Source organism: Serratia sp. DFXYC6 (assembly GCF_057196085.1).
Genome location: NZ_JBXUNV010000004.1, coordinates 1 through 57,671, shown reverse-complemented (window position 1 = coordinate 57,671; position 57,671 = coordinate 1). Strand labels below are relative to the sequence as shown.

52 protein-coding genes and 1 tRNA gene (1 of these 53 running past the window's edge) are annotated in these 57,671 nt (G+C 60.0%); 41 read left to right on the top strand and 12 right to left on the bottom strand.

Going from position 1 to position 57,671, the window contains the following annotated elements:
• The 5 genes from nagE to AC2CGQ_RS19220 form a co-directional block, all read left to right on the top strand.
• Positions 1-1,633 carry the 3' portion of an N-acetylglucosamine-specific PTS transporter subunit IIBC gene (nagE, locus tag AC2CGQ_RS19240; RefSeq protein ID WP_172574542.1) on the top strand. Its footprint begins 404 nt before the window's first position, so only the last 1,633 of its 2,037 coding nucleotides appear in the window; its start codon lies beyond the left edge, outside the window; it ends in the stop codon at positions 1,631-1,633.
• 240 nt (positions 1,634-1,873) lie between these two features.
• On the top strand, positions 1,874-3,538 hold the full coding sequence (glnS, locus tag AC2CGQ_RS19235) for a glutamine--tRNA ligase (RefSeq protein WP_049240204.1): 1,665 nt from the start codon (positions 1,874-1,876) through the stop codon (positions 3,536-3,538).
• Positions 3,539-4,116: 578 nt separating this feature from the next.
• Positions 4,117-5,520, top strand: coding sequence for a chitoporin ChiP (gene chiP / locus AC2CGQ_RS19230; protein WP_004939945.1), 1,404 nt, complete (start codon positions 4,117-4,119; stop codon positions 5,518-5,520).
• A gap of 46 nt (positions 5,521-5,566) precedes the next feature.
• Positions 5,567-5,893: a ChiQ/YbfN family lipoprotein gene (gene chiQ / locus AC2CGQ_RS19225; RefSeq protein WP_004939944.1), complete on the top strand. Its 327-nt coding sequence runs from the start codon at positions 5,567-5,569 to the stop codon at positions 5,891-5,893.
• 13 nt (positions 5,894-5,906) lie between these two features.
• A complete protein-coding gene (locus AC2CGQ_RS19220; protein WP_076740484.1) occupies positions 5,907-8,564 on the top strand; it encodes a beta-N-acetylhexosaminidase in 2,658 nt (885 codons plus the stop codon).
• A gap of 248 nt (positions 8,565-8,812) precedes the next feature.
• Here the strand turns inward: AC2CGQ_RS19220 and fur are convergent, their stop codons facing one another.
• The 4 genes from fur to ybfF form a co-directional block, all read right to left on the bottom strand.
• Positions 8,813-9,259, bottom strand: coding sequence for a ferric iron uptake transcriptional regulator (gene fur / locus AC2CGQ_RS19215; protein WP_019454058.1), 447 nt, complete (start codon positions 9,257-9,259; stop codon positions 8,813-8,815).
• A gap of 329 nt (positions 9,260-9,588) precedes the next feature.
• Positions 9,589-10,128 carry a flavodoxin FldA gene (gene fldA / locus AC2CGQ_RS19210; protein WP_004939938.1) on the bottom strand — a complete coding sequence of 180 codons (540 nt, stop codon included), beginning with the start codon at positions 10,126-10,128 and terminating at the stop codon, positions 9,589-9,591.
• Positions 10,129-10,383: 255 nt separating this feature from the next.
• Positions 10,384-10,671: a LexA regulated protein gene (ybfE, locus tag AC2CGQ_RS19205; RefSeq protein ID WP_004939936.1), complete on the bottom strand. Its 288-nt coding sequence runs from the start codon at positions 10,669-10,671 to the stop codon at positions 10,384-10,386.
• A gap of 256 nt (positions 10,672-10,927) precedes the next feature.
• Positions 10,928-11,701 carry an esterase gene (gene ybfF, locus AC2CGQ_RS19200; protein WP_015376956.1) on the bottom strand — a complete coding sequence of 258 codons (774 nt, stop codon included), beginning with the start codon at positions 11,699-11,701 and terminating at the stop codon, positions 10,928-10,930.
• Between the two features lie 224 nt (positions 11,702-11,925).
• Between ybfF and seqA the strand changes: the two genes are divergently transcribed.
• The 4 genes from seqA (at position 11,926) to AC2CGQ_RS19180 (ending at position 15,318) form a co-directional block, all read left to right on the top strand.
• Positions 11,926-12,468 (top strand): replication initiation negative regulator SeqA, encoded by a 543-nt coding sequence (seqA, locus tag AC2CGQ_RS19195; protein ID WP_015376957.1) that lies wholly within the window; start codon positions 11,926-11,928, stop codon positions 12,466-12,468.
• A gap of 77 nt (positions 12,469-12,545) precedes the next feature.
• Positions 12,546-14,189, top strand: coding sequence for a phosphoglucomutase (alpha-D-glucose-1,6-bisphosphate-dependent) (pgm, locus tag AC2CGQ_RS19190; protein ID WP_041922314.1), 1,644 nt, complete (start codon positions 12,546-12,548; stop codon positions 14,187-14,189).
• Positions 14,190-14,380: 191 nt separating this feature from the next.
• Positions 14,381-15,019, top strand: a complete 639-nt coding sequence (locus AC2CGQ_RS19185) for a PadR family transcriptional regulator (RefSeq protein WP_060558777.1) — start codon at positions 14,381-14,383, stop codon at positions 15,017-15,019.
• Positions 15,019-15,318: a DUF3861 domain-containing protein gene (locus AC2CGQ_RS19180; protein WP_004939927.1), complete on the top strand. Its 300-nt coding sequence runs from the start codon at positions 15,019-15,021 to the stop codon at positions 15,316-15,318. Before AC2CGQ_RS19185 ends, AC2CGQ_RS19180 begins: the two co-directional genes overlap by 1 nt.
• A gap of 27 nt (positions 15,319-15,345) precedes the next feature.
• Here AC2CGQ_RS19180 and kdpE read toward each other — a convergent pair whose 3' ends face one another.
• From kdpE to AC2CGQ_RS19150, 6 genes are all read right to left on the bottom strand, one after another.
• Complete coding sequence (kdpE, locus tag AC2CGQ_RS19175; protein WP_033637458.1) at positions 15,346-16,035, bottom strand: two-component system response regulator KdpE; 690 nt, start codon at positions 16,033-16,035, stop codon at positions 15,346-15,348.
• Between the two features lie 16 nt (positions 16,036-16,051).
• The gene (gene kdpD, locus AC2CGQ_RS19170; RefSeq protein WP_004939924.1) at positions 16,052-18,748 is read right to left on the bottom strand and encodes a two-component system sensor histidine kinase KdpD; all 2,697 of its coding nucleotides are present in this window, start codon (positions 18,746-18,748) and stop codon (positions 16,052-16,054) included.
• Between the two features lie 73 nt (positions 18,749-18,821).
• Entirely contained in the window at positions 18,822-19,391 is a 570-nt protein-coding gene (kdpC, locus tag AC2CGQ_RS19165; protein ID WP_015376963.1) for a potassium-transporting ATPase subunit KdpC, read from the bottom strand.
• Positions 19,392-19,409: 18 nt separating this feature from the next.
• Complete coding sequence (gene kdpB, locus AC2CGQ_RS19160; protein ID WP_060558779.1) at positions 19,410-21,479, bottom strand: potassium-transporting ATPase subunit KdpB; 2,070 nt, start codon at positions 21,477-21,479, stop codon at positions 19,410-19,412.
• A 26-nt stretch (positions 21,480-21,505) separates the two neighbouring features.
• Positions 21,506-23,194: a potassium-transporting ATPase subunit KdpA gene (kdpA, locus tag AC2CGQ_RS19155; RefSeq protein WP_060558780.1), complete on the bottom strand. Its 1,689-nt coding sequence runs from the start codon at positions 23,192-23,194 to the stop codon at positions 21,506-21,508.
• Entirely contained in the window at positions 23,194-23,283 is a 90-nt protein-coding gene (locus AC2CGQ_RS19150) for a K(+)-transporting ATPase subunit F (protein ID WP_016928742.1), read from the bottom strand. The genes kdpA and AC2CGQ_RS19150 overlap by 1 nt, the downstream gene beginning before the upstream one ends.
• A 441-nt stretch (positions 23,284-23,724) precedes the next feature.
• Between AC2CGQ_RS19150 and AC2CGQ_RS19145 the strand changes: the two genes are divergently transcribed.
• The 12 genes from AC2CGQ_RS19145 (at position 23,725) to nei (ending at position 34,024) form a co-directional block, all read left to right on the top strand.
• Positions 23,725-23,934, top strand: a complete 210-nt coding sequence (locus AC2CGQ_RS19145) for a YbfA family protein (protein ID WP_004939916.1) — start codon at positions 23,725-23,727, stop codon at positions 23,932-23,934.
• A 143-nt stretch (positions 23,935-24,077) separates the two neighbouring features.
• Positions 24,078-25,034: a YbgA family protein gene (locus AC2CGQ_RS19140; protein ID WP_484593825.1), complete on the top strand. Its 957-nt coding sequence runs from the start codon at positions 24,078-24,080 to the stop codon at positions 25,032-25,034.
• A gap of 16 nt (positions 25,035-25,050) precedes the next feature.
• Positions 25,051-26,481, top strand: coding sequence for a deoxyribodipyrimidine photo-lyase (gene phrB / locus AC2CGQ_RS19135; protein ID WP_082997009.1), 1,431 nt, complete (start codon positions 25,051-25,053; stop codon positions 26,479-26,481).
• A 22-nt stretch (positions 26,482-26,503) separates the two neighbouring features.
• A complete protein-coding gene (locus tag AC2CGQ_RS19130; RefSeq protein ID WP_336954276.1) occupies positions 26,504-27,484 on the top strand; it encodes an MBL fold metallo-hydrolase in 981 nt (326 codons plus the stop codon).
• A gap of 18 nt (positions 27,485-27,502) precedes the next feature.
• A complete protein-coding gene (locus AC2CGQ_RS19125) occupies positions 27,503-28,246 on the top strand; it encodes a type 2 GTP cyclohydrolase I (RefSeq protein ID WP_004939910.1) in 744 nt (247 codons plus the stop codon).
• Between the two features lie 156 nt (positions 28,247-28,402).
• Complete coding sequence (pxpB, locus tag AC2CGQ_RS19120) at positions 28,403-29,059, top strand: 5-oxoprolinase subunit PxpB (protein WP_099982407.1); 657 nt, start codon at positions 28,403-28,405, stop codon at positions 29,057-29,059.
• A complete protein-coding gene (pxpC, locus tag AC2CGQ_RS19115; protein WP_082997006.1) occupies positions 29,053-29,985 on the top strand; it encodes a 5-oxoprolinase subunit PxpC in 933 nt (310 codons plus the stop codon). Before pxpB ends, pxpC begins: the two co-directional genes overlap by 7 nt.
• Positions 29,975-30,715, top strand: coding sequence for a 5-oxoprolinase subunit PxpA (gene pxpA / locus AC2CGQ_RS19110; RefSeq protein WP_033633909.1), 741 nt, complete (start codon positions 29,975-29,977; stop codon positions 30,713-30,715). Before pxpC ends, pxpA begins: the two co-directional genes overlap by 11 nt.
• A gap of 62 nt (positions 30,716-30,777) precedes the next feature.
• Positions 30,778-31,509, top strand: a complete 732-nt coding sequence (locus tag AC2CGQ_RS19105) for a DUF969 domain-containing protein (RefSeq protein WP_015376970.1) — start codon at positions 30,778-30,780, stop codon at positions 31,507-31,509.
• Positions 31,506-32,525 (top strand): DUF979 domain-containing protein, encoded by a 1,020-nt coding sequence (locus AC2CGQ_RS19100; protein ID WP_015376971.1) that lies wholly within the window; start codon positions 31,506-31,508, stop codon positions 32,523-32,525. Before AC2CGQ_RS19105 ends, AC2CGQ_RS19100 begins: the two co-directional genes overlap by 4 nt.
• Before the next feature lie 8 nt (positions 32,526-32,533).
• A complete protein-coding gene (pcp, locus tag AC2CGQ_RS19095) occupies positions 32,534-33,178 on the top strand; it encodes a pyroglutamyl-peptidase I (protein ID WP_484593824.1) in 645 nt (214 codons plus the stop codon).
• Positions 33,179-33,232: 54 nt separating this feature from the next.
• Positions 33,233-34,024 (top strand): endonuclease VIII, encoded by a 792-nt coding sequence (gene nei / locus AC2CGQ_RS19090; RefSeq protein WP_166729671.1) that lies wholly within the window; start codon positions 33,233-33,235, stop codon positions 34,022-34,024.
• Between the two features lie 56 nt (positions 34,025-34,080).
• On the opposite strand, the gene AC2CGQ_RS19085 is transcribed toward nei, so the two are convergent.
• Positions 34,081-35,373, bottom strand: a complete 1,293-nt coding sequence (locus AC2CGQ_RS19085) for a citrate synthase (RefSeq protein WP_016928730.1) — start codon at positions 35,371-35,373, stop codon at positions 34,081-34,083.
• 729 nt (positions 35,374-36,102) lie between these two features.
• On the opposite strand from AC2CGQ_RS19085, the gene sdhC reads away from it, so the two are divergent.
• The 8 genes from sdhC (at position 36,103) to sucD (ending at position 45,859) form a co-directional block, all read left to right on the top strand.
• Positions 36,103-36,492: a succinate dehydrogenase cytochrome b556 subunit gene (gene sdhC, locus AC2CGQ_RS19080; RefSeq protein WP_004939893.1), complete on the top strand. Its 390-nt coding sequence runs from the start codon at positions 36,103-36,105 to the stop codon at positions 36,490-36,492.
• Positions 36,486-36,833 (top strand): succinate dehydrogenase membrane anchor subunit, encoded by a 348-nt coding sequence (sdhD, locus tag AC2CGQ_RS19075; protein WP_004939891.1) that lies wholly within the window; start codon positions 36,486-36,488, stop codon positions 36,831-36,833. Before sdhC ends, sdhD begins: the two co-directional genes overlap by 7 nt.
• Entirely contained in the window at positions 36,834-38,600 is a 1,767-nt protein-coding gene (sdhA, locus tag AC2CGQ_RS19070) for a succinate dehydrogenase flavoprotein subunit (protein ID WP_015376974.1), read from the top strand.
• A 16-nt stretch (positions 38,601-38,616) separates the two neighbouring features.
• The gene (locus AC2CGQ_RS19065) at positions 38,617-39,333 is read left to right on the top strand and encodes a succinate dehydrogenase iron-sulfur subunit (protein ID WP_015376975.1); all 717 of its coding nucleotides are present in this window, start codon (positions 38,617-38,619) and stop codon (positions 39,331-39,333) included.
• Positions 39,334-39,608: 275 nt separating this feature from the next.
• Positions 39,609-42,416 carry a 2-oxoglutarate dehydrogenase E1 component gene (sucA, locus tag AC2CGQ_RS19060; protein WP_015376976.1) on the top strand — a complete coding sequence of 936 codons (2,808 nt, stop codon included), beginning with the start codon at positions 39,609-39,611 and terminating at the stop codon, positions 42,414-42,416.
• A gap of 64 nt (positions 42,417-42,480) precedes the next feature.
• A complete protein-coding gene (odhB, locus tag AC2CGQ_RS19055) occupies positions 42,481-43,698 on the top strand; it encodes a 2-oxoglutarate dehydrogenase complex dihydrolipoyllysine-residue succinyltransferase (protein ID WP_015376977.1) in 1,218 nt (405 codons plus the stop codon).
• Between the two features lie 122 nt (positions 43,699-43,820).
• Positions 43,821-44,987 carry an ADP-forming succinate--CoA ligase subunit beta gene (gene sucC, locus AC2CGQ_RS19050; protein ID WP_015376978.1) on the top strand — a complete coding sequence of 389 codons (1,167 nt, stop codon included), beginning with the start codon at positions 43,821-43,823 and terminating at the stop codon, positions 44,985-44,987.
• A complete protein-coding gene (gene sucD, locus AC2CGQ_RS19045; RefSeq protein ID WP_004939878.1) occupies positions 44,987-45,859 on the top strand; it encodes a succinate--CoA ligase subunit alpha in 873 nt (290 codons plus the stop codon). The genes sucC and sucD overlap by 1 nt, the downstream gene beginning before the upstream one ends.
• A gap of 72 nt (positions 45,860-45,931) precedes the next feature.
• Here the strand turns inward: sucD and AC2CGQ_RS19040 are convergent, their stop codons facing one another.
• Positions 45,932-47,830, bottom strand: coding sequence for a 5'-nucleotidase C-terminal domain-containing protein (locus tag AC2CGQ_RS19040; RefSeq protein ID WP_197798641.1), 1,899 nt, complete (start codon positions 47,828-47,830; stop codon positions 45,932-45,934).
• Positions 47,831-48,513: 683 nt separating this feature from the next.
• Between AC2CGQ_RS19040 and cydA the strand changes: the two genes are divergently transcribed.
• The 12 genes from cydA to AC2CGQ_RS18980 all read left to right on the top strand — a co-directional run bounded on the left by cydA (position 48,514) and on the right by AC2CGQ_RS18980 (position 57,670).
• Positions 48,514-50,082: a cytochrome ubiquinol oxidase subunit I gene (cydA, locus tag AC2CGQ_RS19035; protein ID WP_004939873.1), complete on the top strand. Its 1,569-nt coding sequence runs from the start codon at positions 48,514-48,516 to the stop codon at positions 50,080-50,082.
• 14 nt (positions 50,083-50,096) lie between these two features.
• Positions 50,097-51,236 carry a cytochrome d ubiquinol oxidase subunit II gene (gene cydB, locus AC2CGQ_RS19030; RefSeq protein WP_015376980.1) on the top strand — a complete coding sequence of 380 codons (1,140 nt, stop codon included), beginning with the start codon at positions 50,097-50,099 and terminating at the stop codon, positions 51,234-51,236.
• Positions 51,237-51,253: 17 nt separating this feature from the next.
• Positions 51,254-51,367, top strand: coding sequence for a cytochrome bd-I oxidase subunit CydX (gene cydX, locus AC2CGQ_RS19025; protein WP_004939868.1), 114 nt, complete (start codon positions 51,254-51,256; stop codon positions 51,365-51,367).
• A complete protein-coding gene (ybgE, locus tag AC2CGQ_RS19020; RefSeq protein ID WP_004939866.1) occupies positions 51,367-51,663 on the top strand; it encodes a cyd operon protein YbgE in 297 nt (98 codons plus the stop codon). The genes cydX and ybgE overlap by 1 nt, the downstream gene beginning before the upstream one ends.
• A 130-nt stretch (positions 51,664-51,793) precedes the next feature.
• Positions 51,794-52,198 (top strand): tol-pal system-associated acyl-CoA thioesterase, encoded by a 405-nt coding sequence (gene ybgC / locus AC2CGQ_RS19015; RefSeq protein WP_004939863.1) that lies wholly within the window; start codon positions 51,794-51,796, stop codon positions 52,196-52,198.
• Complete coding sequence (tolQ, locus tag AC2CGQ_RS19010; protein ID WP_004939862.1) at positions 52,195-52,878, top strand: Tol-Pal system protein TolQ; 684 nt, start codon at positions 52,195-52,197, stop codon at positions 52,876-52,878. The genes ybgC and tolQ overlap by 4 nt, the downstream gene beginning before the upstream one ends.
• Before the next feature lie 12 nt (positions 52,879-52,890).
• A complete protein-coding gene (tolR, locus tag AC2CGQ_RS19005) occupies positions 52,891-53,319 on the top strand; it encodes a colicin uptake protein TolR (RefSeq protein WP_004939859.1) in 429 nt (142 codons plus the stop codon).
• An 81-nt stretch (positions 53,320-53,400) separates the two neighbouring features.
• Positions 53,401-54,627, top strand: coding sequence for a cell envelope integrity protein TolA (tolA, locus tag AC2CGQ_RS19000; RefSeq protein WP_060558797.1), 1,227 nt, complete (start codon positions 53,401-53,403; stop codon positions 54,625-54,627).
• A gap of 132 nt (positions 54,628-54,759) precedes the next feature.
• Positions 54,760-56,052, top strand: a complete 1,293-nt coding sequence (gene tolB / locus AC2CGQ_RS18995; protein ID WP_004939856.1) for a Tol-Pal system beta propeller repeat protein TolB — start codon at positions 54,760-54,762, stop codon at positions 56,050-56,052.
• 44 nt (positions 56,053-56,096) lie between these two features.
• Positions 56,097-56,612 carry a peptidoglycan-associated lipoprotein Pal gene (pal, locus tag AC2CGQ_RS18990; RefSeq protein WP_004939853.1) on the top strand — a complete coding sequence of 172 codons (516 nt, stop codon included), beginning with the start codon at positions 56,097-56,099 and terminating at the stop codon, positions 56,610-56,612.
• Between the two features lie 9 nt (positions 56,613-56,621).
• Entirely contained in the window at positions 56,622-57,416 is a 795-nt protein-coding gene (gene cpoB / locus AC2CGQ_RS18985; RefSeq protein WP_004939852.1) for a cell division protein CpoB, read from the top strand.
• Positions 57,417-57,594: 178 nt separating this feature from the next.
• A tRNA-Lys gene (locus AC2CGQ_RS18980) sits at positions 57,595-57,670 on the top strand.
• Position 57,671 lies beyond the last annotated feature (1 nt).

Sequence of the window (57,671 nt, the reverse complement as noted above, 5' to 3'; positions counted from 1 at the left end):
CAACCGCTTCAGCGGCGTCGAGCTGCCTAAGGCGCTGTCGTTCTTCAGCGGCCGCCGCCTGGTGCCGATCCTCATCTCCTTCCTGATGATCCTGGTGGCTTTCATTCTGATGTACATCTGGCCGGTGATCTTCAACGGTCTGGTGAACTTCGGTGAACACATCCAGAAAATGGGCTCGGTCGGCGCGGGCATCTATGCCTTCTTCAACCGCCTGCTGATTCCGGTTGGCCTGCACCACGCGCTGAACTCGGTGTTCTGGTTCGACGTGGCCGGCATCAACGATATTCCTAACTTCCTCGGCGGCCAGCAGTCGATCGAAGCCGGTAAAGCGGTTGTCGGCATCACCGGCCGTTATCAGGCGGGCTTCTTCCCGATTATGATGTTCGGTCTGCCGGGTGCGGCGCTGGCCATTTATCACTGCGCGCGTCCTGAGAACAAAGCCAAAGTGGCGGGCATCATGCTGGCGGCCGCTTTCGCCGCCTTCTTTACCGGTATCACCGAACCGCTGGAATTCTCCTTCATGTTCGTGGCGCCGGTGCTGTACGTGATCCACGCCGTGCTGACCGGTATCTCGGTGTTCATCGCCGCCAGCATGCACTGGATCGCCGGTTTCGGCTTCAGCGCCGGCCTGGTGGATATGGTGCTGTCTTCCCGCAACCCGCTGGCGACTCACTGGTACATGCTGATCCCGCAAGGCCTGGCGTTCTTCGTCATCTACTACGTGGTGTTCCGCTTCACTATCAACAAGTTCAACCTGATGACCCCGGGCCGCGAGCTGGCGGTTGCCGGTGACGAAACCGACGGCTACGACGTCAACGTCGACAGCAACGCCGGTAAAGACGAGAACGAAACCACCACGCTGGCCCGTCGCTACGTCGGCGCGATCGGCGGCTCCGACAACTTGACCGGCATCGATGCCTGCATCACCCGCCTGCGTCTGAATGTGAAAGACTCCGCGCTGGTGAACGACGCGTTGGCGAAACGCCTCGGCGCATCGGGCGTTATTCGCCTGAACAAGCAGAGCGTGCAAGTGATCGTCGGCACCCGTGCCGAACTTATCGCCAGCGCGATGCGCAACGTGATCGCGGCCGGCCCGGTAGCGGCAGCGGCGGCTCCGGCGGCGGCCCCTGCTGCAGAAGCCAAACCGCAGGCGGTGCCGAAGGCACCGAAAGCCGCGTTTGAAACGCTGGTGGCGCCGGTAACCGGTGAAGTGGTGGCGCTCGATCAGGTGCCGGACGAAGCCTTCGCCAGCAAGGCGGTAGGCGACGGCCTGGCGATTCGCCCGACCGACAACATCGTGGTGGCGCCGGCTGACGGCACCGTGGTGAAAATCTTCAATACCAACCACGCCTTCTGCCTGGAAACCGACAAGGGCGCTGAGATCGTGGTGCACATGGGGATCGACACCGTCGCGCTGGAAGGCCAGGGCTTCAAACGCCTGGTGGAGGAAGGCGCGGAAGTGAAAGCCGGTCAACCGATTCTGGAACTGGATCTGGATTACCTGAACGCCAATGCGCGTTCGATGATAAGCCCGGTGGTAGTCAGCAATTCTGACGACTATGCCGGCCTGGCGGCGCTGGCCAGTGGCTCGGTGGTCGCCGGTCAGACCAAGCTGTACGAGATCCAGAAATAAGGCTGTTTTTACCTGAGTAGTACCCGGGGCCGGTCACGCATCATGGCGGAGTTTGCCCCGACTTGGCGGGAAGAGAGCGATCTCTTCCCGCTTTTTTTATCCCATTTCGCTCCACGGCGGTGCGCTGCGCGCCGATGGTGCAATATGCCGCATTTTTCGTGAAACAAACGGTTGTTTCCAGACGTGGCTTGTTGGATCATAGGCGGTTATGTGTAGCGCTTTGCATTGAGGAACAGTGAAATGAGTGAGGCTGAAGCCCGCCCAACCAATTTTATCCGTCAGATCGTCGATGAAGATCTGGCGTCGGGGAAACACACGTCGGTACATACCCGTTTCCCGCCGGAGCCTAACGGCTATCTGCATATCGGCCACGCCAAGTCCATCTGCCTGAACTTCGGCATCGCCAAGGACTATCAGGGCCAGTGCAACCTGCGTTTCGATGACACCAACCCGGTGAAAGAAGACATCGAGTTCGTGGAGTCAATCAAGCACGACGTGGAGTGGCTGGGCTTTGAGTGGAGCGGCAACGTTCATTACTCCTCAGACTATTTCGATCAGCTGCACCAGTATGCGGTTGAGCTGATTACCAAGGGGCTGGCCTACGTCGATGAGCTGTCGCCGGAGCAGATCCGTGAATATCGCGGCACCCTGACCTCGCCGGGCAAAGACAGCCCGTACCGCGACCGCAGCGTGGAAGAGAACCTGGCGCTGTTCGAGAAGATGCGCAACGGCGAGTTCGCCGAAGGCGCCGCCTGCCTGCGCGCCAAGATCGATATGGCTTCGCCGTTTATCGTGATGCGCGATCCGGTGCTGTACCGCATCAAGTTTGCCGAACACCACCAGACCGGCAACAAATGGTGCATCTACCCGATGTACGATTTCACCCACTGCATTTCCGATGCGCTGGAAGGGATCACCCATTCGCTGTGCACCCTGGAGTTCCAGGATAACCGCCGTCTGTATGACTGGGTGCTGGATAACATCACCATTCCTTGCCACCCGCGGCAGTACGAATTTTCGCGTCTGAACCTCGAATACGCCATCATGTCGAAGCGCAAGCTGCACCAACTGGTGGCCGAGAAGATCGTCGAAGGTTGGGATGACCCGCGCATGCCGACCGTCTCCGGTCTGCGCCGCCGCGGTTATACCGCCGCCTCGATTCGCGAGTTCTGCCTGCGCATCGGCGTGACCAAGCAAGACAACAACGTCGAGATGGTGGCGCTGGAGTCCTGCATTCGCGACGATCTGAACGAGAACGCCCCGCGCGCCATGGCGGTGCTGGATCCGGTGAAAATCGTCATCGAGAACATGGGCGATGCGGTGGAAATGGTCACCATGCCTAACCACCCGAACAAGCCGGAAATGGGCAGCCGCGATGTGCCGTTCAGCCGCGAGATCTATATCGATCGCGCCGACTTCCGCGAAGAAGCCAACAAGCAGTACAAGCGTCTGGTGCTGGGCAAGGAAGTGCGTCTGCGCAATGCGTACGTGATCAAGGCCGAGCGCGTCGAGAAGGACGAAGCGGGCGAGATCACCACCATCTTCTGCAGCTACGATGCGGAAACGCTGAGCAAAGATCCTGCCGACGGCCGCAAGGTGAAGGGCGTGATCCACTGGGTGTCCGCGGCGCACGCGCTGCCGGCGGAAATTCGCCTGTACGATCGCCTGTTCAGCGTGCCTAACCCGGGCGCGGCGGAGGATTTCCTCTCCACCATCAACCCGGAATCGCTGGTCATCAAGCACGGTTTCGTTGAGCCGAGTCTGGCGGCCGCCCAGCCGGAGAAGGCCTACCAGTTCGAGCGTGAAGGCTACTTCTGTGCCGACAACCGTTACTCGTCGGCCGACCATCTGGTGTTTAACCGCACCGTTGGCCTGCGTGATACCTGGGCGAAAATCGAAGGCTAATCTTATTCGCCTTGGAAATTAATGAATCAGCGCGGCTTAGGCCGCGCTTTTTTTATGTCTGCCATTGAGCAAATCATCTATTCCTGCAGCGTTATTCCGGGCTGTGCTTAATTAACCTCGGTGCGTTAATCAATAAGTTTTCTGATATTGGACTTAATAGCCTTAATTTTTACTTATATATTCGTGATGCGAATTAATTTCATTTGGAGAGCGCTCTCAATTTTTATTGTCTGAATGACGGATTTGGTCAGGCTGAAACCATTAATCGTCTCTGGTTGACCTTGTATCTCAATTTATTCTGATTTAATTGAATTTTTTATTCGACACCTTCCATGAACACTGGCGTAACAAAATCTCACTGATATGTGCTCCTTGTCATATTTTGACAAATCTCCCGCATTTTTCATTTGATAATTCGCGTCGCGAAAAATAGTCTGTCTGTAGCAATTAGTGCTGTGGGAATAACATCTCGTCGGCAATTTTTTTTACCCGTTCGGGTTTTTTATTGGCAGTCGTGCAGGGCAGTGGTGAACACAGGCGGCTGCAACTTTTAAGTTAAGTCAAAGAGGAATTTCAATATGGGTACGCACGGTGCTCAGCGTAAAACGCTGGCGCTCGCAGTCGCGGGCGCGCTGTTGGGAACAGGGTTTGCCATGGCGCCTGAGGCGAAAGCCGCAGGGTTTATCGATGACTCCACGCTGACCGGCGGCATCTATTACTGGCAACGTGAGCGCGACCGTAAAGATCTCAATCCGGACAGCAAGGATTACAACCAATACACCACCAACCTGTCGCACTCTACCGCCAACCTGAGCCTGGATTTCGCCTCGGGCTACGCCTGGGACATGTTTGGCTTGGATGTCGGTGCCTTTACCGCCATCGAGCTGGCGGAATCCAGCGCCAGCGGCCACCCTAACGAGATCGCGTTCTCCTCAAAAAACCGTACCTACGACGAAGACTATTCCGGTGACAAAGGCGGCGTCAGCCTGTACAAAGCCGCCGCCAAGTTCAAATACGGCCCGGTCTGGGCGCGCGCCGGCTATATTCAGCCGAGCGGCCAAACCCTGCTGGCGCCGCACTGGAGCTTTATGCCGGGCACCTATCAGGGCGCCGAGGCCGGCGCCAAGTTCGACTACGGCGATGCCGGCGCGTTGAGCTTCTCCTACATGTGGGCCGACAAATACAAGGCGCCGTGGCATATCGAGGTGGACGACTTCCGCCAGAACGATAAGAAAACCCGCGTCTCCTACCTGCACTCGCTGGGCGCCAAGTACGATTTCAAAAACGATCTGGTGCTGGAAGCCGCCTTCGGCCAGGCCCAGGGTTACGTGAATCAGTACTTCACCAAGGCGTCTTACAAATTCGATGTGCTGGGCAACCCGCTGACCACCAGTTACCAGTTCTACGGTGCGGAAGATCGCATCAGCGACAAGAACGATCCGAACAGCATCTACGACGGGCTGGCCTGGCTGCAGGCGCTGACCTTCGGTTACACCACCGGCCAGTTCAACTGGCGTCTGGAAGGCACCATGGTCAAGGCGGAAGGCAACCAGGGCTTCTTCCTGCAGCGCATGACCCCGACCTACGCCTCGTCCAACGGCCGCCTGGACGTGTGGTGGGATAACCGCTCCGACTTTAACGCCAACGGCGAGAAAGCGGTGTACGCCGGCGTGATGTATGACCTCAGCAACTGGAACCTGCCGGGCATGGCGGTCGGCGGCTCCTACGTTTACGCCTGGGACGCCAAGCCGAGCACCAACCCGATCTACGATCAGAGCCAGCGCCTGAAAGAGAGCGCCTGGAGCCTGGACGCGATGTACACCATCCAGGAAGGGCGCGCCAAGGGCACGCTGATCAAGCTGCACTACACCCAGTATGACAACCACACCAACATCCCGAGCTGGGGCGGCGGTTACGGCAACATCTTCCAGGACGAGAAAGACGTCAAGTTCATGGTCATCGCGCCATTCACCATCTTCTGATGCGTTCCCCGGCCTCGTCGCCGGGGGCAGTTAAGGGAATTCAACGATGAAAAAAATCATGCTGATGTTGGCGGCCGCCGCGGCCTTGAGCGCCTGCGCGCAACCCGCCGCGCCGCCGGAAGACGCCAAATTGAAGCAGGCTTACAGCGCCTGCATCAACACCGCCGAAGGTTCGCCGGAGCGTCTGCAGCCCTGCAAGGCGGTGTTGAACGTGCTGAAACAAGAGAAACAGCACCAGCAGTTCGCCGCGCAGGAAACGGTGCGGGTGATGGATTATCAGAACTGCATTATGGCGGTGCACAGCGGTAACGGTCAGGCTTACGACGCCAAGTGCGGCAAGCTGTGGCAAGAAATTCGCGATAACAATAATTAAGAAGGACGAGAAGATGAACGCATTCAAACTGAGCGCACTGGCCGCTTTGACGGCAACGATGGGATTCCTGGGCGGCATGGGTAATGCCATGGCCGATCAACAGCTGGTGGATCAGCTGAGCCAGCTGAAGCTGAACGTGAAAATGCTGGATAACCGCGCCGGCGAAAACGGCGTGGATTGCGCGGCGCTGGGCGCCGACTGGGCCTCATGCAACCGGGTGTTGTTCACCCTCAGCAACGACGGGCAGGCGATCGACGGCAAGGACTGGGTCATCTATTTCCACAGCCCGCGCCAGACCTTGCGGGTGGATAACGATCAGTTCAAGATCGCGCATCTGACCGGCGATCTGTACAAGCTGGAGCCGACCGCCAAATTCAGCGGTTTCCCTGCCGGCAAGGCGGTGGAAATCCCGGTGGTCGCCGAATACTGGCAGCTGTTCAGAAACGACTTCCTGCCGCGCTGGTATGCCACCTCCGGCGACGCCAAGCCGAAAATGCTGGCGAATACCGACACCGAAAACCTGGACCAGTTCGTGGCGCCGTTCACCGGCGATCAGTGGAAGCGCACCAAGGACGACAAAAACATTCTGATGACGCCGGCTTCGCGCTTTGTCAGCAATGCCGATCTGCAGACGCTGCCCGCCGGCGCGCTGCGCGGCCAGATCGTGCCGACACCGATGCAGGTGAAAGTGCACGCACAGGACGCCGACCTGCGCAAAGGGGTATCGCCGGATCTGAGCACGCTGGTCAAGCCGGCGGCGGACGTCGTCAACCAGCGCTTCGCGCTGCTGGGCGTGCCGGTTCAGGCCAACGGTTACCCGATCAAGACCGACATCCAGCCGGGCAAGTTTAAAGGCGCGATGGCGGTGCCGGGCGCTTATGAGCTGAAAATCGGTAAGAAAGAGGCGCGGGTGATCGGCTTCGATCAGGCCGGGGTGTTCTACGGGTTGCAGTCGATCCTGTCGTTAGTGCCGAGCGACGGCAGCGGCAAGATCGCCACGCTCGACGCCAGCGATGCGCCGCGCTTCCAGTATCGCGGCATTTTCCTTGACGTGGCGCGCAACTTCCATAAGAAGGACGCGGTGCTGCGCCTGCTGGATCAGATGGCGGCTTACAAGCTCAATAAATTCCACTTCCACCTGAGCGATGACGAAGGCTGGCGCATCGAGATCCCCGGTTTGCCGGAGCTGACGGAAGTCGGCGGCCAGCGCTGCCACGATCTGAGCGAAACCACCTGCCTGCTGCCGCAGTACGGCCAGGGGCCGGACGTCTACGGCGGCTTCTTCAGCCGTCAGGACTATATCGACATCATCAAATACGCCCAGGCGCGCCAGATTGAGGTGATCCCGGAGATCGACATGCCGGCGCACGCCCGCGCGGCGGTGGTCTCTATGGAAGCGCGCTACAAGAAACTGCATGCCGCCGGCAAAGAGCAGGAGGCCAACGAGTTCCGCCTGGTGGATCCGACCGATACCTCCAATACCACCTCGGTGCAGTTCTTTAACCGCCAGAGCTACCTGAACCCGTGCCTGGATTCCTCCCAGCGCTTTGTCGACAAGGTGATTGGCGAGATTGCCCAGATGCATAAAGAAGCCGGGCAGCCGATCAAAACCTGGCACTTCGGCGGCGATGAGGCGAAAAACATCCGCCTGGGCGCCGGCTATACCGACAAGGCGAAACCGGAGCCGGGTAAAGGCATCATCGACCAGAGCAACGAAGACAAGCCGTGGGCCAAGTCGCAGGTTTGCCAGACGATGATCAAAGAAGGCAAGGTGGCCGACATGGAACACCTGCCGAGCTACTTCGGCCAGGAGGTCAGCAAGCTGGTGAAGGCGCACGGCATCGACAGAATGCAGGCCTGGCAAGACGGCTTGAAAGACGCCGAGAACGCAAAGGCGTTCGCCACCTCGCGCGTGGGCGTCAACTTCTGGGATACGTTGTACTGGGGCGGTTTCGATAGCGTCAACGACTGGGCCAACAAAGGATATGAAGTGGTGGTCTCCAACCCGGACTACGTCTACATGGACTTCCCTTACGAGGTGAACCCGGACGAGCGTGGTTACTACTGGGGCACCCGCTTCAGCGACGAGCGCAAGGTGTTCAGCTTCGCGCCGGACAACATGCCGCAGAACGCGGAAACCTCGGTCGACCGCGACGGCAACCACTTTAACGCCAAAAGCGACAAGCCGTGGCCGGGCGCCTACGGTCTGTCCGCTCAGCTGTGGAGCGAAACCCAGCGCACCGATCCGCAGATGGAATACATGATCTTCCCGCGCGCGCTGTCGGTGGCGGAACGCGCCTGGCACCGAGCCGGTTGGGAGCAGGACTATCGCGCCGGCCGTGAATACAAAGGCGGGGAAACCCACTTTGTCGACACCAAGGCGCTGGAGAAAGACTGGTTGCGCTTCGCCAATATCCTGGGCCAACGAGAACTGGCCAAGCTGGACAAAGGCGGCGTCGCTTACCGTCTGCCGGTGCCGGGCGCGCGCGTGGCGGGCGGCAAGCTGGAAGCGAATATCGCGCTGCCGGGATTGGGCATCGAGTACTCCACCGACGGCGGTAAGCAGTGGCAGCGCTATGATGCCAAGGCCAAACCGGCGGTCTCCGGCGAAGTACAGGTGCGCTCGGTCAGCCCGGACGGTAAACGTTACAGCCGCGCCGAGAAGGTCTAAGCCCGGCACATCGGCCTGTCGTCATGGCGGCGGGCCGCTTAACGAAGGGGGAATGCGTTCGCCCCCGCGCGTGCCGGCGTGGGGCGGATGTTGAAGTGAGAGCAGTACGTGGAGTCGCAGTGCCGCTGCAATTGTAGTATTTCATGACATGATCTTTCCCCGGCTTGCCCGGGGATTTTTTTGCCCGTTGTACGGCGGGCATAAAAAAACCGCCTCAATGTGAGGCGGTTTCTCATAGCCGGTGAGGCTTATTTCTTGTCGTGCAGCGTTTCGTCTTCGCGGCAGTCACCGGTTTCACAGTGGCCGTACAGGTACAGACTGTGGTTGGTAAGCTTGATGCCGTGCTGCTTGGCGATATCACGCTGGCGCACTTCGATGGATTCGTCGCTGAATTCGATCACTTTGCCGCAGTCCAGGCAAATCAGGTGATCGTGGTGATGCTGTTGGGTCAGCTCGAACACGGACTTGCCGCCTTCGAAGTTGTGACGTGTCACAATGCCCGCATCGTCAAACTGGTTCAGTACGCGATAAACCGTTGCCAGGCCGATCTCTTCGCCCATATCAATCAGTTTTTTGTACAAATCTTCCGCACTGACGTGATGGCATTCCGGATTTTGCAGTACTTCCAGGATTTTGAGTCGCGGAAGCGTGACTTTTAAGCCGGCCTTCTTCAATGCGATGTTGTTGTCGGTCATGCGAATTCAGTCCTGTTACTATGCTAATCAAGTTGAGGCGTACTCGCCTGTGGCATCGGTCGGCACAAAGAGTTAATGCGTCTCATTATAGAACCGGTTGTACTAAATGGAAACCGCCGGTTGTTAACAAAGATATAATTGCACTATTGCATGTTTTGCATGCAACGCCTTGATGGATGGGATAAACCGATATCTCAGTCTACCGTGACGGGGTGGGAAGTTACAAATCTGTAGCTTCTATCGCAGCAATCCCTGTTGCCGATGACGGCCCTGTCGGCACACTATGCACTTTACAGGGCCTTTGTTCAACCTTTCGCCAGTCCCGGCGTTTAGCCGACGATATCGGCCAGGCTCAGCTCTTCGACAATCTGTTTGACCCAGGCGTCGACGCGCTCATTGGTCAGCTCCGGCTGACGGTCTTCGTCGATCGCCAGACCGATGAAGTGGTTGTCGTCCGCCAGGCCTTTGGAAGCTTCGAAGTGGTAGCCTTTGGTCGGCCAGTGGCCCACGATGGCCGCGCCGCGCGGTTCGATGATGTCGCGGATGGTGCCCATCGCGTCACAGAAGTATTCCGCGTAGTCTTCCTGGTCGCCGCAGCCGAACAGCGCCACCAGTTTGCCGTTGAAATCGACTTCTTCCAGCGTCGGGAAGAAATCGTCCCAGTCACACTGCGCTTCACCGTAGTACCAGGTCGGGATACCCAGCAGCAGGATATCGAACCCTTCCAGGTCTTCTTTGCTGCTTTTGGCGATGTCGTGCACTTCAGAGACGTCGTCGCCAAACTGTTTCTGGAGAATTTTCTGGATCATTTTGGCAATGTTTTCGGTATTGCCAGTGTCGCTGCCAAAGAAAATGCCTACAGTAGCCATATCGCGTATAACCTTTAAATTCAATTAATTGCATTACTCGGCGCCGGCACTGCCGCCGATTAAAATGATGCCATGGCAAGAGCCTTTCGCCACGGTGGCGGGCGCCGACAGGCGCAGTCTCTTACCGGTAAATGCGTATCATGCCAGAAAGTGGCGCCGGGGTTTTATCGCATTTATGCGATGCCGAAGGATGAAGAAAAGCGTGGTCGATCCGGCGTTGTCCTTAACGCCGCGCCGCGCGTGCGGCCGAAGAGATCAATGTTCCGGCTGTTCTTCCGCCAGTTGCGCCAACAGCATCTGCTCGATGAGTTCGCTGCGGCTGATGTTGCGCTGTTCCGCCAGTTTGTTCAGGGCGTCCACCGCATCCGCGTTGATTTTCAGCTCTACGCGCCGCAATCCGCGCACTTTATCGCGCCGTAACTGATTGCGCTTATTGATTCTAAGCTGTTCATCGCGGGAAAGCGGGTTGGTTTTCGGGCGCCCCGGACGGCGTTCATCTGCGAACAGATCCAGCGTCGTGCGATCCGTTTGTTCTTTTGCCATAGGTAGCGGTACTGCAAGGGAGTTTGCATCAAAAAGCGCTCGCACGCTTCCGGAGGCATCGGTTAACACACTTCGGGCCAATAAACCCTAACCCAAATTTACCCCCGAACCGGCGTTCGCGAACGCGCTGGCGCGGCGGCAAAATTATAGCGCGCCATATTACCCCAGCAGATGGAGCGGCGACAATGCCTAACTGCGGGCTAAACGCGCTAAGCCGTTATCTTTAGCGCGTTTTTTCGCCAGGTGAGCGCGTTTTTCAGGCTTCGCCGAGGAAACGGTGGATGGCGCGCAGCACCGCTTCCGGTTTTTCGGCGTGCACCCAATGGCCGGTGCCGGCGACGACGTGCGCGCGTGCCTGCGGGAATTGGCGGGCGATGTCTGCACGGTAGCTGTCCTGCACGTACGGCGACAGGCCGCCGCGAATGAACAGGGTCGGGTGTGGCCAGGCCGGGACTTCCTGCCAGCCGGTGATGTCTTCGTAGCGTTCGATCAGCACCGGCAGGTTGAAGCGCCATTCACCGTTATGGAAGGACTTCAGCAGGAACTGGATCACGCCTTCTTCCTGCAGGTAGTCGCGCATCAACTGGGCGGCCGCCTGGCGCTGGGTAATGCCGGCGGCGCTGACGGCCTTCAGCGCGGCGAAGATCTCGTCATGGCGTCGGGTCTGGTAATCCACCGGCGCGACGTCGATGACGATCAGCTTGGCGATGCGCTCGGGCGCGATGGCGGTCAGCGCCATCGCCGCTTTGCCGCCCATCGAGTGGCCGATGACGATCGCTTTCTCCAGCTGCAGTTCGTCGAGCAGCGCCAGCAGATCTTGCGCCATGGCGGGGTAGTTCATGTCGTCGGCGCGCGGGGAGAGGCCGTGGTTGCGCAGATCGACCTTGATCACACTGTGCTGTTTATGCAGATCGCGCGCCAGCACGCCCAGGTTGTCGAGATTGCCGAACAGCCCGTGGATCAGCAGCACCGGCAGCGCGTCTGACTCGGCGGCCAGCAGTTGATAATGTAATTTCATGGCGAAGTTCATACAGAGAGAGATTCAGATTAGGGTATCATGATTGAATCGCACGATGAATCATGCGGAATTTTCGCGGCGCGGGCTTGGCAGTGCCGGCTATAGGTATTAGTCTGCATTTGCCGTCCGGAGGCACATTGTTGTGTTCGCCCCAGCGCTTTTAACCTTATAATCCCATGGCTTGAATGCAGGATCTGGCTTCAGGTTCTAAGTAGAAAAAACAGTATTGGATAAAGATGAAAACTATTGAAGTCGACGAAGAGCTTTACCGTTATATTGCCAGCCACACGCAACACATCGGTGAAAGCGCGTCCGATATTTTACGCCGCATGTTGAAATTCACCGCCGGGCAGCCGGCGCGCGCGTTGCCTGCCGCCAGTGCGTCGCAGTCCGTCGAGCTGGAAAAAGCGGCGCCGGTTCAGCGTCCGCGCGATCGCGTACGCGCCGTGCGTGAACTGCTGCTGTCGGATGAATACGCCGAGCAGAATAAAGCGGTCAACCGTTTCATGCTGGTGCTGTCCACGCTGTACACCCTCGATGCCGCCGGTTTTGCCGCCGCCACCGAGGCGTTGACCGGCCGTACCCGCACCTATTTCGCCGGCGATCAGCAGACCCTGCTGGCCAACGGCACGCATACCAAGCCGAAGCATGTGCCTGGCACCCCTTACTGGGTGATCACCAATACCAATACCGGCCGCAAACGCAGCATGATCGAACACATCATGCAGGCGATGCAGTTCCCGGCGGAACTGATCGAGAAAGTTTGCGGTACCGTCTAATTTAGCGAACAGCCCGTCATGATGGCCGTGCGCGACGTATTTGCCCGGTCACCGACAGGGATGAGGGAGATATGTCGATGGCGAATAATCCACGTGCCGGGCAGCCCGCCCGCCAAAGCGATCTGATCAACGTAGCCCAGCTGACGTCGCAGTACTATGTGCTGCAACCGGAAGCCGGCAATGCCGCACATGCGGTGAAGTTTGGCACCTCCGGCCACCGCGGCAGCGCGCAGCGCCACAGCTTCAACGAAGCGCACATCCTCGCCATCGCTCAGGCGATCGCCGAAGTTCGTCATCAGCAGGGCACCACCGGCCCGTGCTACGTGGGTAAAGACACCCATGCGCTGTCCGAACCGGCCTTTATTTCCGTGCTGGAAGTGCTGACCGCCAACGGCGTCGATGTGATCGTGCAGGAAAACAACGGCTTCACGCCAACGCCGGCGGTATCGCACGCCATTCTGTGCCACAACCGCCGCGGCGGCGCGCAGGCCGACGGCATCGTCATTACGCCGTCCCACAACCCGCCGGAAGACGGCGGCATCAAGTACAACCCGCCGAACGGCGGTCCGGCTGACACCAACCTGACGTCGGTGATCGAAAAGCGCGCCAACGAACTGCTGGCGCAGCAGCTGAAAGGCGTTCAGCGCCAGTCGCTGGACAAAGCCTGGAACAGCGGCCACCTGCACGCCAAAGATCTGGTGCAGCCTTATGTCGAAGGCCTGGTTGACGTGGTCGACATGCCGGCCATTCAACGCGCCGGCCTGAAACTGGGCGTGGATCCGCTCGGCGGCTCCGGCATCGCCTATTGGCAGCGCGTGGCGGAACACTACAAGCTGGATCTGACGCTGGTGAACGACTCCATCGATCAGACCTTCCGCTTTATGCACCTGGATCACGACGGTATCATCCGCATGGACTGCTCGTCCGAGTCGGCGATGGCCGGCCTGCTGGCACTGCGCGACAAATTCGATCTGGCGTTCGCCAACGATCCGGATTACGACCGTCACGGCATCGTCACGCCGAAGGGCCTGATGAACCCGAACCACTATCTGGCGGTAGCCATCAACTACCTGTTCCGGCATCGCCCGCAGTGGGGCGCCGATGTGGCGGTAGGTAAAACGCTGGTGTCCAGCGCGATGATCGATCGCGTGGTGGCTGACCTGGGTCGCAAGCTGGTGGAAGTGCCGGTTGGTTTCAAATGGTTCGTGGACGGCCTGTTCGACGGCAGCCTGGGCTTCGGCGGCGAAGAGAGCGCCGGGGCCTCGTTCCTGCGCTTCAACGGCCAGCCTTGGTCGACCGACAAAGACGGCATCATCATGTGCCTGCTGGCGGCTGAAATCACCGCGGTAACCGGTGAAAATCCGCAGCATCACTATGACGATCTGGCCAAGCGCTTCGGTGCGCCAAGCTACAACCGCATCCAGGCGCCGGCAACCCATGCGCAGAAAGCGGCGCTGTCCAAGCTGTCGCCGGAGATGGTCAAGGCCAGTACGCTGGGCGGGGACCCGATCACCGCGCGTCTGACCGCAGCGCCGGGCAACGGCGCGTCGATCGGCGGCCTGAAAGTGATGACCGACAACGGCTGGTTCGCGGCCCGTCCTTCCGGTACCGAAGAGGCATACAAGATCTACTGCGAGAGCTTCCTCGGGGCGGAACACCGCGAGAAAATCGAGCACGAAGCGGTTGAGATCGTCAGCGAAGTGCTGGCTTCCGCCAAATAATCGCTGTTCTCGTCTGATAAAAAGCGCTGTTTTTACAGCGCTTTTTTTATGCCTGTAATTTAGATATATCTTTTTTTCGGCGCAGGCTTGCGCATTTAGATATATCGATCTAGATTAGCGTTATCGACGCTGTTTAGATATATCTAAACAACCTCATATTGATGTTCACTGTTAGAGCGAGGTATCACCCTATGTTTCATCGATTAGGTTTACACCGGCATCATCACCATCATGAATGTGAAGAGGGGCGCCGTCATCGCGGTGGGCGCCATCACTTCGGCGGCGACGGCGAAGAGCATGGCCGTGGCGGACGCGGCGGCCGGGGCGGGCGTCATCGTCTGTTCGAACACGGCGATCTGCGCCTGGTGCTGCTGGCGCTGGTGGCGCGCAAGCCCAGCCACGGGTACGAATTGATCAAGGCGATCGAGGAAGCCTCTTCCGGCCTGTATGTGCCGAGCCCGGGGGTGATTTACCCCACGCTGACGCTGCTGGAAGAGCAGGATTTCCTCGAACCGCTCACCACCGGCAACGGCCGCAAAAGCTACCGCATCACCTCGGCGGGCGAGGGCGAGCTGCAAAAGCATCAACAGGTGGTTGAGGTCATTCTGGCGCGTCTGGCGGGCGCCGGCCGCGAGCATCATCGGCACGGCAACCTGGCGGAAGGCATTTACGACGCCATGAACCGTCTGCGCAGTCTGCTGCGCGGCAACGTGATGCGCGCCGATCTTACGCCGCAGCAGGTGGAGCGCATCAACGCCGCACTGTTGACCGCCGTGGCGGCGATCGAAAGCGAAATGCACATTCAACCCACGCAGCAGGGGGAGAACTGATGCCCGGCCACCGTTTTAACATTACCGTTGAAGCCCTGAGCGACCGCCAGGGCAACCCCGTCGAGAAGGCACCGCTGAGTTTTGAGGTGACCAACCATGACGATATTCTTGAGATCGTCGAGCGCATTCGGGCGCGTGACGATCTGAACTTCGGCCCTGAGCAGAGCGCGGCCTTCGCCGTGGGGTTGAAACTGTTCTCCGAAGTGATGATCGAAAACCGCAAACACCCGGTGTTCGCTCCGCTGCGCGAGGCGTTCAAGGAATTTATGGTCGGATTGAAGAAGGGCCCGGCGGCGTAAAGGCGCGGCAAACCGCGCCCACCGGGATTAAGGCATGAAACGATAGCCGACGCCGGTTTCGGTCAGCAGGTGTTTGGGCCGGGCCGGATCGGCTTCCAGCTTCTGCCGCAGATGGCCCATGTAGATGCGCAGGTAGTGGCTGTGCTCCACGTAGTTCGGCCCCCAGACGTGGCTCAGCAGCTGGCGTTGGGTGATCACCTTGCCGGCGTTGGCCAGCAGCTCCGCTAACAGGCGAAACTCGATCGGCGTCAGATGCAGATCTTCGTCGTTGCGCAGCACCCGGCGATTCACCAGATCGACGGTGATAGCCGAAAAGCTCACCAGCGGGCTTTCCTGTTGGCTGGCGGAGTGGCGGCGCAGCGCGACCCGCACCCGCGCCAGCAGCTCACCGATGCCGAACGGCTTGCTGAGGTAGTCGTCGGCGCCGGCGTCCAGCGCGGCGATTTTGTCCTCTTCGGCGTTGCGCGCCGACAGCACGATCACCGGAATGGCGCTCCACTGCCGCAGATCGCGGATGTAGCTCAGCCCGTCGCCATCCGGCAAGCCCAAATCCAGGATGATCAGATCCGGTTTGCGCGTGCCGGCCTCAATCAGCCCACGCTGCAGGGTTTCACTTTCAAACACCCGCAGGCCTTCGCTCTCCAGCGCGGTGCGCACGAAGCGGCGGATCTCTTTTTCATCTTCAACAATCAGAATGTTGGTTGGCGTTATGCTCACGTTTCCCCTGCGTTGATTACAGATCGAAGGCGTCGCCGTCGATCTCGGGCGGTTTTTCCAGCGGCAGCACGAAGCGGAAGCTGGCGCCGCCGTTGGCGCCGTTTTCCGCCCAGATGCGGCCGTCATGCACTTCAATAATGGCACGACAAATCGCTAACCCCAAGCCGACGCCGGGGATCGCCGACTCTTTATTGCCGCGTGAAAACTTGTCGAAAATCAGCTGCAGCTGATCGGCGGGGATGCCGGGGCCGTTATCCCAGACCTCGACTTCCAGCCACTCGGGCAGCGTGCGGGCGCGTATGCCGATGGTGGCCTCGGCGCCGGCGTATTTATTGGCGTTTTCCAACAGGTTGGTGAACACCCGCTCCAGCAGGCTGCCGTCGCAGTTGACCAGGATTTGTTCCGGCGGCAGCTCGACCTCGATCGGATGCTGGCTGAGCAGCGGCTCCAGCATGTGCAGCGAAGCGCCGACGATCTCTTCCAGCGACTGCCACTCTTTACGCAGGCTGAAACCGCCGGACTGGATGCGCGCCATATCCAGCAGGTTGTTCACCAGCCGGGTGGTGCTCAGCACCTGCTGGCGGATCTGGCTGGCCTGGGTGGCGTGATTGGAGCCTTCGGCCGCCAGGTCCAGCGTGAGAATTTCCGCCTGGCCGAACAGCACGGTCAGCGGGGTGCGCAGATCGTGCGACAGCGCCGCCAGCAGCGAGTTGCGCAGCTGCTCGCGTTCGGCGTCCAGCTTGGCTTCTTCGGCGCTGCGCGCCAGGTGCAGCCGTTCCAGCGCGCTGGCGATCAGCACTGCGAAGGTTTGCAGCAGCCGCTGTTGTTCCGGCACCATCAGCTGGCGCAGGTTGTTGGGTTCGATCGCCAACAGGCCGAAGGTCTGTTTGGGGGTATTGAGCGGCAGCAGCTGGTAAGGCACGCCGGGCAGGGTGTCGGTGCCGGCGCCGGCCGGCAAGCCTTTATCGAAACTCCAGCGCGCGATGGCTTCGTCTACCGACAGCAGCCCGCCTTCCTCGCCGATCATTTGCTGCAGCCGGCCGTCTTCCTGCGGCAGCAGCAGCACGGTTTTCGCCTGGAAGCTGCTGGAGAGGAAATGACGGCTGGTGTTGGCGATGTCGGCCACGGTCAGCGCGCGGCTCAGCCCGCGTGACATTTCGTACAGATGGCGCGCCCGCTGCTCGCGGTAGCGCGCCACCCGGGCCTGATAACGCACCCCGGCGGTCAGGTTGCCGATGATGATACCGACGGCGAGCATCACGCCGAAGGTCAGCAGATACTGCATATCGCTGACGGCGAACGACCATTCGGGCTGGACGAAGAACAGATCGAAACTGGCGACGTTGATCACTGCCGCCAGCACCGATGGCCAGCGGCCGAAGAACAGCGCGACGATCGCCACGCCGAGCAGATAGACCATCACCAGGTTGGCCTGATCGAAGCCCGGCAGCAGCCACTGCGAGAGCAGGGTGATCAGTGCGCACAGCGCCACCGCCACCGCGCAGCCGCGCAGCTGCATGCGCCATTTCTCATTGAAGCTGCGGCCGTCGTGCTCCTTGCCCGGCGGCGGCGGTGCGGCGTCGCTGTCCAGCGCGACGATCACCAGATCGAGATCCGGGCCCAGCCGGCCGAGGCGATCGGCGAAGCTGCCGCGCAGCTTCCAGCGTTGCTCGCTGCGGCGGCCGATGATGATTTTGCCGAGGTTATGTTCGCGGGCGTAGCGCAGCACTGCGCGCTCTTCGGACGGATCGGCCAGGGTGGCGGTTTCGGCGCCCAGCTCCTGCGCCAGCCGCAGCGCGCGCAGAATGGCGCGGCGTTGGTTTTCCGGCAGCCGGTGCAGCTTGGGGGTTTCCACGTAGACCGCATGCCAGTGGCAGCCGAGCCGCGCCGCCAGCCGGGCGGCGATGCGCACCAGCTTTTCGTTGCCGCTGTTGTGGCCGACGCACAGCAGAATGCTGTCGCGGGTGTGCCACACTTTCTCGCGCCCCTGGGTGTCGCGAAACTCGCGCATCTGGTCATCGACCCGATCGGCGGTGCGGCGCAGCGCCAACTCGCGCAGGGCGATCAGGTTGCCTTTACGGAAAAAATGCTCGATGGCGCGCTCGGCCTGGCCGGGAATATACACTTTGCCTTCGTGCAGCCGTCGGCGCAGATCGTCCGGCGGCAGATCGACCAGCACCACTTCGCTGGCCTCGTCAAACACGTGGTCGGGCACCGTTTCGCGCACCCGCACGCCGGTCACGCCGCCCACCACGTCGTTCAGACTTTCCAAATGTTGCACGTTGACGGTAGTCAGCACGTCGATGCCGGCGTCCAGCAGCTCTTCCACATCCTGCCAGCGTTTGGGGTGGCGCGAACCGTGGGCGTTGCTGTGCGCCAGTTCATCCATCAGGATCAGCGCCGGATGGCGCGCCAGCGCGGCGTCGAGATCGAATTCATGCACCAGCCGGCCGCGATGCTGGATGCGCTTTTGCGGCAACAGCGCCAGGCCGTCGAGCAGGGCGGCGGTCTCGCTGCGGCCGTGGGTTTCCACCACGCCGACCAGCACGTCCAGCCCCTGAGCGCGCAAACGCTGGGCCTCCTGCAACATGGCGTAGGTTTTGCCCACGCCGGCGCAGGCGCCGAAGAATACCTTCAACCGGCCGCGCGGTTTTTCATTGGCCAGCGCCAGCAGGCTATCGGGATCGGGACGCTGCTGTTCTTCTTCGACCATGACAATTCCTTGTGTTACCAAGCAAAAAGGGGTTCGGCACGCCGAACCCTATCACTATGCTGAATACGGCGCGTTACTTCAACGCATCCAGCGCCAGGTTCAGCTTCAGCACGTTGACCACCGATTCCCCCATGAAGTTGGGCGTGGCCCGATCGGTGTTGTCTTCGATCAGTTTGGCGACCTGTTCCGGCGGCAGATGACGCGCCGCCGCAACCCGCGCCAGCTGATACCGCGCCGCGGCGATCGAAATCTGCGGATCCAGCCCGCTGCCGGAGGCGGTCAGCAGATCCACCGGGATCGGGCCGCTCATGGCCGGATTGGCCTGGCGCAGCTGCGCCGCGCGTTCGGCGATAGCCTTATCCAGCGCCGGGTTGGTGGCCGCCAGGTTGCTGCCGGCGGAGGCCTGTGGATTATAAGCCGAATCGCCGGTGGCCGACGGGCGGCCCCAGAAATAGTCGGCGCGCGTGAAGTTCTGGCCGATCAGCGCGGAGCCGACCGCCTTGTCGCCCTGGTACAGCAGCGAACCGTTGGCCGCGCCCGAAAACAGCAGCTGCGCCAGCCCGGTGGTCAGCAGCGGATAGGCGATGCCGGTGATCAGCGTCAGCAGGATCAACATCACCAGCGCAGGTCGTAAATACGTCATGTTCATTTCCCTCAATGGTTAACCGGCGACGTGCAGCGCGACCAGGATCAGGTCGATCAGTTTGATGCCGACGAACGGCACCAGCAGACCGCCGACCCCGTACAGCCACAGGTTGCGGCGCAGCAGGGCCGCGGCGCTCATCGGTTTGTAGCTCACCCCTTTCAGCGCCAGCGGGATCAGGAACACGATCACCAGGGCGTTGAAGATCACCGCCGACATGATGGCGGAGGCGGGGGAGTGCAGGTGCATCACGTTCAGCGCGTTCAGCTGCGGATAGGTGGCCGCGAACGCCGCCGGAATGATGGCGAAGTACTTGGCTACGTCGTTGGCGATGCTGAAGGTGGTCAGCGAGCCGCGCGTCATCAGCATCTGTTTGCCGATATGCACCACTTCGATCAGCTTGGTCGGGTTGGAATCCAGATCGACCATGTTGCCCGCCTCTTTGGCGGCCTGGGTGCCGGAGTTCATCGCCACCGCCACATCGGCCTGCGCCAGCGCCGGGGCGTCGTTGGTGCCGTCGCCGGTCATCGCCACCAGACGGCCTTCCGCCTGATACTGGCGGATCAGCGCCAGCTTGGCTTCCGGCGTGGCTTCCGACAGGAAGTCGTCCACCCCGGCTTCGGCGGCGATCGCCGCCGCGGTCAGCGGGTTATCGCCGGTGATCATCACCGTTTTGATGCCCATCTTGCGCAGCTCATTGAAGCGCTCTTTGATGCCGCCCTTGACGATATCCTTCAACGCCACCACGCCCAGCACCCGGGCGCCTTCCGCCACCACCAGCGGCGTGCCGCCGGTGCGCGCCACGCTTTCCACCAGATCGTCCACCGCCCGCGGGAAGTGGCCCTGATTGGATTCGACGTGACGGCGAATGGCGTCCACCGCGCCTTTGCGGATCATGCGCTCCTGCACGTTGACGCCGCTCATGCGGGTCTGGGCGGAGAAGGGCACGAAGGTGGCGTTCAGCGCCTGCAGATCGCGCTCGCGCAGGTTAAAGCGCTGTTTGGCCAGCACCACGATGCTGCGGCCTTCCGGCGTTTCATCCGCCAGCGAAGCCAGCTGCGCGGCGTCCGCCAGCTCTTGCTCTTTCACGCCCGGCGCCGGCAAAAACTCCGAAGCCTGACGGTTGCCCAGCGTGATGGTGCCGGTTTTATCCAGCAGCAGCACGTCCACATCGCCAGCGGCTTCCACCGCGCGGCCGCTGGTGGCGATCACGTTGGCGCCGAGCATGCGGCTCATCCCGGCCACGCCGATGGCGGACAGCAGGCCGCCGATGGTGGTGGGGATCAGGCAAACCAGCAACGCGACCAGTACGGTGATGGTGACCACGCTGCCGCTGCCGGCCGCCTCGACGCTGTATTGCGAGAACGGGAACAGGGTGGCGGTGGCCAGCACGAACACGATGGTCAGCGCCACCAGCAGGATGGTTAAGGCGATCTCGTTCGGCGTTTTGCGGCGCTTGGCGCCTTCCACCATGGCGATCATGCGATCGAGGAAGGTTTCCCCCGGGTTGACGCTGCACTGCACCACCAGCCAGTCGGACAGCACGCGGGTGCCGCCGGTGACCGAGGAGAAGTCGCCGCCGGATTCGCGGATCACCGGGGCGGATTCGCCGGTGATGGCGCTTTCATCCACCGAAGCGCCGCCTTCCAGCACTTCGCCGTCGCACGGGATGGTATCGCCGGCTTCCACCAGCACGATATCGCCTTTGCGCAGGCTCTCGGCGGCCACTTTCTCCGTGGCGCCGTCACGGCGCGGGCCGGCCAGCTTTTTCGCCCAGCTGGTTTTCTTGGTGCCCTTCAGGCTTTCCGCCTGGGCTTTGCTGCGGCCTTCGGCCAGCGCTTCGGCGAAGTTGGCGAACAGCACGGTGAACCACAGCCACAGGGAGACGCTGCCGGTAAAGGCGGCGGCGCCGTCGGTTTGGCCGGTGAGCATCGCCAGCCAGATAGCGGTGGTCAGCAGGCTGCCGATATACACCACGAACATCACCGGGTTGCGCCATTGAACGCGAGGGTCCAGTTTTTTCACCGCATCGATCAGCGCGGTGCGCACCAGAGCCGGTTCAAACAGCGCGCGTTGTTTGCGAGTCATCTCTTATTCTCTCTCTCTGACGTCGGTTAGTTTGCCAACCAAAGCTGCAAATGCTCGGCCACCGGGCCCAGCGCCAGCGCCGGCACGAAGGTCAGCGCGCCCACCAGCAGCACGGTGCCGATCAGCAGGCCGATAAACAGCGGCCCATAGGTTGGCAGGGTGCCGTTGCCCGCCGGCTGGCGTTGCTTGGCGCTCAGCGAACCGGCGATCGCCAGCACCGGCAGGATCACCCCGAAGCGGCCGACGAACATGGCGAAGGCCAGCAGCAGGTTGTAGAACGGCGTATTGACGCTCAATCCGGCGAAGGCGCTGCCGTTGTTGTTGGCGGCGGAAGACAGGGCATACAGCACTTCGCTGAAGCCGTGGGCGCCCGGGTTGAGGATGCCGGCGCGGCCAGCGTCGGTGCCGATGGCCAGCGCGCTGCCCAGCAATACCAGCGTCGGCGTGACCAGGATCGCCAGCGCGGTCATCTTCATGTCATAGACGTCGATTTTCTTGCCCAGGTATTCCGGGGTGCGGCCGATCATCAGGCCGGCGATAAACACCGTCAGCAGCACGAACAGCAGCATGCCGTACAGGCCGGAGCCGACGCCGCCGAACACCACTTCACCGATCTGCATCAGCCACATCGGCACCATGCCGCCCAGCGCGGTGAAGGAGTCGTGCATGGCGTTGACCGCCCCACAGGACGCGGCGGTGGTCACCACCGAGAACAGGCTGGTGGCGAGAATGCCGAAGCGCGACTCTTTGCCTTCCATATTGATGTTGCTGTCGGCGCCCAGCGCGCTCAGGTGCGGGTTGCCCGCCAGCTCGGCAACCATCACCACCACCACCGCCACCACGAAGATCAGCGCCATCGCCCAGATCAGCGCATGGCCCTGGCGGTTTTCACCGGCCAGCTGGCCGAAGGAGAAGCACAGCGCGCAGGGGATCAGGAAGATGGCCAGCATCTGCACGAAGTTGGTCAGCACGGTCGGGTTTTCGAACGGGTGCGCCGAGTTGGCGCCGAAGAACCCCCCGCCGTTGGTGCCGAGCATCTTGATCGCTTCCTGCGAGGCGACCGGCCCCATCGGCAGCGTCTGCTGCGCGCCTTCGAGCGTGGTGACGTGCAGGTAAGGCAGGAAGTTTTGCAGCGTGCCCTGGCTGACGAAGAACAGGGCGATCGGCAGCGCGATCGGCAGCAGCACATACAGCGTGATGCGGAACAGATCGGCCCAGGCGTTGCCGACGGTCTTGCCGGCGCGGCGGGTAAAGGCGCGGATCAGCGCAAAGGCCACGGCGATGCCGGTGGCGGCGGAGACGAAGTTCTGCACTGCCAGCCCGGCCATCTGGCTGAAATAGCTGAGGGCGCTTTCGCCGCTGTAGGCCTGCCAGTTGGTGTTGGTGACGAAGCTGACGGCGGTGTTGAGCGCCAGATCCCAGGAGAGGCCCGGGAAGCCCTGCGGGTTGAGCGGCAGCGAGCCCTGCGTCATCAGCAGGGCGAACAGCAGCGCCAGGCCGAGCAGGTTGAACGCCAGGATCGCCAGCGCGTACTGCCACCAATTCATCTCGGTGGCGCGGATGCCGCAGGCGCGCCAGACGCCGGCTTCCACTGCGCGCAGCGCAGGCAGCGGCTCACCTTCGATCAGGCGCGCCATAAAACCGCCCAGCGGCCGGGCCAGCAGCAGAAGCACCAGCAGGAAGCTGGCGATCAGTAAAAAGGCTGAAGCCGCCATCAGAAATCCTCCGCGTTAAACAGGGCGTAGACCAGATAGGCCAACAGCAGCAGGACCAACAGCGCACCACCAATAACGCTGAAACTCACGGGACACCTCCAGAGGTGTTGTTTTTGATAGAGGCAGTGTAGGGAGAGGGGTAGAAAGAAGATGAAAAAATCGCGCGGGCAGGTGTAAAAAAAGTATAAAAATGGCTGAAATTTCAGCGGAAATTGGCCGTTTCAGGCAGCCTGCTTGCGGCGAGATTGCGCCTGATGTGTGAATAAGCCGGGGCTGAGGCGTGGGATGAAGAACCGAATAATAACCACAATGTAACCCATGTTTAGTTAAAAATTAACTTGATTGTAACAAAATTACGAATCACTGCGGTGATTAGCGATTTTTTGTGCGATTTAGTGGTCGGATGAGTAGTAAACTTTCATCAAGTGCGCTAAAATTTTGTCCAGTTACCAAATTACCGATTGTTCATTTGATACGCCGACGCCGTTTTCCCTGACAAATCAACGGCAGGCGTTTTTAAGGAGGTTCGCATGTCTACGACCTATCACGCTTATTCACTGCATCGGATTCTCCTGCGCCGCAGCGCAGTGGTTATCGCGGGCATTTTGGCCCTGCCGGTGATGCTGTTCCGCAGCGATCGCGGGCGTTTTTACAGCTACCTGCACCGCGTCTGGTCAAAAACCAGCGACAAGCCGGTCTGGCTGCAGCAGGCGGAACTGGCGTCCTGCGACTTCTACTGAGTCACTGCCGACTCACGAACAACCCTCGCCCTGCGGCGGGGGTTTTTTTATGCCCCGAGCCCGCTGCCGTCAAGCGCAAGGTCGTATTTGGCAAGCCATTCTTCTACACTTTCCTCAATCGGCTAACAACGCGGGAGAGCGGTATGAGCGACAAGATCCCTATCGGCATCAGCGCCTGTTTACTGGGCGAGACGGTGCGTTTCGACGGCGGCCACAAGCGGTTGGCCTTTGCGGTGGAACAGTTGGCGCCCTATGTGCGCTTTGAGCCCGTTTGCCCGGAAATGGCGATCGGCCTGCCCACGCCGCGCCCGGCGCTGCGCCTGGTGAAACAGGCGCAGCCCTGGCCGGCGATGCGTTACAGCAACGACGCCGGCGTGGATCTGACCGAGGAGATGCGCAGTTTCTCCGCGCAGCGCGTGGCCGCGTTGCAGCACCTGTGCGGTTATATCGTCTGCGCCAAGTCGCCGAGCTGCGGCCTGGAGCGGGTGCGGGTCTACAGTGAGAACGGCAAAGACTCGCGTAAAAACGGCGTCGGGCTGTTTACCGCCGAACTGCTGCGTCAGATGCCGTGGCTGCCGGTGGAAGAAGACGGACGATTGCAGGATGCGGCATTGCGGGAAAACTTTATCGAGCGAGTGTACGCGCTGTATGAGTTGAACATGCTGTGGCGTCAGGGGCTGACCCGCGGCGGGCTGATCGCGTTTCACAGCCGCTACAAGCTGTCGTTGCTGGCGCATTCGCAGCCGGCTTATCGCGAGCTGGGGCGCTTCGTCGCCGATATTCACCGCTGGGACTCGCTGGAGGCCTTCGCCGTGGAATACCGCAGCCGCCTGATGGCGCTGTTGGCGCACAAGGCGACGCGCCGCAACCATACCAACGTGCTGATGCACGTGCAGGGGTACTTCCGCCGCCAGCTCAGCGCGGCGCAGCGCCAGGAGCTGGCGCACCTGATCGACCGCTACCGGCAGGGCATGCAGCCGCTGCTGGCGCCGATCGCCTTGCTTAAGCATTACATGGCGGAATACCCCGACAGTTATCTGGCGGAACAACGCTATTTCGAACCTTATCCGGAGGCGCTGCGTTTGCGTTACGGCCATTGATTGACAAGGGAATTTTATGACCACGCATCTGGTCTGGTTGCGTAACGATCTGCGTATCACCGACAACAAAGCGCTGCACGCCGCCTGCAGCGATCCCAAAGCCCGGGTGTTGGCGGTGTTTATCGCCACCCCGCAGCAGTGGCGGCAGCATGAGATGGCGCCGCGGCAGGCGGCGCTGATCCACGCCAGCCTGCAGGCGGTACAGCAGGCGCTGGCGCAAAAGGGCATTGCGCTGCATTGCCATGCCGGCACGGACTTTGCCGCGTCGATCGACTGGTTGGCGGAGTATTGCCGGCGAGAGCAGGTGGACGCGCTGTTTTACAACCGCCAGTACGAACTGAATGAACGGCGACGCGATGCGCGGCTGGAGCAGCAGTTGAATGGGCAGGTAACGTGCCACGGTTTTGATGACAGCCTGCTGTTGCCGCCGGGCAGCGTGCTAACCGGCGGCGGCGAGATGTACAAGGTTTATACGCCGTTTCGCAACGCCTTCATTCAGCGCCTGACTGAGTCCGACGTGAGCTGCCTGCCGGCGCCGAAGATCCGTGCCGATGGCGCGTTGCCTGCGCCTGAAGCGCCGGCGGCGTTCGATTATCCCGCGGCGGACATCGGGGATGACTATCCCGCCGGCGAGGAGGCCGCGCTGCAGCGGCTGCGCGCCTTTTGTCGTGAGCAAGTGCAGGATTACCTTCGCCAGCGCGATCTGCCCGCCATCGCCGGCACCAGCAGCCTGTCGCCCTATCTGGCGATTGGCGCGCTGTCGCCGCGCCAGTGCTTCAATCGCCTGCGCGCCGAATGCCCGCGGTTGCTGGAAGATCGCGAGAGCGGCGCTTTCGCCTGGCTGAACGAGCTGATTTGGCGCGAGTTCTACCGCCATCTGCTGGTGGCCTATCCCGAGCTGTGCCGCCATCGGCCGTTTATCGCCTGGACGGACAAAGTGCGCTGGTGCGATGACGCGGCGAAGCTGCAGGCCTGGCAGCGGGGCGAGACCGGCTATCCGATCGTCGATGCCGCCATGCGCCAGTTGAACGCTACCGGCTGGATGCACAACCGGCTGCGCATGATCAGCGCCAGTTTTCTGGTGAAGGATCTGCTGATTGACTGGCGGGCCGGGGAGCGCTACTTCATGTCGCAACTGCTGGACGGGGATCTGGCGGCCAATAACGGCGGCTGGCAGTGGGCGGCCTCCACCGGCACCGACGCCGCGCCGTATTTCCGCATCTTTAACCCGACCACACAGGGTGAACGTTTTGATCCACAAGGCACTTTCATCCGTAAATGGTTGCCGGAACTGGCGGATGTGCCCGACAATGACATCCATTACCCCCACCGCTGGGCGGAAAAGCAGCGCCGTACGCTGAACTACCCGCTGCCGATCGTCGATCACAAACAAGCCCGCGTGGAGACGTTGGCGGCGTTCGAGGCGGCGAAACGGGGAGAGTCTTGAGGCAACTGCAAGGAGCGACGCAATGATGAAAAAGGTGCTGGCCCTGTGCCTGAGCGGCTATTCCGCGCTGGCGATCGCCGGCTTTGACGTGGTGGCGCTGGGCGTCGACGGCGGCGTCAGCGACGGCAACCTGACTTCCTACCTGATCCGCAGCGATAATCAGCCGCAGTATGTGGCGCTGGACGCCGGCTCGCTGCTGCCGGGCATCGCCAAAGGGCTGGAGAAGGGCAGTTTCCCGCAGGTGACCCCCGAGCTGGCCGCGCCTTACACGCCGCAGGGCTACGTGTTCCGGCAGTTGATCGGCAGCTACTTTATCAGCCACGGCCATCTGGACCACGTGGCGGGGCTGATCGTCGGCTCGCCGGAAGACAATAAAAAAACCGTTTACGCCCAGGCGGACACCGTGCTGACCCTGCGCAACCATTACTTCAACTGGAAGGCCTGGCCGAACTTTACCGACGCCGGCAATGGTGCGCGGCTGGGCACCTACCGGCTGCAAACGGTGCGGCCGCAGCAGCGATTTACCCTCGGCCTGACCGGGTTGACCGGCGTGATGTATCCGCTCAGCCACGATCGCTATCCGTCGTCGATGCTGCTGATTTCCAACGGCAACGAGTTCTTCGCCTATTTCGGCGATACCGGGCCGGACAAGGTGGAGCAGTCGCGCGATCTCGATACCGTCTGGCGCGCGCTGGGGCCGCTTGTCGAGCAGAAAAAGCTCAAGGGCATGATTATCGAAACCTCTTACCCTAACGGGGTGGAGGACAAACATCTGTACGGCCATTTGACGCCGGCCTGGCTGCTGAAGGAGCTGAAGAATCTGACGCAGTACAGCGGCGGCGAAGGCTCGCTGAACGGTCTGCCGGTGGTCATCAGCCACATCAAGCCCAGCCTGAAGCAGGGCGAAGAGGCGCGCGCCGCCATTGCGCAGCAGCTGGCGCAGGGCAACGATCTGGGGGTGAAATTCATCCTGATGGCGCAGGGCGACCGGCAGACATTTTGACTATGAAGAGAGAAGAGAATGCGTAACCTCGATCTGGAACAACTGATCAACACAGAACTGAACGCCGCGGCGTTTCAGGACTACGCCCCCAACGGTTTGCAGGTAGAGGGGCGTGCGCATGTACAGCGCATCGTGACCGGCGTCACAGCCTGTCAGGCGCTGCTGGACGCCGCGGTGGCGCATCAGGCCGACGCGATCATCGTGCATCACGGCTATTTCTGGAAAAACGAGGCGCCGGCGGTGCGCGGCATGAAGCGCAACCGCCTGAAAACGCTGTTGACCCACGACATCAACCTGTACGGTTATCATTTGCCTCTGGACGCGCATCCGGTGCTGGGCAACAACGCGCAGCTGGCGCAGGCGCTGGGCATTCGGGTGATTGGTGAAATCGAGCCGCTGGTGCCGCACGGAGAATTCGAACAGCCGCTGACCGGCGAAGCGCTGCAACAGCGCATCGAAAGCCGGCTGGGGCGCGCGGTGCTGCACTGCGGCGATAACGCGCCTGAGCATATTCGCCGAGTGGCCTGGTGCACCGGCGGCGGCCAGGGCTTTATCGACAGCGCGGCGCGCTTCGGCGTCGATGCGTTCATCAGCGGTGAAGTCTCTGAGCAGACCATCCACAGCGCGCGCGAAATGGGCGTGCATTTCTTCGCCGCCGGTCACCACGCCACCGAGCGCGGCGGCGTGAAGGCGTTGGGGGACTGGCTGGCCCAGCACCACGGCTTTGATGTGACCTTTATCGATATCCCGAATCCCGCCTGATCTTTTTCTTCCCCGGATCCAGCCCGGCCTGCGCGCCGGCTGAATCCTTTTATCGCGCTATTTCCTTATTTTCCTTATGGTTGCGTTCTATTGACAGCCGGGGCCGCGTCACGCATAACTGGTGTGTTTTTCAGCGCGATAATAAGGAGAATAAGGGTGCAACAAGCACGTTATTACCTGTTGGGTGAAAGAGCGGTAGTGCTTGAACTGTCGCCGCCGGTGACGTTACCGAGCCAGCAGCGCATTTGGGCGCTGGCGGAAAAGCTGAATCACCACCCCGACGTGCGGGAAGTGGTGCCGGGGATGAATAACCTGACGCTGTTGCTGCATACGCCGCAGGCCGACGCCGAAGCGATGCTGGCATTGCTGCAGCAGGGGTGGGAGAGCAAAGAGCGCCTGACGCCGGAATCGCGTCAGGTGGATATTCCGGTTATCTACGGCGGGGAACAGGGCCCCGACCTGGATGAGGTGGCGCGTCATACTGGCATGACGCCGCAACAGGTGGTGGAATGCCACGCGGCGGCGGCCTATGTGGTCTATTTCCTCGGCTTTCAGCCGGGCTTCTCCTATTTGGGCGGCATGCCGGAACAACTGGCGACGCCGCGCCGCGCTGAACCGCGTCTGGCGGTGGCGGCCGGTTCCGTCGGTATCGGCGGCGGCCAGACCGGCATCTATCCGCTGGTGACGCCCGGCGGCTGGCAGCTGATTGGCCGCACGCCGCTGGCGCTGTTCAATCCGCATGAAATGCCGCCGACGCTGCTGCGCCCGGGCGATAACGTACGCTTCGTGCCGCAGAAGGAGGGCGTATGCTGATTATTCTGCGCGCCGGCATCTATACCACGGTGCAGGATTTGGGCCGCGAGGGATTCCGCCGTCTGGGCATCAGCACTGGCGGAGCGCTGGATCAACCGGCGCTGAAGATCGCCAACCTGCTGGTGGGCAATGCGCCGGAGGCCGCCGGGCTGGAGATCACCCTCGGCCAGTTCAGCGCCGAGTTTACCCGCGCAGGCTGGATCGCCCTGACCGGCGCCGGCTGCGACGCGCAGCTGGATGGCAAACCGCTGTGGACCGGCTGGCGCTATCCGGTGAAAAAGGGGCAGCGGCTGGCGCTGGGCACGCCGAAACGCGGCATGCGTAGCTACCTGGCGATCGCCGGCGGCATCGCCGTGCCGGAAATGCTGGGTTCGCGCAGCACCGACATGAAAGCCGCCTTTGGCGGATGCGAGGGGCGTAATCTGAAGGACGGCGACCGGTTGCCGCTCGGCAACTCCGCCGCTGAACCGCAACATTCCTGTGGCGTGAAACAGCTGCTGTTCACCAACCGCATCCGCGCGTTGCCGGGGCCGGAGTACGCTGAATTCAGCGAAGAGGCGCAAGATACGTTCTGGCGCGCCGCCTGGCAGCTCAGCCCGCAGAGCAACCGCATGGGCTACCGTCTGCACGGCGGCACGCCGCTGGCACGCACCACCGAGAGAGAGATGCTGTCGCATGGCCTGATGCCCGGCGTGGTGCAGGTGCCGCACAACGGTCAGCCGATCGTGCTGATGGCCGATGCGCAAACCACCGGCGGTTACCCGCGCATTGCCTGCGTGATCGAAGCCGATCTCTACCATTTGGCGCAGATCCGGCTCGGCGAACCGATCCACTTCGTTCTCTGCTCACTGGCCGAGGCGCAGCGCGCCAAGGCCGAGCAGGATCTTTTCCTTCGACAGATTGCCTGGGGGTTACATGATCGTTGATTTGAACGCCGATCTCGGCGAGGGCTGCGCCAACGACCAGGCGCTGCTGCAATTGGTGAGTTCGGCCAACATCGCCTGCGGCTTCCACGCCGGCGATGCGCAGACCATGCGTCAGTCGGTGCGCTGGGCATTGCAGTACGGCGTGGCGATCGGCGCCCATCCGAGTTTTCCCGATCGGGAGAATTTCGGCCGCACTCGCATGCAGCTGCCGCCGGAAACGGTCTACGCGCAGGTGGTGTATCAGCTCGGTGCGCTGGCGGCCATCGCCCGCGCCGAGGGCGGGGTGATGGTGCACGTTAAGCCGCACGGCATGCTGTACAACCAGGCGGCGGTTGAGCCGGCGCTGGCGGAAGCGATCGCCCGGGCGGTGCAGGCGGTCGATCCGGCGCTGCGGCTGGTGGGGCTGGCCGGCAGCGAGCTGATCCGCGCCGGGCAACGGCTCGGTCTGACCACCCGGCAGGAGGTGTTCGCCGATCGCGGTTATCAGGCCGACGGCACGCTGGTGCCGCGCGGTTTGCCGGGGGCATTGATCGAGGATGACGAACAGGCGCTGGCGCAAACGCTGGAGATGGTGCGCCATCACCGGGTGCGCAGCGTGGATGGCGTCTGGGCCCCCGTACAGGCGGAAACCGTCTGTCTGCACGGGGACGGCGAGCATGCGCTGGCGTATGCGCGCAAGCTGCGTGACAGTTTTGTTCAACAGGGGATCCGCGTCAGCGCGGAGCAGTAAAGCCGTAAAGCAAGACACAACATCACAAGCAAAAAACTATTAGAAAATATCGAGGGAAGACTATGGAACAGGCCGTGAATCTCTGGCCACTGATCGGCATCGCCGCTATCGTGGTCGGGTTTGTATTGCGTTTCAACCCGGTGCTGGTGGTGATCGCCGCCGGCATCATCACCGGTCTGGCGGCGCTGATGCCGCTGGACGTCATTCTGGAAAAGCTCGGCGAGGGCTTTCTCAACACCCGTAACCTGCCGCTGATCCTGCTGCTGCCGCTGGCGGTGATCGGCCTGCTGGAGCGCCACGGGTTGAAAGAGCGGGCGCAGGCGTGGATCGCCAGGATCAAAAGCGCCACCGCCGGCCGTTTGCTGATCGTATACCTGTTCGTGCGCGAGATCACCGCGGCGATGGGGTTGACCAGCCTGGGCGGGCACCCGCAGATGGTGCGGCCGCTGCTGGCGCCGATGGCGGAAGGAGCGACGGAAAACCGTTACGGCGAGCTGCCGGAGCGCACCCGCCACCGCCTGCGCGCCATGTCGGCCGCTACCGACAACGTCGGGCTGTTCTTCGGCGAGGATATCTTCGTGGCCTTCGGCGCGATCATCTTCATGCACAACTTTATGCTGGAGTCCGGCGGCATTCAGACCGAGCCGCTGCATATCGCGCTGTGGGGCATTCCGACCGCCATTTTCGCTTTCCTGATCCACGCCTTCCGGCTGTATCGGATGGATAAACAGCTGAGCGCCGAGCTGGCGCAGCTGAATCAGGCGGCGCTGCAGGCGAAGGGGGAAGCACGATGAACTTCCAGCAACAATATCTCTACTGGCTGGCCGGCGCGGTGCTGCTGATTGTGGCGGTGATGTCCTTCCGCGATCGCGCCAACCCGCGCCGCATCACCACCGGGCTGTTTTGGGGGCTGTACGGCCTGGTGTTCCTGGTCGGCGACTGGACTTACCGCCTGCTGGGCGACGTGCTCGGCGAAGGCAGCAACGAGAAACGCATGCTGCACATCATCGTTGGCGTGGTGGTGGTGGTGATGGCCCTGATCGCCGGCTTCGGCGGCGTGCGCCTCGGCAGCTATCATCAGCGAACGCCGCAGGAGCGCGAGGCCAGCGCCAAGCGCCTGGGCAACAAGCTGTTTATCCCCGCATTGGCGATCCCGGTGGTGACGGTGATCGGCGTGCTGCTGTTCAACAACATTCCGGCGTTGCAAAGCGCGGTGTTCGGCAGCGGTAACCATGCGACGCTGATCACCCTGTTCTCGATGACCGTCGGCTGCCTGATCGGCCTGGCGATCGCGGTGAAAATGACCCATGAGAAGGCGTTGCAGCCGATACAGGAAGCGCGGCGCCTGCTGGATTCGATCGGCTGGGCGTTCATTCTGCCGCAGATCCTCGCCACGCTTGGCCTGCTGTTTACCGTCGCCGGCGTCGGCACCGCGATCTCGCATTTGACCCAAGAGTATCTGGCGGTGGATAACCGCTTCATCGCCGTGGCGGTCTACGCTATCGGTATGGCGGTGCTGACCATGGTGATGGGTAACGCCTTCGCCGCGTTCCCGATCGTCACCGCCGGCATCGGCATTCCGATCCTGGTGCTGCAGCACGGCGGCAACCCGGCGGTGATGGCGGCGATCGGCATGTTCTCCGGCTATTGCGGCACCCTGATGACGCCGATGGCGGCGAACTTCAACATTGTGCCGGCGGCGCTGCTGGAGCTGCCGGACAAGAATGCGGTGATCAAGGCGCAGGTGCCGACCGGCGTGCTGCTGCTGTTGGTTAACGTGTTCCTGCTGTATTTCCTGATGTTCCTGTAGGAGTAAGGATGCAAAAAGTATTGATTACCGGCTTTGAGCCGTTTGGCGGCGAGCGGCTCAACCCTTCCTGGGAAGTGGTGAAGCAGCTCAATGATATGGAGCTGGTGGGTACGCGCATTGTGGCGCGCCAGCTGCCGTGCGTGTTCGGCGCGGCGCTGGAGGCGCTCAATGCGGCGATCGACGAGGTGCAGCCGCTGATGGTGCTGGCTGTCGGCCAGGCCGGCGGCCGCACCGACATCACGATTGAACGGGTGGCGATCAACGTCGACGACGCACGTATCCCCGATAATCAGGGGCAGCAGCCGGTGGATGAGCCGATCGTCGCCGGCGGCCCGGCGGCCTATTTCAGCACCTTGCCGATCAAGGCGATGGTCAGCTCGATGCGCGAGGCCGGCCTTCCGGCCTCCGTTTCGCAGACCGCCGGCACCTACGTGTGCAACCATGTCATGTACGGCCTGCTGCACCGGTTGAGCGGCCAGCGCGAGGTGAAGGGCGGGTTTATTCATATCCCGTACCTGCCGGAACAGGCGGCGGCGCACCCCGGCGCACCGAGCATGGCGGCCTCGACGGTGCTGTTTGCGCTGGAGCTGGCCGTTTCCATCGCGTTGCAGGTGGAACACGATCTGAAAGTGGCGGGCGGCGCAACGCATTAATCAAGAGAATCCCCGGCGCATCGGGCTGCGCCGGGTCAACGCAAGGAGTGGTCTATGCCGGAAGGACCGGAGATCCGCCGGGCGGCGGACAAACTGGCGGCGGCGGTGATCGATCAGCCGCTGACCGCCGTCGATTTCGCTTTTCCCCAGTTGAAGCACTATCGCCAGCGTCTGCTCGGCGAGCGTATCGTCGCCATCGAGCCGCGCGGCAAGGCGCTGCTGACCCATTTCTCCAATGGGTTGACGATGTACAGCCACAACCAGCTGTACGGCGTGTGGAAAGTGGCGGCGGCGGGGGAGGCGCCGGAGACCAAACGCGATCTGCGGGTGCGGCTGGAAACCGCTCATAGCGCGATTTTGCTCTACAGCGCTTCCGACATTACCGTCGGGCCGCGCGAGGAAATAGAGCAACACCCGTTTTTGCAACGCATCGGCCCCGACGTGTTGGACATGTCGCTGACGGTGGATGAGGTGCAGGCGCGTTTGCTGACGCCGCGTTTTCGCCGCCGGCAACTGGGCGGCATGCTGCTCGACCAGGCGTTTCTTGCCGGATTGGGCAACTATCTGCGCGCCGAAATCCTGTGGCAGGCCGAGTTGGCGCCGCAGCACAAACCGCAGGATCTGGCGCCAGATGCGCTGCGCCACCTGGCGGAGGCATTGCTGGCGGTGCCGCGCCTTTCCTACCAGACGCGCGGGCAGGCGGATGACAACCGGCATCACGGCGCGCTGTTTCGCTTCAAGGTGTTTCATCGCAGCGGCGAGCCCTGTGAACGCTGTGGTGGGATGATCGTGCGTACCGAGCTGTCTTCGCGGCCGTTTTATTGGTGCCCAGGCTGCCAGAAATAGCCAAAAAAAACGCCGCCCGAAAGGGCGGCGCTGTGCGTTTCAGCCGGTAAAACGGCTTACTTGTTTTTCAGCTGGGATTTGAAATCACGCTCGGCATAGCCGGTGTACAGCTGACGCGGACGGGCAATTTTGATGCCTTCGTCGTGCATTTCGTTCCAGTGGGCGATCCAGCCGATGGTGCGCGCGATGGCGAAGATCACGGTGAACATGGAAGAAGGAATGCCCATCGCCTTCAGGATGATGCCAGAGTAGAAGTCGACGTTCGGGTACAGTTTCTTCTCGATGAAGTACGGGTCGTTCAGCGCGATGTGTTCCAGCTCCATCGCCACCTGCAGCAGGTTGTCGTCCTTCTTGTTCAGCTCTTTCAGCACTTCGTGACAGGTCTCGCGCATCACGGTGGCGCGCGGATCGTAGTTCTTGTACACGCGGTGGCCGAAGCCCATCAGGCGGAAGGAGTCGTTCTTGTCCTTGGCGCGCTTGATGAATTCCGGAATGTGCTCGACGGTCTTGATCTCTTCCAGCATTTTCAGCGCCGCTTCGTTGGCGCCGCCGTGCGCCGGCCCCCACAGAGAGGCAATGCCGGCCGCGATGCAGGCGAACGGGTTGGCGCCGGAAGAGCCGGCGGTGCGCACGGTTGAGGTAGAGGCGTTCTGCTCATGGTCGGCGTGCAGGATCAGGATGCGATCCATGGCGCGTTCCAGCACCGGGTTCACCACGTACTCTTCGCACGGGGTGGCGAACATCATGTGCAGGAAGTTGCCGGCATAGGACAGATCGTTGCGCGGATAAACGAACGGCTGGCCCAGGGAGTATTTGTAGCACATCGCGGCTACGGTCGGCATTTTGGACAGCAGACGGAACGCGGTGATTTCACGGTGACGCTCGTTGTTGACGTCCAGCGCATCGTGGTAGAACGCCGCCAGCGCGCCGGTCACGCCGCACAGCACCGCCATCGGGTGCGAGTCGCGACGGAAGCCACGGAACAGATGGGTGATCTGGTCGTGGATCATGGTGTGACGGGTCACGGTGGTCTTGAAGGTTTCGAATTCTTCCGGCGTTGGGGTCTCGCCGTACAGCAGGATGTAGCACACTTCCAGGTAGGAAGATTCTTTCGCCAGCTGCTCGATAGGGAAGCCGCGGTGCAGCAGCACGCCTTTGTCGCCGTCGATGAAGGTAATCTTGGATTCGCAAGAAGCGGTGGAGGTAAAGCCGGGATCAAATGTGAAATAACCTTTGGAACCCAGAGCGCGGACATCGAGGACATCGGGGCCCAGTGTCGGTGTCAATACGCCCAGTTCGATCGGAGCTTCGCTGTCGTTAATGGTTAGCGTCGCTTTCTTATCAGTCATTTACTGTCTCCTTAGCGCCTTATTTTAAAAACCACTAACAACTGAAATACCTTAAATCTCTGCAGGTTGCCCGCAAAAAAATGGTGCGGACGCTAACTCTGTGAGCGACTGCGCAACTGTGCGCGGGTAGGGTACAGAGTGCTGACCAGGCGAACGAGACGGGTGACCAGTTGTTAACGATTCATAGTAATTCGTTATAGTCTGTTAATCTTACCTATGAGCTGTTCGAAGAGATGTGAACCTATCCCAATAATCTGTTTTTGTGTGCTTTATTTGCTTTTGACGCCGGCAAACTCGAGCGGGAAACAACGGCTATTGGGATAGGTTCGCCAAATACACTGTTGCATAACTCGAACCCGGGAGGAAGTGTATCTGCTGACCCATAGCGCATCATAGGACCGTTTGTGCCCCTATATGTAATGGAAATGTTGATCTCTTGTCAAATCAGATAATTAATTTTGCACTAATTGTGAAATCCGTGATCTGAATCACTGTTCGGGGGAAATGTTATCAAAGCGGTTGTATGAGAATTGTAATCAGAATGTGATCCTCCTATACTGCCGCCAGGTCTCCGGATTACCCTGAAGTAGGAGCACCCAGCGTTATAAATGCGCGCCGTTTGAGCACAGAGGATGTTGATGTTTGAGCGCGTGACGTGTAAGGGTTTTAGGCTCTTAACGCTGTCTGATCCCCGCCCAGGCCCGGAGGAAGGAAAATAATAAGAGCTGTGTGGGCAAATACGTGAAAAAACAACGACCTGTCAACTTGGATCTGCAAACGATCCGGTTCCCCGTAACTGCGATAGCGTCTATCTTACACCGAGTCTCTGGCGTAATTACCTTCGTTGCCGTGGGTATCCTCCTCTGGCTGCTGGGCCTGTCACTCTCTTCCCAAGAGGGGTTCCTGCAGGCGGCCGCCATCATGAATAGCTTCATCGTCAAATTCATATTCTGGGGCATCCTCACGGCGCTGGCCTATCACATTTGCGGTGGCATCCGTCACTTGTTAATGGATTTTGGCTACATCGAAGAGAGTTTGGCCGCCGGCACCCGTTCCGCCCAGGTGGCGATCGGTCTGACCGTCGTGCTGTCAGTTCTGGCTGGAGTCCTCGTATGGTAAACAACGTTTCTGCATTAGGGCGCAACGGCGTGCACGATTGGCTGCTGCTGCGCGCTTCCGCTATCATCATTACCCTGTACGTCCTGTATATCCTGGGCTTTTTCGTCACGGCTCCGGAACTCACTTATGACATCTGGCGCGGTTTCTTCGCCACTTCCATTACGAAAGTGTTCACTCTGCTGACCCTGCTGTCGATTCTGGTGCACGCCTGGATCGGGCTGTGGCAGGTGCTGACGGACTACGTCAAGCCGCTGGCGGTTCGCCTGGTGTTGCAGCTGGCTGTCGTGGTCGCGTTGCTGGTCTATTTACTGTACGGAACAATCGTAGTGTGGGGTGCTTAAATGAAACTGCCAGTCAGAGAGTTTGATGCCGTCGTAATCGGCGCCGGCGGTGCGGGCATGCGTGCCGCGCTGCAAATTTCCCAAGCGGGCTCGACCTGTGCCCTGCTGTCCAAAGTTTTCCCGACCCGTTCCCATACCGTGTCCGCACAGGGCGGAATCACCGTCGCGCTCGGCAACAGCCACGAGGACAACTGGGAATGGCATATGTACGACACGGTGAAAGGTTCCGACTATATCGGTGACCAGGACGCCATCGAATATATGTGTAAAACCGGCCCGGAAGCGATTCTGGAACTGGAACACATGGGTCTGCCGTTCTCTCGTCTGGACGACGGCCGCATCTATCAGCGCCCGTTCGGCGGCCAGTCGCTGAACTTCGGCGGCGAGCAGGCGGCGCGTACCGCAGCCGCAGCCGACCGTACCGGCCATGCGCTGCTGCACACCCTGTATCAACAGAACCTGAAAAACCACACTACCATCTTCTCCGAGTGGTATGCGCTTGATCTGGTGAAAAACCAGGACGGCGCGGTGGTCGGCACCACGGCTATCTGCATCGAAACCGGTGAAGTGGTTTATTTCAAAGCCAAGGCCACCGTGCTGGCGACCGGCGGCGCTGGCCGCATTTACCAGTCCACCACCAACGCTCACATCAACACCGGCGACGGTGTCGGCATGGCGCTGCGCGCCGGCGTGCCGGTGCAGGACATGGAAATGTGGCAGTTCCACCCGACCGGCATCGCCGGCGCGGGCGTGCTGGTGACCGAAGGCTGCCGCGGCGAAGGCGGCTACCTGCTGAACAAGCACGGCGAGCGCTTCATGGAGCGTTATGCGCCGAACGCCAAAGATCTGGCGGGCCGCGACGTGGTTGCCCGTTCGATCATGATCGAAATCCGCGAAGGCCGCGGTTGCGACGGTCCTTGGGGCCCGCACGCCAAGCTGAAGCTGGATCACCTGGGTAAAGAGGTGCTGGAATCCCGTCTGCCGGGCATTCTGGAACTGTCCCGCACCTTCGCGCACGTCGATCCGGTGAAAGAGCCGATCCCGGTTATCCCAACCTGTCACTATATGATGGGCGGCATTCCGACCAAGGTGACCGGCCAGGCGCTGACCGTGAACGAGAAAGGCGAAGACGTGGTGATCCCGGGGTTGTTCGCCGTGGGCGAAATCGCCTGCGTATCGGTGCACGGCGCCAACCGTCTGGGCGGCAACTCGCTGCTCGACCTGGTGGTGTTCGGCCGTTCCGCCGGCATGCACCTGCAGGAATCGCTGGAAGAGCAGGGCGTGAGCCGTGACGCCAGCGACTCCGACGTGGAAGCCTCGCTGGACCGTCTGAACCGTTGGAACAACACCCGTTCCGGCGAAGACCCGGTCGAAATTCGCAAAGCGCTGCAGTCTTGCATGCAGCACAACTTCTCGGTATTCCGCGAAGGCGATGCGATGGCCAAGGGCCTGGAAGAACTGAAAGTGATCCGTGAACGTTTGAAGAACGCACGCCTGGACGATACCTCCAGCGAGTTCAACACCCAGCGCATCGAATGCCTGGAGTTGGATAACCTGATGGAGACCGCGTATTCCACCGCCGTGTCGGCCAACTTCCGTACCGAGAGCCGTGGCGCGCACAGCCGCTTCGACTACCCGGAACGCGATGACGCCAACTGGCTGTGCCATTCGCTGTATCTGCCGCAATCGGAAAGCATGACGCGCCGCGAAGTGAACATGCAACCGAAGCTGCGCCCGGCATTCCCGCCGAAAGTGCGTTCTTACTAATTGCGGAGATCGACAGATGAAACTCGAATTTTCCATTTATCGCTACAACCCGGATGTCGATGACGCGCCGCACATGCAGGATTACACCCTGGAAGCGGAAGAAGGTCGCGACATGATGCTGCTGGATGCGTTGATCCAGCTGAAAGAAAAAGACCCGACCCTGTCATTCCGTCGCTCATGCCGCGAAGGCGTGTGCGGTTCCGACGGCCTGAACATGAACGGTAAAAACGGCCTGGCGTGCATCACTCCTGTTTCGTCGCTGCGCAAAGGCAACGGCAAGATCGTGATCCGTCCGCTGCCGGGCCTGCCGGTGGTGCGCGATCTGGTGGTGGATATGGGCCAGTTCTATACCCAATATGAAAAGATCAAGCCATACCTGTTGAACGACGGCAAGAACCCGCCGGCGCGCGAGCACCTGCAGTCGCCGGAGCAGCGCGCCAAGCTGGACGGTCTGTACGAGTGCATCCTGTGCGCCTGCTGTTCGACCTCTTGCCCATCGTTCTGGTGGAACCCGGACAAGTTCATCGGCCCGGCCGGTCTGTTGGCGGCGTATCGCTTCCTGATCGACAGCCGTGACACGGAAACGCAAGAACGTTTAGATGATCTGGACGACGCTTTTAGTGTTTTCCGCTGCCATAGCATTATGAATTGTGTCAGTGTATGTCCTAAAGGCTTGAACCCGACGCGTGCGATCGGGCATATCAAGTCCATGCTGCTGCAACGCGGCGCATAAACGGAATGAGATGCTGCGCCGGGCTCTTTTCCGGCGCACGTCCCATAGGGGAGGGAACCTCTAAAAACTGACCCGCGGCTGCGGCGCTATGCAGCCTGGTTCTTCCGCCGGTTTTTAGAGGTTCCTTGTAAGGGACCGCAAGGTCCATAACAGAACGTATCGGGCCGACATGGCCGCAAGTACGTCGAGTGAACCGTTTTACGGCAAACCGTATTCATCACGGTAATTATGTTAACCACGGCGAAAACTAAAGCTTCAAAGCTTAAGGGATCATGATGCAGAACGGCGCAATGAAGGCCTGGCTGGATTCCTCCTATCTGGCGGGCGCGAACCAGTCTTACATAGAGCAGCTCTATGAAGACTTCTTAACCGATCCGGGTTCCGTTGAAGATAGCTGGCGTTCCATTTTTCAACAGCTACCAACCGCGGGTGTCAAACCCGATCAGCTTCACTCTCAAACGCGCGATTACTTCCGCCGCCTGGCGAAAGACTCCGCGCGCTACAACACCACCATCACCGATCCGGAAACCGACGCCAAACAGGTCAAGGTACTGCAGCTGATCAACGCCTTCCGCTTCCGCGGGCATCAGCATGCCAACCTCGATCCGCTCGGCCTGTGGCAGCGCGAGCAAGTTCCTGACCTTGATCCCGCTTACCACAACCTGACCGAAGCCGATTTCCAGGAAACCTTCAACGTGGGCTCTTTCGCCATCGGCAAAGAAACCATGAAGCTGGGCGATCTGTACGCCGCGCTGAAGCAGACCTATTGCGGGTCGATCGGCGCTGAGTACATGCACATCACCAACACCGAAGAGAAACGCTGGATCCAGCAGCGCATCGAGTCGGTGGTGGGGCGCGCCAGCTTTACCGCCGACGAAAAACGCCGTTTCCTGAACGAGCTGACCGCGGCGGAGGGCCTGGAGCGCTACCTGGGCGCCAAATTCCCGGGCGCCAAACGCTTCTCGCTGGAAGGCGGCGACGCGCTGGTGCCGATGCTCAAAGAGATGGTGCGCCACGCCGGCAAGAACGGCACGCGCGAAGTGGTGTTGGGCATGGCCCACCGCGGCCGTCTGAACGTGCTGATCAACGTGCTGGGCAAAAAGCCGGCCGATCTGTTCGACGAATTCGCCGGCAAGCATAAAGAACACCTCGGCACCGGTGACGTGAAATATCACCAGGGCTTCTCCTCCGACGTGGAAACCGAAGGCGGCATGGTTCACCTGGCGCTGGCGTTCAACCCGTCGCACCTGGAGATCGTCAGCCCGGTGGTCATGGGGTCGGTTCGCGCCCGTCGCGATCGTCTGGACGAAGCGCGCAGCAACATGGTGCTGCCGATCACCATCCACGGCGACGCCGCCATTACCGGCCAGGGCGTGGTTCAGGAAACCCTGAACATGTCTCAGGCTCGCGGCTACGAAGTGGGCGGCACCGTGCGCATCGTCATCAACAACCAGGTTGGCTTCACCACCTCCAACCCGCTGGATGCGCGCTCTACCGAATATTGCACCGACATCGCCAAAATGGTTCAGGCACCGATCTTCCACGTTAACGCGGACGATCCAGAAGCCGTGGCCTTCGTCACTCGCCTGGCGTTGGATTTCCGTAACACCTTTAAGCGTGACGTGATGATCGATCTGGTCTGCTACCGTCGCCATGGGCACAACGAGGCCGATGAGCCGAGCGCCACCCAGCCGGTGATGTATCAGAAGATCAAGAAACACCCTACGCCGCGCAAAATCTACGCTGACGTTCTGACCGAACAGAAAGTGGCCAGCCTGGAAGATGCCACGGAAATGGTCAACCTGTATCGTGATGCGCTCGACCGCGGCGATTGTGTGGTTGAAGAATGGCGTCCGATGAATCTGCACTCCTTCACCTGGTCGCCGTACCTGAACCACGAGTGGGACGAAGAGTACCCGAGCAAGGTTGAGATGAAGCGCCTGCAGGAGCTGGGCCGCCGCATCAGCACCGTGCCGGAAGCGATCGAAATGCAGTCGCGCGTGGCGAAAATCTACGCGGACCGCGCCGAGATGGCCGCAGGCAACAAGCCGTTCGACTGGGGCGCCGCCGAAACGCTGGCCTACGCCACCATGGCGGATGAAGGCATTCCCATCCGCATCTCCGGCGAAGACGCCGGCCGCGGCACCTTCTTCCACCGTCACGCGGTGGTGCACAACCAGAAAAACGGTTCGGTCTATGTTCCGCTGGCGAACATCCACAGCGGCCAGGGCGAATTCAAGGTCTGGGACTCCGTGCTGTCTGAAGAGGCGGTGCTGGCGTTCGAATACGGCTACGCCACGGCGGAACCGCGCACGCTGACCATCTGGGAAGCGCAGTTCGGCGACTTCGCCAACGGTGCGCAGGTTGTTATCGACCAGTTCATCAGCTCCGGCGAGCAAAAATGGGGCCGTATGTGCGGCCTGGTGATGCTGCTGCCGCACGGTTATGAAGGCCAGGGCCCTGAGCACTCCTCCGCGCGTCTGGAACGTTATCTGCAGCTGTGCGCTGAGCAGAACATGCAGGTGTGCGTCCCGTCTACGCCGGCGCAGGTTTACCATATGCTGCGTCGTCAGGCGCTGCGCGGTATGCGCCGTCCGTTGGTGGTGATGTCGCCGAAGTCGCTGCTGCGTCATCCGCTGGCGATTTCTTCGCTGGACGAGCTGGCCAACGGCACCTTCCTGCCGGCGATCGGCGAGATCGACGACTTGGATCCGAAAGCGGTCAAGCGCGTCGTGCTGTGCTCCGGCAAGGTCTACTACGACCTGCTGGAACAGCGTCGCAAGAACGAGCAGAAAGACGTGGCCATCGTGCGCATCGAGCAGCTGTATCCGTTCCCGCATCAGGCCGTGCAGGCCGTGCTGGAGCAATACTCGCACGTGCATGATTTCGTCTGGTGTCAGGAAGAGCCGCTGAACCAGGGCGCCTGGTACTGCAGCCAACACAACTTCCGTGAAGTGGTGCCGTTCGGGGCTTCTTTACGTTACGCAGGACGTCCGGCCTCCGCTTCTCCGGCGGTGGGCTATATGTCCGTACACCAGAAGCAGCAGCAGGCTCTGGTGAACGACGCGCTGAATATTGACTAATGTTCGCTCGCTTGCCGGCCGAGGGGCCGGCAAGCAGATGATAAAAAACTTAAGGGAAAGCTAAATGAGTAGCGTAGATATTCTGGTTCCTGACCTTCCTGAATCGGTTGCCGATGCGACCGTAGCCACCTGGCACAAAAAACCGGGCGACAGCGTGCAGCGTGATGAAGTCCTGGTTGAAATCGAAACCGACAAAGTGGTGTTGGAAGTGCCGGCCAGTGAAGCGGGCATTCTCGATGCTATCGTGGAAGAAGAGGGCGCGACCGTGCTGTCTCGCCAGCTGCTCGGCCGCATTCGCCCAGGCGACAGCTCCGGCAAACCGACCGCCGAGAAGAGCCAGGAGAAAGAGTCCACGCCTGCACAGCGCGCGACCGCGAGCCTGGAAGAAGAAAGCAATGACGCGCTCAGCCCGGCGATTCGCCGCCTGATCGCCGAACATGACCTCGATGCCGGCGCCATCAAAGGCACCGGCGTGGGTGGCCGCATCACCCGTGAAGACGTGGAAGCGCACCTGGCCAAAGGCGGCGCTGCCGCCAAACCGGCCGCCGCCGCTGAAGCCGCACCGCAGCCGGCTCTGGCCGGCCGCAGCGAAAAACGCGTGCCGATGACCCGCCTGCGCAAACGCGTCGCCGAGCGTCTGCTGGAAGCGAAGAACAGCACCGCGATGCTGACCACCTTCAACGAAATCAACATGCAGCCGATCATGGATCTGCGCAAGCAGTACGGCGAAGCCTTCGAGAAACGCCACGGCGTGCGTCTGGGCTTCATGTCCTTCTACATCAAGGCGGTGGTTGAAGCGCTGAAGCGCTTCCCGGAAGTGAACGCGTCTATCGACGGTTCCGACGTGGTTTACCACAACTACTTCGACATCAGCATCGCGGTTTCTACCCCGCGCGGCCTGGTGACGCCGGTACTGCGCGATGTAGACGCCATGAGCATGGCTGACATCGAGAAGAAAATCAAAGAGCTGGCCGTTAAGGGCCGCGACGGCAAACTGACCGTGGAAGAGCTGACCGGCGGTAACTTCACCATTACCAACGGCGGCGTATTCGGCTCGCTGATGTCCACCCCGATCATCAACCCGCCGCAGAGCGCCATCCTGGGCATGCACGCCATCAAAGATCGCCCAATGGCGGTCAATGGTCAGGTGGTGATCCAGCCGATGATGTATCTGGCGCTGTCTTATGACCACCGCCTGATCGACGGTAAAGAATCCGTCGGTTATCTGGTGACGGTCAAAGAGATGCTGGAAGATCCGGCTCGTCTGCTGCTGGACGTCTAGTAACCCTTGCCGGGCGCGGCGTGCCGCGCCCGCACTCTGTGCTATGTGGCCGGAAAACCATGCGGTTTACCGCGTAATAATGGTCCGGCTAAAAACCTTCAGAACTGAATGGATAGAACATCATGAATTTACACGAATATCAGGCAAAACAGCTGTTTGCTCGGTATGGCATGCCGGCACCGACCGGTTACGCCTGTACCACTCCGCGTGAAGCAGAAGAAGCCGCATCCAAAATCGGCTCCGGCCCGTGGGTGGTGAAATGTCAGGTTCATGCTGGCGGCCGCGGTAAAGCGGGCGGCGTTAAAGTCGTCAACAGCAAAGAAGATATCCGTGCTTTCGCGGAAGCCTGGTTGGGCAAGCGTCTGGTGACTTACCAGACTGACGCGCTGGGCCAGCCGGTTAACCAGATCCTGGTTGAAGCGGCGACCGACATCGATAAAGAACTGTACCTGGGCGCCGTCGTAGACCGCGCGACCCGTCGCATCGTATTCATGGCGTCTACCGAAGGCGGCGTGGAAATCGAGAAAGTGGCGGAAGAAACCCCAGAACTGATCCACAAAATGACCATCGATCCGCTGGCGGGTCCACAGCCTTATCAGGGCCGTGAGCTGGCCTTCAAACTGGGCCTGACCGGCAAGCAAGTCAGCCAGTTCGCCAAGATCTTCATGGGCCTGGCGACGCTGTTCCTGGAGCGCGACCTGGCGATGGTTGAGATCAACCCGCTGGTGATCACCAAGCAGGGCGATCTGGTGTGCCTGGACGGCAAACTGGGCGCCGACGGCAACGCCCTGTTCCGTCAGCCTGAACTGCGTGAAATGCGTGACCCTTCTCAGGAAGACGAGCGTGAATCCCGTGCGGCCCAGTGGGAGCTGAACTACGTTGCCCTCGACGGCAACATCGGCTGCATGGTGAACGGCGCCGGTCTGGCGATGGGCACCATGGACATCGTTAAACTGCACGGCGGTGAACCGGCCAACTTCCTGGACGTAGGCGGCGGCGCGACCAAAGAGCGCGTGACCGAAGCGTTCAAAATCATCCTGTCCGACGACAAGGTGAAAGCGGTTCTGGTTAACATCTTCGGTGGTATCGTACGTTGCGATCTGATCGCCGACGGCATCATCGGCGCAGTGGCTGAAGTGGGCGTTAACGTCCCGGTCGTGGTGCGCCTGGAAGGGAACAACGCCGAACTGGGCGCCAAGAAACTGGCGGACAGCGGCCTGAATATCATTGCTGCGACCAGCCTGACTGATGCGGCTCAGCAAGTTGTTGCAGCAGTGGAGGGTAAATAATGTCCATCTTAATCGATAAAAACACCAAAGTAATTTGCCAGGGCTTCACCGGTAGCCAGGGGACTTTCCACTCCGAACAAGCTATCGCTTACGGCACCAAAATGGTTGGCGGCGTCACCCCAGGCAAAGGCGGCACTCAGCACCTGGGGCTGCCGGTGTTCAACACCGTGCGCGAAGCGGTTGAAGCGACCGGCGCGACGGCCTCTGTCATCTACGTTCCAGCGCCGTTCTGCAAAGACTCCATTCTGGAAGCGATCGATGCCGGCATCAAACTGATCATCACCATCACCGAAGGCATCCCGACCCTGGACATGCTGACCGTGAAAGTGAAGCTGGACGAAGCCGGCGTGCGCATGATCGGGCCGAACTGCCCTGGCGTGATCACCCCGGGCGAGTGCAAAATCGGCATCATGCCTGGCCACATCCATCTGCCGGGCAAAGTGGGCATCGTTTCCCGCTCCGGCACCCTGACCTATGAAGCGGTGAAACAAACCACCGATGCCGGTCTGGGCCAGTCCACCTGTGTGGGCATCGGCGGCGACCCGATCCCGGGCTCCAACTTCATCGATATCCTGAAGATGTTCCAACAGGATCCGCAGACCGAAGCGATCGTGATGATCGGTGAGATCGGCGGCAGCGCTGAAGAAGAAGCGGCGGCTTACATCAAAGAACACGTCACCAAACCGGTTGTCGGCTACATCGCCGGCGTGACCGCGCCGAAAGGCAAGCGTATGGGCCACGCAGGCGCCATCATCGCCGGCGGCAAAGGCACGGCGGACGAGAAGTTTGCTGCGCTGGAAGCGGCGGGCGTGAAAACCGTCCGCAGCCTGGCGGACATCGGCGATGCGGTAAAAGCGGTGCTGAAGCGCTAAGAACCTAGTACGAAATAACAATATCTCGACATGTTTGGCCACCCATTGGGTGGCCTTTTTTATGGGCGAAACTCAGAAACCGTTGAGCGCCTTGATCAGCGCGATCCGATCCTGCAGGCGGCGCTGCTGCACCGGATCCGCGGCGGCTTGCCGCTGCTGCTCCAGCGAGGCGAGGGCGGCGCGGTAATCGTCGGCGTTGCGGAACAGCGCGTCTTTGACGTTGATCGAGGCGACGTTGGTGTAGCGGCCATCGTCGGTGGTCGGCACCTGAATAACGCCTTCATTCAGCAGCCGTTTAACGATCGCCCGCTGCGGTTCGTATCCCTCCATGCCGATCAGTTTCCAGCGCTGCGGCGGCACGCCCTGGTATTGGCCGTGTTTCACTTCCGTCAGGTAGCGCAGGGCCAGGTGGCGAATGGTACCTTCTTCTTCACCGTACTGCGCTTTGCTGTCGAACAGCACCGGGAAGGATTGCCCTTCCAGCGCGCCGCCCTTTTGCGTCAGGTGGCCCATGCGGTAACTGTTCATGCCCAGACGGATCGGCATATCGTCCGTGACCGGCGTGCCGTCCGCCAGGCGCAGATCGACGATGCGCGAACCGGCGGGTTGGCGCAGATCAATGGTGTAAGTGACGCCATCGAAGAAATCGTTGGTGGAATATTTGGACGAACGCCGCGCCGGGTTAAAGCTGTAGGTGACGTCGCCCGGCTGCAGCTGATTGAAGTAGCCGGCGGACCACTCCATGTAGCGTTTAAGCGCTTTACCGTTAAGCTGATAAACGGTGATCTCGCCGCCGGCGTATTGGTAGTTAAAGGCGATATCCTTGGCCTTGATGTCGCCGACGTCCAGTTTGGCGCGATCGTTGTCGATCTGCAGGGCGATCACCTGCGCCAGCGGTGCGTAGTGACGGGCGGCCTGCTGGAACAGCGCGCTGATGCCGGTATCCTGCACGTGTACCTGAGGAATGCCGCGGAACTCGTCGGCAGGCACCAGATCGCTGCCGCTCAGCTTCGCCACCACCCGGTTGGCGTTGGCGCGCAAAATGTCATGATACGGCTGGTAGAGAGCCTGCATGGCGCTGTCGGGCGTCAGCCCTTTGATCGGGTAGGTGTAGCTGTTTTTATCGATCAGCGTGAATTTGCCGTCGCGGCGTTCAAATTGCAGATCGATGCGTGACAGCGCGCGGCCGTATTTGTCCGGTTCGGTGATGATGACGCCGTTGACCACCGCCTTGTCGATCTTCACATGCATGTGGCCGGCGACGATCGCCGCCAGTTCCGGGTTGGCGTTGGCAATGTCGGCCACGCCGGTGCCCGGGCGCTGGTTCTCGTTGTCGATGCCCATATGCGCCACCAGTACGATGGCATCGACCTGGCCGTCGATTTGTTTGATGACCTGTTTCACCGCCTGCACCGGATCGGTGAAGTTCAGCCCCTTGATACGATCGGTGCCCTTGGCGAATTCAGCGGTCATCGGCGTGTCCATGCCGATAATGCCGATCTTCACGCCCTGGCGTTCGAGGATGGTGTAGGCCGGCAGATAAGGCTTGCCGTTGTCCCAGACGATGTTGCCCGCCAGCGCCGCGCCCTTGAACTGCTTGAGCGGGGTGGCCAGCACCGGCAGGCCGAAGTCGAACTCGTGATTGCCCATCACCCAGACGTCGTAATTGAGTGCATTGAGGCCCAGCATCATCGGGCTGACGGCCTCATGCTTGAAGGTTTCAACGAAGTTGCCCTGAATAGTGTCGCCGGCGTCCACCAGGATCAGGTTAGGCTGCTCGGCGCGCACCTTTTTGACCTGAGTGGCTATCTGGCTCAGGCTGCCCGCCAGGTTTTCCGTGTCGCTGGCGTAGTCCCAGGGCACGAAGGTGCCGTGCAGATCGGAGGTGCCCAGCAGGGTGATGTTTACCGTTTCGGCGGCCATGGCGTTTCCCGAGAGTCCCAAGACAGAGGCAAAGATGATTTTTTTCATAACTTATTGTCACTCAATGGAATTTTAACATAAGTGGTCATTTTGCTACAAAATCGCAACCTTTACGATCCCATCGCGAGAAATAGACTAATATTGGAGAGAGATTTGTTGTTTTGTGACTGCAATCACTGTCACGGCTTAATGGAAATAAAAGGTTAATTATGTCGCAGAATAAGCGCGTAATAATACAATGGCGGCTCTTTTAAATTACATTTATTTAACACAAAAATATCATTAAAAAACAATTAAACCATTGCGCAACATGCCCTCAAGAAAAATAGGCGAAATGTGCTGATGAATATGGAAATAATATGCGGATAGGCTTAAATTGTCTCAGATCAAATTAGCCCGAAGCACCTCTTTCGGCTAAGATTTGACCTGTAACCAAAAGTCCAACCCACGTCACGTAAAAACCTATTTATTGTGTGGGATTGGACGAGTATCATCCATGTTGTGATTATGGATGGTTGATCTTGTTGCATTTGTTACCCGTTGTCGGTTTTCAGTGGCGTGCTTGTCGGCGGCCCGAGGGGCTATTGGCCGAGTGTGCGGTTGAAAGCGGAGAAGCTGGATCAAATTTGTTGTGTTTAAGGGCATTCACTGCGGGGCGTTACTGGCGGCTTTGAAAGAAGTATGCCGATAACCGCGTGTCGGAGTCTTCCTGCGAGGAGCAAGGAGTCAAGATGTTTGATATTGTCGAACTGTCGCGCTTACAGTTTGCTTTAACGGCGATGTACCATTTCTTATTTGTCCCATTAACGCTCGGTATGGCGTTCTTGCTGGCAATTATGGAAACGGTATATGTCCTGTCTGGCAAACAAATCTATAAAGACATGACCAAATTCTGGGGAAAGTTATTTGCGATTAACTTTGCTCTGGGTGTGGCCACCGGTTTGACCATGGAGTTCCAGTTCGGGACTAACTGGTCGTATTTCTCTCACTACGTCGGCGATATCTTCGGGGCCCCACTGGCCATCGAAGGTCTGATGGCGTTCTTCCTTGAATCGACGCTGGTCGGCCTGTTCTTCTTCGGCTGGGATCGTCTGAGCAAGGTGCAGCACATGGCGGTAACCTGGTTCGTGGCCCTCGGCTCAAACCTGTCCGCGCTGTGGATCCTGGTCGCCAACGGCTGGATGCAGAACCCGATCGCGTCGGATTTCAACTTCGAAACCATGCGCATGGAGATGGTCAGCTTCTCCGAGCTGGTGCTTAACCCGGTTGCGCAGGTGAAATTCGTTCACACCGTGGCTGCAGGCTACACCACCGGCGCCATGTTCGTGCTGGGCATCAGCGCTTACTACCTGCTGAAGGGCCGCGACATCGCTTTCGCCAAACGTTCCTTCGCCATCGCCGCCAGCTTCGGCATGGCTGCTGTGCTGTCGGTGATCGTGCTGGGTGACGAATCCGGTTACGAAATGGGCGACGTACAGAAAACCAAACTGGCCGCCATCGAAGCGGAGTGGGATACCCAGCCGGCGCCGGCGTCCTTCACCCTGTTCGGCATTCCCGATCAGGACAAGATGGAAAACTCCTTCTCTATTCAGATCCCGTATGCGCTTGGCCTGATCGCCACGCGTTCCACCGACACGCAGGTCACTGGCCTGAAAGATCTGCTGGCGCAACATGAAGTGCGTATCCGCAACGGCATGAAAGCCTACCAGCTGCTGGAAGAGCTGCGCGGCGGCAATACCGATCCTGCGGTGCGTGCGGAATTCAACAAAACCAAGCAAGACCTGGGCTACGGCATGCTGCTGAAGCGTTATACCCCGAACGTCAGCGACGCGACGGAAGCGCAGATCCAGCAGGCGACCAAGGACTCCATTCCACGCGTGGCGCCGCTGTACTTCGCCTTCCGCATCATGGTGGCCTGTGGCGTGCTGATGCTGCTGATTATTGGCCTGTCCTTCCTGAGCGTGGTGCGCGGCCGCATCGGCCAGAAGAAATGGCTGTTGCGTGCGGCGCTGTATGGCCTGCCGCTGCCGTGGATCGCGGTGGAAGCCGGCTGGTTCGTGGCGGAATACGGCCGTCAACCGTGGGCGATTGGTGAGGTGCTGCCGACCGCAGTCGCCAACTCTTCGCTGACCGCGGGCGACATTCTGTTCTCGATGGGGCTGATTTGCGGCTTGTACACCCTGTTCCTGGTGGCTGAAATGTACCTGATGTTCAAGTTTGCGCGTCTGGGTCCAAGCAGCCTGAAAACCGGCCGCTACCACTTTGAACAACCGACTGCCGCCGTGCAGGAAGCGCGCTAAACAGGAGTCCACGTATGTTTGACTATGAAGTACTGCGATTTATCTGGTGGGTGCTGGTTGGCGTACTGCTGATCGGCTTCGCCGTCACCGACGGTTTCGACATGGGCGTCGGCATCCTGGTGCGCATCATCGGTAAAACCGATACCGAGCGCCGGGTGATGATCAACTCCATCGCCCCGCACTGGGACGGTAACCAGGTGTGGCTGATCACCGCCGGCGGCGCGCTGTTCGCCGCCTGGCCGATGGTCTACGCAGCGGCCTTCTCGGGCTTCTACGTCGCCATGATCCTGGTGCTGGCGGCCTTGTTCTTCCGCCCGGTCGGTTTTGACTACCGTTCCAAGCTGGAGAGCAGCCGCTGGCGCAACATGTGGGACTGGGGCATCTTCATCGGTTCCTTCGTGCCTGCGTTGGTATTCGGCGTGGCGTTCGGCAACCTGCTGCAGGGCGTGCCGTTCCATGTGGACGAATACCTGCGTCTGTTCTACACCGGCAACTTCTTCCAGCTGCTGAATCCGTTCGGTTTGTTGGCGGGCGTGGTCAGTCTGACCATGCTGGTCACTCAGGGCGCGACCTACCTGCAGATGCGCACCACCGGCGAGATCCACCTGCGGTCACGCGCCGCAGCGCAGATCGCGACGCTGATCATGGCGGTATGCTTCCTGCTGGCGGGTGTATGGCTGGTGAAAGGCATCGACGGCTACGTGATCACTTCGGCGCTGGACACCATGGCGGAATCCAACCCGCTGCGTAAAGAAGTGGCGCATCAGGCCGGCGCATGGCTGATCAACTTCAACAAGTATCCGCTGCTGTGGGCATTGCCTGCACTGGGCGTGGTGCTGCCGTTGTTCACCATCCTGTTCTCGCGTCTGGAGAAAGGCGCGCTGGCGTTCGTCACTTCGTCGCTGACCATCGCCTGCGTCATCCTCACCGCCGGGGTCACCATGTTCCCGTTCGTGATGCCGTCCAGCACCGTGCCTAACGTCAGCCTGACCATGTGGGACGCGACGTCGAGCCTCTTGACGCTGAAAGTGATGACCGTCGTGGCGGCGATTTTCGTGCCTATCGTTTTGGCGTACACCAGCTGGTCGTACTACAAAATGTTCGGTCGCCTCGACAAGAACTACATCGAAAACAACAAGCATTCGCTGTACTAAGGATAAGGAGCTAAACCATGTGGTATTTTGCCTGGATTCTCGGAACGCTTCTTGCCTGCGCCTTCGGCATCATCACGGCGCTGGCGCTTGAGCAGAGCGAAGCGACCAAAGCTCAGCAAGACGGTAAGTAATGAGCTCGTCCGTGATTGACAAGCTGTACGCTGTCACCGACAAGGGCCCGGTTCGGGCCCTTTCCCTGGTGCTGGCGTTGATTTTGGCGGGGTGCGTGTTCTGGGATCCGACGCGTTTCGCCGCCAAAACCAGCTCGCTGGAGATTTGGGAAGGGCTGTTGCTGATTTGGGCAGTGTGCGCCGGAGTGATCCACGGTTTCGGATTCCGCCCGCAGCGCAGCGTCTGGCGCGCTTTTTTCGCGCCGCTTCCTGCAATTGTGATCTTGTGCGCAGGATTACTTTACGTTTCTTTATAATCTCCCTGATGTCCCCACGTTATGGGCCCTCACGGCCCATAATTATTTTCATTCCCATCTTGTAACCCATTCCCAACCCGATCCGTCTTGCGTATAGTAGCAGCGTTAAATTGCATTGCTGGGAAGTAGAGTGAGTAATACGTTGTTTCGATGGCCGGTTCGCGTTTACTACGAGGATACCGATGCCAGTGGTGTGGTCTATCACGCCCGCTACGTCGCCTTTTTTGAAAGAGCGCGCACAGAGATGCTGCGTCAGCACAACTTTCATCAACAGCAGCTGCTCAGTGAACAAGTCGCTTTTGTCGTCCGGCGCATGACGGTGGATTATCTGGCTCCGGCTCGTCTCGACGAGCAACTGGAGGTCCAGAGTGAAATCACCTCTCTGCGCGGGGCTTCTCTCACGTTTGCTCAACGCATTGTCAATTCTGACGGGGCCCTACTGAGCCAGGCAGATGTCCTGATTGCCTGTATTGATCCACACCAAATGAAGCCAAGAGCGCTTCCTAAGTCTATTGTCGCGGAGTTTAAGCAGTGACTGACATGAACATCCTAGATTTATTCTTGAAGGCGAGCCTGCTGGTTAAGCTTATCATGTTGATTTTGATATGCTTCTCGGTAGCCTCCTGGGCGATCATCATTCAGCGCACCCGCATCCTCAATGCGGCGACGCGTGACGCCGAAGCCTTTGAAGACAAATTCTGGTCCGGTATCGAGCTTTCCCGTCTGTACCAGGAAAGTCAGGCGCGTCGCGATAGCCTGACCGGTTCCGAGCAGATCTTCCATTCCGGGTTCAAAGAGTTCGCCCGCCTGCACCGCGCCAACAACCATGCGCCGGAGTCGGTGATCGAAGGGGCGTCGCGCGCGATGCGCATTTCGATGAACCGCGAGCTGGAAACGCTGGAAACCCATATTCCGTTCCTCGGCACCGTCGGTTCGATCAGCCCGTACATCGGCCTGTTCGGCACCGTGTGGGGGATCATGCATGCCTTTATCGCGCTGGGCGCGGTGAAGCAAGCCACGCTGCAGATGGTGGCGCCGGGTATCGCCGAAGCGCTGATCGCCACCGCGATCGGTCTGTTCGCCGCCATCCCGGCGGTTATGGCCTATAACCGTCTCAACCAGCGCGTCAACAAGCTTGAGCAGAATTACGACAACTTTATGGAAGAGTTCACCGCTATTCTGCATCGTCAGGCCTTCTCCAGCGACAGCAAATAAGTAGGAGGTAGCATGGCGAGAGTACGTGGACGTAGTCGGCGTGAGCTGAAGTCCGAAATTAACATCGTTCCGCTGCTCGACGTGTTGCTGGTGCTGCTGCTGATTTTTATGGCAACCGCGCCAATCATCACGCAGAGCGTGGAGGTTGACCTGCCGGACGCCACCGATTCCAAGACGGTGTCCAGCGATGATAATCCGCCGGTGATCCTCGAGGTTTCCGGCGTAGGTCAATACACCCTGGTGGTGGATCACAACCGTATGGAGCTGCTGCCGCCTGAGCAAGTCGCGGCCGAAGCCAAGTCGCGTTTGGCGGCTAACCCGAAAACGGTCTTTTTGATCGGCGGTGCGAAGGAAGTCCCTTACGATGAGATTATCAAGGCATTGAATATTCTCCATCAGGCGGGCGTGGCTTCCGTGGGGCTGATGACCCAGCCGATCTGACCGTAAGGCCAACGGCAACCCGGTTCCTGCGCTGCGGCCCAGGAACCCCGTATAAGCAACACCAGTTTTTGGGAATCTATTTTGGTAAAGGCAACTGAGCAAAACGATAAGCTGAACCGCGCCGTTATTGTTTCGGTCGTTCTGCACTTCATACTGATTGCCCTGCTGATTTGGGGATCGCTGCAGGAAAAGGTCGACATGGGCGCCGGCGGCGGCGGTGATGGCACCGTGGTGGGCGCGGTGATGGTCGATCCCGGCGCGGTGGTGGAGCAGTACAACCGCCAGCAGCAGCAGAGCAACGATGCGCAGCGTGCCGAAAAGCAGCGCCAGAAAAAAGCGGAGCAACAGGCCGAAGAGCTTCAGCAGAAGCAGGCGGAGCAGCAGCAGCGCCTGAAAGAGCTGGAGAAAGAGCGTTTGGCGGCGCAGGAGAAAGCCGCGCAGGACGCCAAGGCGCAGGCTGAGCAACAGCAGAAGGCGGCGGAGCAGCAAAAACAGGCCGCCGAGCAGCAAAAAGCGGCGGAAGCCGCCGCAGCCAAAGCCAAAGAACAACAGAAGGTCGCCGAAGCCGCTGCCGCCAAGGCGAAGGCCGAAGCGGACAAGGTCGCCAAGGCGCAGGCGGAAGCCCAGAAGAAAGCCGAAGCGGAAGCCAAGAAAGAAGCGGCCGCTGCCGCCGCCGCCAAGAAACAGGCGGAAGAGGCGAAGAAAGCCGCAGCCGCCGCGGCAGAAAAGAAAGCCGCAGAGGCCGCGGAGAAGAAAGCGGCCGCTGAAGCTGAGAAAAAAGCCGCAGCGGAAGCCGAGAAGAAGGCTGCCGCCGAGGCAGAGAAGAAAGCGGCCGCCGCTGAGAAAGCTGCGGCAGCCAAGAAAGCCGCTGCAGAGAAGAAAAAAGCCGCCGCCGAGGCTGCGAAGCAGTCGGCGGAAGTTGATGACCTGTTTGGCGGCCTGGCGGATGGCAAGAACGCGCCGAAAGGCGGCGGTGCCAAATCGAAGGGCGACGGTAAACCGGCCGGGCAGGGCAATGCCAAAACGGCTGGCGCCAGCGGGGCGGATATCAGCGGTTATATGGGGCAGATCCAAGGGGCGATTCAGAGCAAATTCTATGACGCCAGTTCGTTCGCCGGCAAAACCTGCGACCTGCGTATCAAGCTGGCGCCGGACGGCCTGCTGATAAGTGTACAAGCGGCGGGCGGCGATCCTGCTTTGTGTCAGGCCGCGGTCTCTGCCGCCAAGTTGGCGCATATACCGAAGCCGCCGAGCGATGCCGTTTATCAGCACTTTAAGAATTCTATCCTTGAATTCAAACCGCAATAACGGTTGATTGAGTGAGTAATATCACAGGGATGTACTAAGGTAACCAACAGGGATTATGTAGTTTTGCGTAAGTTGGTTTGTTAAAATTCTGCTAATTTATCGCAGGCATCCCGCCTGGATAAGGGAGATGAGATGAAGCAGGCATTTCGAGTAGCGCTAGGTTTTTTAATTCTGTGGGCGTCCGTGCTGCACGCGGAAGTTCGCATTGAAATCACCCAAGGGGTCGACTCCGCTCGCCCGATTGGCGTGGTGCCGTTTAAATGGGCGGGCCCAGGCACGCCGCCGGAAGATATCGGCAAGATTGTCGGCGCGGATCTGCGCAACAGCGGCAAATTCAACCCGATCGACGTGGCGCGCATGCCGCAGCAACCGACCTCCGCGTCTGAAGTGACGCCGGCGGCCTGGACTGCATTGGGCATCGACGCCGTGGTGGTCGGCCAGGTTCAACCTGGCGCCGACGGCAGCTACCTGATTTCCTACCAACTGGTGGACACCTCGGGTTCGCCGGGCACCGTCTTGGCGCAGAACCAGTATAAAGTGACCAAACAGTGGTTGCGTTATTCTGCCCATACAGCCAGCGACGAAGTGTTCGAGAAGCTGACCGGCATCAAGGGCGCGTTCCGCACCCGTATCGCCTACGTGGTGCAGACCAACGGCGGGAAATTCCCGTACGAGCTGCGCGTAGCGGATTACGACGGTTACAACCAGTTCACGGTGCACCGTTCGCCTGAGCCGCTGATGTCGCCGGCCTGGTCGCCGGACGGCAGCAAACTGGCTTACGTGACCTTCGAGAGCGGCCGCTCTGCGCTGGTGGTGCAGACCCTGGCTAACGGCGCTATCCGCCAGATCGCCTCGTTCCCGCGCCACAACGGTGCGCCGGCGTTCTCGCCGGACGGCAGCAAGCTGGCCTTCGCGCTGTCCAAGAGCGGCAGCCTGAACCTGTACGTGATGAACCTCGGCTCCGGCCAGATCACGCAGCTGACCGATGGCCGCAACAACAACACCGAACCGACCTGGTTCCCGGATGGCCAGTCGCTGGCGTTTACCTCCGACCAGGGCGGGCGTCCGCAGATTTATAAAATCAGCGCCAGCGGCGGTGCCGCGCAGCGTCTGACGTGGGAAGGCTCTCAGAACCAGGATTCTGAAGTCAGCTCCGACGGTAAATTCCTGGTGATGGTGAGCACCAACAGTGGTGCACAACACATCGCCAAACAAGATCTTGGATCGGGCGCCGTTCAGGTTTTGACCGGCACCTTCCTGGATGAAACGCCTAGTATTGCGCCAAACGGCACCATGGTGATCTATAGCTCCACGCAAGGTATGGGCTCCGTGCTGCAGTTGGTGTCAACTGATGGGCGTTTCAAAGCGCGTCTTCCGGCAACTGATGGACAGGTCAAATTCCCTGCCTGGTCGCCGTATCTGTGATGCATGTGTAAATATGTATGGCAAACTATAAAAGGATCAAAGAAATGCAACTGAACAAAGTGCTGAAAGGGCTTCTGCTGGCACTGCCAGTTCTGGCTGTAGCAGCTTGTAGTTCTAACAAAAGCGCGAACAACGACCAATCTGGTATGGGCGCTGGCGCCGGCACTGGTATGGAAAACGGCAGCAGCAACCTGTCTTCCGAAGAACAAGCTCGTCTGCAGATGCAAGAACTGCAGAAGAACAACATCGTTTACTTCGGCCTGGACAAGTATGACGTAAGCTCCGAATTCGCTCAGATGCTGGACGCGCACGCTGCATTCCTGCGTAACAACCCGTCTTACAAAGTGACCGTTGAAGGCCACGCTGACGAACGCGGCACGCCGGAATACAACATCGCTCTGGGTGAGCGTCGTGCTAACGCCGTTAAAATGTACCTGCAAGGTAAAGGCGTTTCCGCTGACCAGATCTCTATCGTTTCTTACGGTAAAGAAAAACCAGCAGTACTGGGCCACGACGAAGCGGCTTATGCTAAAAACCGTCGTGCCGTTCTGGTTTACTAAGAGAATCGCATGAACAGTAACTTCAGACGTCACCTGTTGAGTCTGTCGTTACTGGTTGGCGTAGCGGCCCCTTGGGCCGCTACTGCCCAAGCGCCAATCAGTAATGTCGGCTCCGGCTCGGTCGAAGACCGTGTCACCTCGCTTGAGCGCATCAGCAATGCTCAAGGCCAGCTTTTAAACCAACTCCAGCAGCAACTCTCTGACAATCAACGCGACATTGATTCTCTCCGTGGGCAAATCCAGGAAAGCCAGTATCAGTTGAATCAGGTCGTTGAACGCCAGAAGCAAATCTATCAACAGATGGATAGCCTCAGCCAGGGCGGCGCTCAGAGCGCCTCTGCGGCAGCGGGCGCTGCCGGCGGGGCAGCCGCAGGCGCATCTTCCGATGCGGGCAGCAGCGCGCCTGCAGCCGCTTCTGCAACGCCGAGTGGCGGTGATGAGAACAGTGACTACAACGCCGCTGTTTCTCTGGCGCTGGAAAAAAAACAGTATGATCAGGCGATTTCCGCCTTTCAGTCCTTCGTAAAACAGTACCCGAAGTCTACTTACCAGCCCAACGCCAACTATTGGCTGGGTCAGTTGTTCTACAACAAGGGTAAAAAAGACGATGCGGCCTATTATTTTGCGGTGGTGGTGAAGAATTACGCTAAATCACCGAAGGCGCCGGACGCCATGTACAAGGTGGGTATCATCATGCAGGAAAAAGGGCAGGCTGATAAAGCCAAGGCCGTGTTCCAGCAGGTGATTAAACAATACCCAACCAGTGCGGCGGCCAAGCAGGCGAAAAGTCGCGTAGGCGGTTAACGGTTAGAAAAATGAGCCCAGAAGTTAGTCGATTTGACCGATTTCTGGGCTCATTCGCGTGAAGAACAAGCAGTTGAACGCATCAGTAAAAAATTTAGGTTGCGCTGCCAAGATAAATTAGTAATATATGCCGCCGTTGCCAAGACATCTTGCAAGATGTTAAAGCGGCAGGGAAATTGGGTCGTTAGCTCAGTTGGTAGAGCAGTTGACTTTTAATCAATTGGTCGCAGGTTCGAATCCTGCACGACCCACCAA

Excerpts from the sequence above, each read along its gene's own strand:
- fur (WP_019454058.1), bottom strand. The coding sequence starts at position 9,259 with ATGACCGACAACAACATCGCATTGAAGAAGGCCGGCTTAAAAGTCACG.
- AC2CGQ_RS19065 (WP_015376975.1), top strand. The coding sequence starts at position 38,617 with ATGAAACTCGAATTTTCCATTTATCGCTACAACCCGGATGTCGATGAC.
- ybgE (WP_004939866.1), top strand. The coding sequence starts at position 51,367 with ATGAGCTCGTCCGTGATTGACAAGCTGTACGCTGTCACCGACAAGGGC.
- fldA (WP_004939938.1), bottom strand. The coding sequence starts at position 10,128 with ATGGCTACTGTAGGCATTTTCTTTGGCAGCGACACTGGCAATACCGAA.
- AC2CGQ_RS19185 (WP_060558777.1), top strand. The coding sequence starts at position 14,381 with ATGTTTCATCGATTAGGTTTACACCGGCATCATCACCATCATGAATGT.
- pcp (WP_484593824.1), top strand. The coding sequence starts at position 32,534 with ATGCAAAAAGTATTGATTACCGGCTTTGAGCCGTTTGGCGGCGAGCGG.
- sdhA (WP_015376974.1), top strand. The coding sequence starts at position 36,834 with ATGAAACTGCCAGTCAGAGAGTTTGATGCCGTCGTAATCGGCGCCGGC.
- kdpA (WP_060558780.1), bottom strand. The coding sequence starts at position 23,194 with ATGGCGGCTTCAGCCTTTTTACTGATCGCCAGCTTCCTGCTGGTGCTT.
- chiP (WP_004939945.1), top strand. The coding sequence starts at position 4,117 with ATGGGTACGCACGGTGCTCAGCGTAAAACGCTGGCGCTCGCAGTCGCG.
- ybfF (WP_015376956.1), bottom strand. The coding sequence starts at position 11,701 with ATGAACTTCGCCATGAAATTACATTATCAACTGCTGGCCGCCGAGTCA.
- AC2CGQ_RS19040 (WP_197798641.1), bottom strand. The coding sequence starts at position 47,830 with ATGAAAAAAATCATCTTTGCCTCTGTCTTGGGACTCTCGGGAAACGCC.
- odhB (WP_015376977.1), top strand. The coding sequence starts at position 42,481 with ATGAGTAGCGTAGATATTCTGGTTCCTGACCTTCCTGAATCGGTTGCC.
- cpoB (WP_004939852.1), top strand. The coding sequence starts at position 56,622 with ATGAACAGTAACTTCAGACGTCACCTGTTGAGTCTGTCGTTACTGGTT.
- sucC (WP_015376978.1), top strand. The coding sequence starts at position 43,821 with ATGAATTTACACGAATATCAGGCAAAACAGCTGTTTGCTCGGTATGGC.
- glnS (WP_049240204.1), top strand. The coding sequence starts at position 1,874 with ATGAGTGAGGCTGAAGCCCGCCCAACCAATTTTATCCGTCAGATCGTC.
- AC2CGQ_RS19130 (WP_336954276.1), top strand. The coding sequence starts at position 26,504 with ATGATGAAAAAGGTGCTGGCCCTGTGCCTGAGCGGCTATTCCGCGCTG.
- AC2CGQ_RS19180 (WP_004939927.1), top strand. The coding sequence starts at position 15,019 with ATGCCCGGCCACCGTTTTAACATTACCGTTGAAGCCCTGAGCGACCGC.
- kdpD (WP_004939924.1), bottom strand. The coding sequence starts at position 18,748 with ATGGTCGAAGAAGAACAGCAGCGTCCCGATCCCGATAGCCTGCTGGCG.
- chiQ (WP_004939944.1), top strand. The coding sequence starts at position 5,567 with ATGAAAAAAATCATGCTGATGTTGGCGGCCGCCGCGGCCTTGAGCGCC.
- kdpC (WP_015376963.1), bottom strand. The coding sequence starts at position 19,391 with ATGACGTATTTACGACCTGCGCTGGTGATGTTGATCCTGCTGACGCTG.
- seqA (WP_015376957.1), top strand. The coding sequence starts at position 11,926 with ATGAAAACTATTGAAGTCGACGAAGAGCTTTACCGTTATATTGCCAGC.
- cydA (WP_004939873.1), top strand. The coding sequence starts at position 48,514 with ATGTTTGATATTGTCGAACTGTCGCGCTTACAGTTTGCTTTAACGGCG.
- AC2CGQ_RS19105 (WP_015376970.1), top strand. The coding sequence starts at position 30,778 with ATGGAACAGGCCGTGAATCTCTGGCCACTGATCGGCATCGCCGCTATC.
- AC2CGQ_RS19145 (WP_004939916.1), top strand. The coding sequence starts at position 23,725 with ATGTCTACGACCTATCACGCTTATTCACTGCATCGGATTCTCCTGCGC.
- pal (WP_004939853.1), top strand. The coding sequence starts at position 56,097 with ATGCAACTGAACAAAGTGCTGAAAGGGCTTCTGCTGGCACTGCCAGTT.
- ybfE (WP_004939936.1), bottom strand. The coding sequence starts at position 10,671 with ATGGCAAAAGAACAAACGGATCGCACGACGCTGGATCTGTTCGCAGAT.
- tolB (WP_004939856.1), top strand. The coding sequence starts at position 54,760 with ATGAAGCAGGCATTTCGAGTAGCGCTAGGTTTTTTAATTCTGTGGGCG.
- sucA (WP_015376976.1), top strand. The coding sequence starts at position 39,609 with ATGCAGAACGGCGCAATGAAGGCCTGGCTGGATTCCTCCTATCTGGCG.
- sdhD (WP_004939891.1), top strand. The coding sequence starts at position 36,486 with ATGGTAAACAACGTTTCTGCATTAGGGCGCAACGGCGTGCACGATTGG.
- pxpC (WP_082997006.1), top strand. The coding sequence starts at position 29,053 with ATGCTGATTATTCTGCGCGCCGGCATCTATACCACGGTGCAGGATTTG.
- tolR (WP_004939859.1), top strand. The coding sequence starts at position 52,891 with ATGGCGAGAGTACGTGGACGTAGTCGGCGTGAGCTGAAGTCCGAAATT.
- cydB (WP_015376980.1), top strand. The coding sequence starts at position 50,097 with ATGTTTGACTATGAAGTACTGCGATTTATCTGGTGGGTGCTGGTTGGC.
- phrB (WP_082997009.1), top strand. The coding sequence starts at position 25,051 with ATGACCACGCATCTGGTCTGGTTGCGTAACGATCTGCGTATCACCGAC.
- nei (WP_166729671.1), top strand. The coding sequence starts at position 33,233 with ATGCCGGAAGGACCGGAGATCCGCCGGGCGGCGGACAAACTGGCGGCG.
- kdpB (WP_060558779.1), bottom strand. The coding sequence starts at position 21,479 with ATGACTCGCAAACAACGCGCGCTGTTTGAACCGGCTCTGGTGCGCACC.
- cydX (WP_004939868.1), top strand. The coding sequence starts at position 51,254 with ATGTGGTATTTTGCCTGGATTCTCGGAACGCTTCTTGCCTGCGCCTTC.
- sucD (WP_004939878.1), top strand. The coding sequence starts at position 44,987 with ATGTCCATCTTAATCGATAAAAACACCAAAGTAATTTGCCAGGGCTTC.
- pxpA (WP_033633909.1), top strand. The coding sequence starts at position 29,975 with ATGATCGTTGATTTGAACGCCGATCTCGGCGAGGGCTGCGCCAACGAC.
- pgm (WP_041922314.1), top strand. The coding sequence starts at position 12,546 with ATGGCGAATAATCCACGTGCCGGGCAGCCCGCCCGCCAAAGCGATCTG.
- AC2CGQ_RS19220 (WP_076740484.1), top strand. The coding sequence starts at position 5,907 with ATGAACGCATTCAAACTGAGCGCACTGGCCGCTTTGACGGCAACGATG.
- AC2CGQ_RS19100 (WP_015376971.1), top strand. The coding sequence starts at position 31,506 with ATGAACTTCCAGCAACAATATCTCTACTGGCTGGCCGGCGCGGTGCTG.
- AC2CGQ_RS19125 (WP_004939910.1), top strand. The coding sequence starts at position 27,503 with ATGCGTAACCTCGATCTGGAACAACTGATCAACACAGAACTGAACGCC.
- AC2CGQ_RS19085 (WP_016928730.1), bottom strand. The coding sequence starts at position 35,373 with ATGACTGATAAGAAAGCGACGCTAACCATTAACGACAGCGAAGCTCCG.
- AC2CGQ_RS19140 (WP_484593825.1), top strand. The coding sequence starts at position 24,078 with ATGAGCGACAAGATCCCTATCGGCATCAGCGCCTGTTTACTGGGCGAG.